Annotated in this window: 38 protein-coding genes (1 of these 38 running past the window's edge); 12 read left to right on the top strand and 26 right to left on the bottom strand. The window is 56.8% G+C overall.

The window, feature by feature from the left end:
- Positions 1-298: 298 nt before the first annotated feature.
- From HW556_RS05325 to HW556_RS05310, 4 genes are read left to right on the top strand one after another with little or no spacing between them, the layout of a single operon-like run.
- On the top strand, positions 299-799 hold the full coding sequence (locus tag HW556_RS05325) for a M15 family metallopeptidase (protein WP_176898671.1): 501 nt from the start codon (positions 299-301) through the stop codon (positions 797-799).
- Entirely contained in the window at positions 786-1238 is a 453-nt protein-coding gene (locus HW556_RS05320) for a hypothetical protein (protein ID WP_246289529.1), read from the top strand. The genes HW556_RS05325 and HW556_RS05320 overlap by 14 nt, the downstream gene beginning before the upstream one ends.
- Positions 1239-1270: 32 nt before the next feature.
- The gene (locus HW556_RS05315) at positions 1271-1555 is read left to right on the top strand and encodes a hypothetical protein (RefSeq protein ID WP_176898669.1); all 285 of its coding nucleotides are present in this window, start codon (positions 1271-1273) and stop codon (positions 1553-1555) included.
- Positions 1556-1607: 52 nt separating this feature from the next.
- The gene (locus HW556_RS05310; RefSeq protein ID WP_176898667.1) at positions 1608-1808 is read left to right on the top strand and encodes a hypothetical protein; all 201 of its coding nucleotides are present in this window, start codon (positions 1608-1610) and stop codon (positions 1806-1808) included.
- Positions 1809-1891: 83 nt separating this feature from the next.
- Here HW556_RS05310 and HW556_RS05305 read toward each other — a convergent pair whose 3' ends face one another.
- From HW556_RS05305 to HW556_RS05280, 6 genes are all read right to left on the bottom strand, one after another.
- Entirely contained in the window at positions 1892-2980 is a 1089-nt protein-coding gene (locus tag HW556_RS05305) for a 5-methylcytosine restriction system specificity protein McrC (protein WP_176898665.1), read from the bottom strand.
- Entirely contained in the window at positions 2977-5283 is a 2307-nt protein-coding gene (locus HW556_RS05300) for an AAA family ATPase (RefSeq protein ID WP_176898663.1), read from the bottom strand. The genes HW556_RS05305 and HW556_RS05300 overlap by 4 nt, the downstream gene beginning before the upstream one ends.
- A 366-nt stretch (positions 5284-5649) precedes the next feature.
- On the bottom strand, positions 5650-6816 hold the full coding sequence (locus HW556_RS05295; RefSeq protein ID WP_176898660.1) for an HNH endonuclease domain-containing protein: 1167 nt from the start codon (positions 6814-6816) through the stop codon (positions 5650-5652).
- Complete coding sequence (locus tag HW556_RS05290; protein WP_176898658.1) at positions 6816-7733, bottom strand: phospholipase D-like domain-containing protein; 918 nt, start codon at positions 7731-7733, stop codon at positions 6816-6818. The genes HW556_RS05295 and HW556_RS05290 overlap by 1 nt, the downstream gene beginning before the upstream one ends.
- 18 nt (positions 7734-7751) lie before the next feature.
- Complete coding sequence (locus tag HW556_RS05285; protein ID WP_176898656.1) at positions 7752-8603, bottom strand: DNA/RNA non-specific endonuclease; 852 nt, start codon at positions 8601-8603, stop codon at positions 7752-7754.
- 183 nt (positions 8604-8786) lie between these two features.
- Positions 8787-9122, bottom strand: coding sequence for a hypothetical protein (locus HW556_RS05280; protein WP_176898654.1), 336 nt, complete (start codon positions 9120-9122; stop codon positions 8787-8789).
- A 498-nt stretch (positions 9123-9620) separates the two neighbouring features.
- Between HW556_RS05280 and HW556_RS05275 the strand changes: the two genes are divergently transcribed.
- Positions 9621-12242: a UvrD-helicase domain-containing protein gene (locus HW556_RS05275; RefSeq protein WP_176898652.1), complete on the top strand. Its 2622-nt coding sequence runs from the start codon at positions 9621-9623 to the stop codon at positions 12240-12242.
- 216 nt (positions 12243-12458) lie between these two features.
- Here the strand turns inward: HW556_RS05275 and HW556_RS05270 are convergent, their stop codons facing one another.
- On the bottom strand, positions 12459-13808 hold the full coding sequence (locus HW556_RS05270) for a Y-family DNA polymerase (RefSeq protein WP_176898650.1): 1350 nt from the start codon (positions 13806-13808) through the stop codon (positions 12459-12461).
- Between the two features lie 96 nt (positions 13809-13904).
- A complete protein-coding gene (locus HW556_RS05265; RefSeq protein ID WP_176898649.1) occupies positions 13905-14372 on the bottom strand; it encodes a LexA family protein in 468 nt (155 codons plus the stop codon).
- Between the two features lie 190 nt (positions 14373-14562).
- On the opposite strand from HW556_RS05265, the gene HW556_RS05260 reads away from it, so the two are divergent.
- Positions 14563-14817 carry a hypothetical protein gene (locus HW556_RS05260; RefSeq protein ID WP_246289528.1) on the top strand — a complete coding sequence of 85 codons (255 nt, stop codon included), beginning with the start codon at positions 14563-14565 and terminating at the stop codon, positions 14815-14817.
- A gap of 94 nt (positions 14818-14911) precedes the next feature.
- Entirely contained in the window at positions 14912-18097 is a 3186-nt protein-coding gene (locus HW556_RS05255) for a sacsin N-terminal ATP-binding-like domain-containing protein (RefSeq protein ID WP_176898647.1), read from the top strand.
- A gap of 37 nt (positions 18098-18134) precedes the next feature.
- Here HW556_RS05255 and HW556_RS05250 read toward each other — a convergent pair whose 3' ends face one another.
- The 12 genes from HW556_RS05250 to HW556_RS05195 all read right to left on the bottom strand — a co-directional run bounded on the left by HW556_RS05250 (position 18135) and on the right by HW556_RS05195 (position 34829).
- Positions 18135-19169, bottom strand: a complete 1035-nt coding sequence (locus HW556_RS05250) for a hypothetical protein (RefSeq protein ID WP_176898646.1) — start codon at positions 19167-19169, stop codon at positions 18135-18137.
- 38 nt (positions 19170-19207) lie between these two features.
- The gene (locus tag HW556_RS05245) at positions 19208-19969 is read right to left on the bottom strand and encodes an HNH endonuclease (RefSeq protein WP_218136866.1); all 762 of its coding nucleotides are present in this window, start codon (positions 19967-19969) and stop codon (positions 19208-19210) included.
- Positions 19970-19993: 24 nt separating this feature from the next.
- Positions 19994-24859: a DEAD/DEAH box helicase gene (locus tag HW556_RS05240; RefSeq protein WP_176898645.1), complete on the bottom strand. Its 4866-nt coding sequence runs from the start codon at positions 24857-24859 to the stop codon at positions 19994-19996.
- A 104-nt stretch (positions 24860-24963) separates the two neighbouring features.
- Positions 24964-25749: a hypothetical protein gene (locus tag HW556_RS05235; protein ID WP_176898643.1), complete on the bottom strand. Its 786-nt coding sequence runs from the start codon at positions 25747-25749 to the stop codon at positions 24964-24966.
- A 58-nt stretch (positions 25750-25807) separates the two neighbouring features.
- Positions 25808-30259: a DEAD/DEAH box helicase gene (locus HW556_RS05230; protein ID WP_176898641.1), complete on the bottom strand. Its 4452-nt coding sequence runs from the start codon at positions 30257-30259 to the stop codon at positions 25808-25810.
- 28 nt (positions 30260-30287) lie between these two features.
- Positions 30288-31343, bottom strand: a complete 1056-nt coding sequence (locus HW556_RS05225; protein ID WP_176898639.1) for a DNA-methyltransferase — start codon at positions 31341-31343, stop codon at positions 30288-30290.
- Positions 31344-31514: 171 nt separating this feature from the next.
- The gene (locus tag HW556_RS05220) at positions 31515-32288 is read right to left on the bottom strand and encodes a hypothetical protein (protein WP_246289527.1); all 774 of its coding nucleotides are present in this window, start codon (positions 32286-32288) and stop codon (positions 31515-31517) included.
- A complete protein-coding gene (locus HW556_RS05215) occupies positions 32251-33282 on the bottom strand; it encodes a hypothetical protein (protein ID WP_176898637.1) in 1032 nt (343 codons plus the stop codon). Before HW556_RS05215 ends, HW556_RS05220 begins: the two co-directional genes overlap by 38 nt.
- Positions 33279-33893, bottom strand: coding sequence for a hypothetical protein (locus tag HW556_RS05210; RefSeq protein WP_246289526.1), 615 nt, complete (start codon positions 33891-33893; stop codon positions 33279-33281). Before HW556_RS05210 ends, HW556_RS05215 begins: the two co-directional genes overlap by 4 nt.
- Positions 33890-34219 carry a DNA-binding protein gene (locus HW556_RS05205; RefSeq protein ID WP_176898635.1) on the bottom strand — a complete coding sequence of 110 codons (330 nt, stop codon included), beginning with the start codon at positions 34217-34219 and terminating at the stop codon, positions 33890-33892. Before HW556_RS05205 ends, HW556_RS05210 begins: the two co-directional genes overlap by 4 nt.
- Positions 34220-34275: 56 nt before the next feature.
- Entirely contained in the window at positions 34276-34569 is a 294-nt protein-coding gene (locus HW556_RS05200; RefSeq protein WP_176898633.1) for a DNA-binding protein, read from the bottom strand.
- Positions 34569-34829 (bottom strand): hypothetical protein, encoded by a 261-nt coding sequence (locus HW556_RS05195; RefSeq protein ID WP_176898631.1) that lies wholly within the window; start codon positions 34827-34829, stop codon positions 34569-34571. Before HW556_RS05195 ends, HW556_RS05200 begins: the two co-directional genes overlap by 1 nt.
- Before the next feature lie 104 nt (positions 34830-34933).
- Between HW556_RS05195 and HW556_RS05190 the strand changes: the two genes are divergently transcribed.
- Positions 34934-35824, top strand: coding sequence for a S24 family peptidase (locus HW556_RS05190; RefSeq protein ID WP_218136865.1), 891 nt, complete (start codon positions 34934-34936; stop codon positions 35822-35824).
- Positions 35825-36078: 254 nt separating this feature from the next.
- Positions 36079-36516, top strand: a complete 438-nt coding sequence (locus tag HW556_RS05185; RefSeq protein WP_176898629.1) for a hypothetical protein — start codon at positions 36079-36081, stop codon at positions 36514-36516.
- A 117-nt stretch (positions 36517-36633) separates the two neighbouring features.
- On the opposite strand, the gene HW556_RS18995 is transcribed toward HW556_RS05185, so the two are convergent.
- Positions 36634-36969 (bottom strand): transposase, encoded by a 336-nt coding sequence (locus HW556_RS18995; RefSeq protein WP_394354129.1) that lies wholly within the window; start codon positions 36967-36969, stop codon positions 36634-36636.
- On the bottom strand, positions 36858-37376 hold the full coding sequence (locus HW556_RS18990; RefSeq protein ID WP_394354130.1) for an IS5 family transposase: 519 nt from the start codon (positions 37374-37376) through the stop codon (positions 36858-36860). The genes HW556_RS18995 and HW556_RS18990 overlap by 112 nt, the downstream gene beginning before the upstream one ends.
- 201 nt (positions 37377-37577) lie before the next feature.
- Between HW556_RS18990 and HW556_RS05170 the strand changes: the two genes are divergently transcribed.
- Positions 37578-40340: a CHAT domain-containing tetratricopeptide repeat protein gene (locus HW556_RS05170; RefSeq protein ID WP_176898617.1), complete on the top strand. Its 2763-nt coding sequence runs from the start codon at positions 37578-37580 to the stop codon at positions 40338-40340.
- 620 nt (positions 40341-40960) lie between these two features.
- Here HW556_RS05170 and HW556_RS05165 read toward each other — a convergent pair.
- Positions 40961-41431, bottom strand: a complete 471-nt coding sequence (locus HW556_RS05165) for a YybH family protein (protein WP_176898615.1) — start codon at positions 41429-41431, stop codon at positions 40961-40963.
- 89 nt (positions 41432-41520) lie between these two features.
- Positions 41521-42264, bottom strand: coding sequence for a monofunctional biosynthetic peptidoglycan transglycosylase (mtgA, locus tag HW556_RS05160; protein WP_176898613.1), 744 nt, complete (start codon positions 42262-42264; stop codon positions 41521-41523).
- A gap of 207 nt (positions 42265-42471) precedes the next feature.
- On the opposite strand from mtgA, the gene HW556_RS05155 reads away from it, so the two are divergent.
- A complete protein-coding gene (locus HW556_RS05155) occupies positions 42472-43104 on the top strand; it encodes an LON peptidase substrate-binding domain-containing protein (RefSeq protein WP_176898611.1) in 633 nt (210 codons plus the stop codon).
- Between the two features lie 81 nt (positions 43105-43185).
- Entirely contained in the window at positions 43186-44409 is a 1224-nt protein-coding gene (locus tag HW556_RS05150) for a metallophosphoesterase (protein ID WP_176898609.1), read from the top strand.
- Here HW556_RS05150 and HW556_RS05145 read toward each other — a convergent pair.
- Together HW556_RS05145 and HW556_RS05140 are read right to left on the bottom strand one after the other, a co-directional pair.
- Complete coding sequence (locus HW556_RS05145) at positions 44378-45316, bottom strand: diacylglycerol/lipid kinase family protein (RefSeq protein WP_246289525.1); 939 nt, start codon at positions 45314-45316, stop codon at positions 44378-44380. The genes HW556_RS05150 and HW556_RS05145 overlap by 32 nt on opposite strands.
- A 122-nt stretch (positions 45317-45438) precedes the next feature.
- Positions 45439-45706: the end of a M48 family metallopeptidase gene (locus HW556_RS05140; RefSeq protein ID WP_176898606.1), read on the bottom strand. It continues 542 nt past the right edge of the window; 268 of the gene's 810 nt are visible here — the last part of the coding sequence; its start codon lies beyond the right edge, outside the window; it ends in the stop codon at positions 45439-45441.

Raw genomic sequence — 45706 nt, 5'->3', positions numbered from 1 at the left:
CACCCGGCGCAGGGATGGTAGCCGACTGCCGGGGGCCGTCTTTCAGGGCCTGGGCAGGCGGCGGGGGTGGTTAGCAGCGGGAGAATCGATGTCGCGGGAGGATGCGCAAGGGATAGGAAGGATGGCGACGGAGGAGCCAGTGCGGAGCACCGAAGCGGAGCGGAGCCCTGGATAGCCCGACCCGAAGGGATGCGCCCAAATAATACAATTAAACGGAAACCCTCTCGGATATATCTGTTCTATCGAAACATACATTATATTGTATAAATTTGCCTTATCACTATTGAATTCTATTCCGATGCTAAGTCTTGTTAAAACTGGGCAACGCGGCCAGATGGTTGTCCTGACGCCGGTACAGAAACAGCGGCAGGCAAAGCGGTTAGCGGAGGCGGTGCCTACGTTAGCGGCGGCTTATAGTCAGGCGCTGGGACGGTGGGTTGGTGACCCGGTGCTGCGGCTGGTGGGGGTGCCGTTCATTACCGAGTGCTACCGGAGCCCGGAGCGGCAAAATGAACTGTACGCCCAGGGGCGCACCAAGGCGGGGCTGGTGGTAACCTACAAGCGTGGGGGGCAGTCGAAGCACAACCAGGGCCCTCCTACTCCGGCTATGGACGTGGCGTTTTTGCTGGCGGATGGGTCGGTGTCGTGGTCGGGGCTATTGCTGAGCAAGTTTGCCCGGTTGATGAAGTACGCCGATGCCCGGGTGGTGTGGGGCGGCGACTGGCCCTCGTTTAAGGACCGGCCACACTTCGAGGTGCTGACTGATAGCAGCGGGAAAGGAGGTGATGGACATGGATAGCGTGTTCGAGCACTGGGGCGTGGTGACCTCCGCCGTGGCCGGGGCAGTGGCGGTGCTGCTGTATTTCGTGAAGAACTGGCGGGCGGTGGAGGAGCTGAAAGCTACCTGCGTGGCCAACCAGCAGAAGGCCGAGGCGCTGGCTTTGCGGGTGGACGACTACCACGTGTCGGCGGTGGCCCGGGAGGAAAAGTTGCGGCTGGAGATGGGCAAGCAGGCGGAGTCTATCCGCACGGAGGCCCTGCAGCAGCGCACCGAACTGCGCAAGGAGATGGTGGAGCTGGTGATGAAGCTGGGCGAGAAGCTGGCCCACATTGACAAGACCATGGCCTTGGTGGATGAGCGGACGAAAGTGCTGACCGACTTCACCAAGGACCAGCAGAAGCGCAATGAATGGGCGGACCGGATTCTGGCCCGCCTCGACACTCATGGGCCGGCGTAGGCCCTATTTTTCACCCTTCCTTCCCTTATGTCATGCAAGACAGTAAACTGAACATCCTAGACCGGCTCACGTTGCCCACGCCCCGGTTCTTTCGCAAGGTGCGGTCTATCTCGGTGGCTGTGGGGGCAGTGGGGGCTATTCTGGTGGCTGCCCCTGCCCTGCTGCCGGCGGCACTAGTGTCGTTGGGTGGCTACCTGGTGCTGGCTGGCAGCATCGGGGCGGCCGTGTCGTCGGCAGCGGTGAAGCCGGGGGAGCAGGCGGCCGAGGCCCAGGAGCGAAAGGAGTTAATGGGCGGGTCGTCGGCCGAGTCGTTGTAGGGCGCGGGGACGCGGCTTCACTTTGATGTTTTACTCTTTCAACATCCTCCAGATGGCAACCAAGCCTCCTACCGGCGACAACGCCCGCAAAGGGGCCGTGCGCAAACGGTCGCAAACGTTCAACTCGGTAACCAAGCAGTACGTGAAGCGTGATGCCGAGACGGGGCGCTTTATGGATGTAAAAGAAGACGACAAGCCCTTTAAGGCGGTGCGGCGCGAGCGGAAGCGCAAGCCGCCTTTATCAGAATCATAAATGACTACGGCCACCTAAAAGGTGGCCGTAGTCATTTATGGGCAATGGATATGTCAACAAATGGCCTTAAAGAAGCTTCCGCCTTACTTCGCTACACTCATGCCCAAACTAATTGTATCGGGTAATTTATGAGTTGGAGCCAGAAGGCCCAGCAAGTTGCGTTCAACGTCCTGCCAGGGCTGGTCGAGGTTGATAGTGGCTACTCGAAGGTGATGTGAGGTGCCTTTTAGTGCGTAGGAATGTTGAAAGGCTACGGTGACTACCGGGTATAACAGCAAGCCCTCGATGGGGCGGGCGTCGTTCGGCAAGCGCGCGTGCTGCACATAGGCATATAGTTGATATAGATGACTAGAAATCAGCTTTTCTTTGTCGTAGTGCTTCTTTAGGGCTTCTTTATAGTACTTGCAATCGATAATCAGCTTGCGGTCGTTGGCTGTCAGCGACACGTCGGTTTTCATGCCGGGTAGCAGGTCTTGGGCTGCTGGAGTATCGGGAGTTAGGTGCCAGGTGAATTGTTCGGCACTGACCTTGAAATGGCTTTGGCGGCGATGGTAGAAGTTACGGACGAACCGCTCAAACAGCGCCGCCATACGCTTTTCGTTCCCCGTGAAATGATTGAACAGGTGCTGGCCGCTGGATTGATTGAGCAGTATCTCCTCATGAATCAGGCGGCAGATACTCAATAGCAGGCGGTAGTGCGCCGTGTGGCGATGCAGCACTACTTGGTCGAACACGCGAATATCGAGCACGGGTACCAGCGCTACATCAGGCAGGCGTACGTATAGGCTGCGCACTTCCTGACGAAGCGAACTGGCCAGCTGCGACGTGGTAAGCAAATAATGCAGTGTGGCTTTGAGCAGCCGATTGATAGGTATGTCGTGACTGAGCTCGTCGAAGGTGCACCAGGCGCGGGCGGTAGGCAGGGTTTGCTGGCGAATGGAGTCGGTAAGCAGCAGCTTACCTCGCAAGCGACTGGTGAGCTCAGTTTCGGGGACGTAGTCGCGAGCCAGACCACGCTTTAGCACGTGGGTAGTGCCGTGTATCAATACCCGGGCAAGCAGGTCGAGCAGGGAGTCGGCGGGCTCGGCGCTTACGGCCACGGCCTCAGCTTCTTCCAGCTGGTCCCAAGCGTAGGTGAGCAGATGGTAAAGGCTCTGAACCGGGATGCTCATTCGCCAGGCACGTCCACTTGGAGGGCCGCAATAGCTTTGGTTGCCCGTTCCTTATCGTCAAACCAATATTCCCGGAGTAGCGGGGCGATGTCGTGCTGGATGATAGCGTCCCACCAGCCGGCGGGGCCTTCGCCATTGGGGGGCGTGCAGAAATAGCTGTGTCCGATGAGAAAACCATCGCCCAAGTTTTTGTCCTTGCGGATAGTCTCATTCAGCGCCTCAACGCGCTGGATTGCTTCCGTTGCTAGGTGGGCGGGTATGTGTTGGCTTACGAGATGCTGCACCAGCTTAGTGCCCAGCAGCGGCACCAGGTCGACGAAGGTAAAGCGGCGGCGCAGGGCATAATCTACTAAGGCTAGGCTACGGTCGGCGGTGTTCATGGTGCCGATGACGTAGAGATTGGGCGGTAAGTAGAAGGCCGACTCGCCTTCTTTGCGGTAAGTGAGTGGTAGCGCGTATTGTTCACTGCGCTTATCAGCTTCGAGGAGCATGAGCAGCTCGCCAAAAATCTTGCTTAGGTTGCCGCGGTTGATTTCGTCGATGATGAAGAAGTAGTCATGGGCTTGGTCGTGCTGCGCTTTGCGCACAAAGTCGACAAACACCCCGTTGGCCAATTCGAAACCGCCCGTGGCCGTGGGGCGCCAGCCTCGGATAAAGTCTTCGTAGCTGTAGCTCTGATGAAACTGCACCAGCTGCACGCGGCGGTTGTCCTGCTCCTTCATCTGAAGCCAAGCTAGGCGGCGGGCCACGTACGTTTTCCCCACGCCGGGCGGGCCCTGCACAATCAGGTTCTTTTTGCGCTTGAGGGCCACCTGCAAATGTTTGATGGCATCGGTGGTCAGAAAGAGGTCCTGCTCTGCCTCAGCCAGCGTGTAAGCGGGCAACGTTGGGGCTGTTATGCGCTGGGCACGGGTGAAAATAGCAGTGAATTCGGCGGGTGTAAGCTGATAGAGGCTACCCATTTTGGCGGCTAACGGCTCGCACTGCGCCAGTTCGGTCATCTGCTGCAGCTGTTGCAGCGTCAGTTCTTCGCGCACAAACTCTTTGACGCGTAGGGTGATGATTTCGCTTTTGGGGTCAGCACTATTTGTTCCAAGTCCATCCTCTACCTCTACCTCCTCGGATGCGTGGGCAGCCTCGGTAATTTCCAGAATGGCTTTGACGCGCTTGGTAGGTGTTGTTTCGTAGCCGATAACCAGGTCGCCAGGGCGCACCTGCTGAAAATACGCATAGACGTTGCGTTTATTTCCCTTCTCATTGTGGGTGGTCCAGGTCTGCTCCTGGCCAACTTCAAAGTCGTCGACCTTCCAGAATTTCGGGTTGATATTGAGCCACCAATAAGCCGGCGTCACAGACGCATCTTCGTCGTACGCTACAACGGAGTCCTCTATCATCCCAGTTTCATCATCATCATCGGCGGTACCGCCCACTTCGTTATCCGCCAGCCGGGCCAGGGCTGCCCTTTGCGACGTCAGACGGGCGTAGGCGGCCCGAACTTCCAGCCATTTAGTTGTGCGAGACCAAGGGCTTCGGACCAGAAACGGGTTGCCTTTCAACTCTACCGGCTGCGTGAGCACCCACTCGACTGAGCAGTAAAAAGGCAGATTATCCTGCGCGTCGTAGTCGAAGCGGCCTGTTAGGATACCTACACCCAGCACCTGACGCGTCCCACTAATCACCACGACAACGTCATCAGGCCGGGCGTCCTCCAGTTGTCGGCGTACAAATTCGGAAGGGTTGGCCAACTGTCCGAATAAGGGGCGGATGACGCTCTGGTCCCGGTAGCGGTTCCAAATGCCTGTCGCCCCCGACTGCAGCTCGACTTGCGCGCTCCAGTAGACTCGGGGACGGGGAGCAGGGTCGGGGAATTTACCGGCCAGCATATCAGCACAGCGAAGCTCGGCCCGTTGCCGCATGTTGTCGAACTGCTCTTGGGTGAACCGGTGCCCCCCCTCCCAGTGGGGCGTGCGGGCGGCGTGGGCCGCAACCGCCTCGTCGATGCCGGGTACGGTCGCTGCCAGTGTGGCATCAATGGTTGAAAGCAGGGCGTCCAGCGTCGGGATGTCGCGGGATACGGTGTAAGTGAGCTGCAACATGCGGTTGGTAGCGGGGGCCTCAACCCAACTCACCTCCTGGGGCCACTCAACGGCCTTTAGCGCAGCATACAGCCCCAGGGAAGGCAACGTATTCTTATGGAACTGGGCTTTAGGGTCGGCGGGGCGCTCTTTTGCCACAAATAGCTCTACCCGGAGGCCAAAAGTGCCATCAGGGTTCACCCGCACAATGTAGTCGAGCAGGTCCATAGCGGAACCTGGAAATCCGATAGGAATATACCATAGCGTGAACGCGAAGTACTGATTGTTGGGCAACCTATTGGTACCTATAAATAGGCCTTTCCACGCAACAGGGGCGACACTAAACTTTTGGCGAAGTGAAAACCGGAAGCCAGAATCGGCAGCATGGTGGGTGAGCAGGTGACGGTACACCGCTACTTGGGTAGCCAGATAAGAACTCATAAACAGCGAATAGTACCCGGCGGGAAGTGCTTGGGCAGCATGAAAGTCGGAAACCAACGGGCAACGGCCAAACTTTCAGCTTTAATGGTGTCCTATTTGCGCGCCATGGTGTCTTTTTTGAAACTTACCCTATAGTTGGCTGTGAAGTATTGGCTAGAAGCGCGGGATATAGCGGGCTTCGGCCACGTCGTGGATGAAGCGGGTGGCGTGGTGGGCGAGGTCGGCGGCGAAGGCCGGGCCGGGCAGTAGGCCGTGGAAGCGTAGGGCGGCATCCTGGTGGATGGCGGTGCCAAGGCCGGCCGACTGTTGATAGGCGGTGTAGGCCAGCGCCAGCAGAGGCTCGGCCGCCAGTAGGCGGGCGTGGTCGGGCACCCGGTCGCGCTTGATGCGCTGGTTGAACTGGCGGTCGACGGGCAGCAGGTTCCAGAGCTCGTTGACGGGGTATAGGGAAAGGGGCAGCAGGTGGTCGAGGTCGTAGTGCTCGGGCCTGGAGAGGGTGTTTTGCGTCCAGGGGCAGGTAAAAGGTCCTTTTTCGTGGAGCAGGATATTGACCTGGTTGCGCTCCCACTTTAGGGGGAGGCGGTTGTCGGGGCGGGTGGTGAGCAGGGTGTAGACGTGGCCGCGGGTGACGAGCTGGCCAGTGGCCTGAGTGACGGTTTCGGTGAACAGACTCCACTCGTGCAGGCAGAGGGCTTCGACGTAGAGCGAGAGGCGGTGGAAGGCTTCCCACAACGTAGCGGGCACAACCAAGCAGGCATCCTGAGGGTTGGTGCCGGGCAGGGCCTGCACCTGGGCCGGGAGCTGGCGGAGGCGGGCGGGCTTATCGAAGACCGACCAGTGGCCTGGGCCGGCATGCTTAATGGGCTTTTGAATGGCTGTAGCAGCGGCAGCCACTGCCCGGGCGTAGGCCTGCTGCAGTTCGGGCACGTAGGTGGCCCGGCGGCGCGGGGTGCGCATCTCGGTGAGCAGGAAGAAGCCGTCGGCGGGTTGGGCGGGCAGTTGCACGCGGGCCTGCCACTGCCGCCGTAGCTCGGTCAGGGCCGGGCGGAAGGACATATCGTTGCGGATCTGACCACGCACGATGTTACGGGCGCCCTGGTAGATGGGCTGGTGCTCGTCGGCGAATGGCCAGTAGTAAGCCGTCCAGAGCTCGGCCAGGCGCGTGAGGGGCACCGCGACGGGCTGTCCGGCTTGTGCTAGGCCGGGATAGAGCAGGGCCAGATCGTTGAGGGCCCGTAGCAGGGCTATCTTGTAGCTGGTTTTCTTGTCGTCGTGCTTGAGAATGGTGGCAATGACCTGGTCGCCGGATAGTGGGAGCATTAGTTGCGGTAGTCAGCTTTGAATGCCTGAGTAGCAAGAAGGAAATCTGATATTTCAGTTAGCATCTGCTTCTTCTCATCAAATGTGAGCTTGTCGAATGATTTGGCGGATAGGTTGACTTTACGGACGGCCCGCACCTGATCATACACTCCTCTGCCGCCACGTTGAATCAAATAACTGTAATCTTTCAATTTGTAATACTTAGAAGAACTAGCGGCAAATCGATCAGCTTCTTTACTTGAGACGATACCTTGTATAGCTAATTGAATAGAAGTAAATAGGCTGCTTTCTATTTTAACTGAGAATGTGTTTCCTACGGCTCGAATAGTCACTCCTACTTGGTTCCCCTCGACATAGCTATTTTGGTCAACGTTTGCACTTAAATAATCAGCGAGGATGGCCCCAAACTCCCTTTCCTGAAATTTCCTCTCTTCCCAACTTAGCGCTGAGGGTGCAGCTGGTGGTTCAGTTGATTTAGCCTTTTCTTGGGGTGTAGATATACCCACTTCATGCGGCGTGATGAATTGCGCAACAAACTGGCGCAACTGGGCAAGTTCTTCAGGGGTTTCCAACTGCCCTCCGATTTCGATGGAGTTGCCAATTGAACTGCTCAGCAAGTTTAAAGAAGCAATAATACCAGTCGTCTCATTGAAGTATAGCTTGGCATGCAGGTTAGGAACCAGCCGGGGTATGATGCCAATGTTCTCAACTTGCTCTTTGCTTTTCAGGTTCGAGGACTCATGCCGGATGTAGAATGCAATACTAACGCCCCGATTGCGCGCTGCTATTAAGGCACTGGAAACCTGCTTGGAGTAGGAAAGATCAACGTATGGAGAAACAAGCACTAGCTCTTTTTGAGCTTCTAAAATAACGTCTAATAGTTGGCCACTGATCTTGTGAGAAGGAAGGATTTTCATTTTTTAAACTTAGGAAAACTAGTTGGCAGGGCCCTTGTCCACGCTGGCTTCCACGACCTGCTGCACGGCCACGGGAACGGCCGAGAGCAGGTCGAGGCCAGTGGCGGCTTCAATGGCGTCGACGCTGACGCGGTACTGGCTCCAATCGGTGCTGATGGAATTGTCGTTGGGCGTGTCGATGGCGATGACGCGGGTGCTGGAGCTGACGCGGGTGGCGTCGTTGTCGCCGGTGGGCAGGACGACCACCACTTTCCAGAGACGGGCGGGCACGGTGACGCGGCCCTGGTCGAGGGTGGTTTGGAAGCCATTGGAGCCGGTGCCGCCCTTGCCGTAGGCGCCGCAAATGATATATACCTCGTTGCCGGTGCTGAGGAAGGTGCGGGTGTAGTTTTCGAGGTTAGCCCACGTCTGCTGGTTGTTGCGCGGAGCCTGGGGGACCATGTTGGTCATCAGGAATGTGGTCGAGTTGTCGGGCACGGTGTTGGTGCGGTCGGCGGAGGGGCACTGATGGCCGCGGTCGAAGCCGGAGCCCGTGTAGCTGGCGGACTGCACTTGGTACCAGCCGGCGGGCAGGGTATTATCGGCGCGGAAGTCGTCCTGGCGGGCAGCAGAGCCGCGCCAGGTGGCGTCGAGGTGCCAGCTGACCCAGGTGGAGATGCCCCGGTCGCGGTGGTAGGACAGCGCGTACTGGGATTTGCTGAGCAGGTAGTTGGTGGGCTGATTGACGTCGGGGATGGCGCCGCTGGGGTTGCCGAGGATAAGGTGCTCGGATAGCTGCTGGGTAGGCGTTACTGGGGCGGGGTCTTTAGTGGAGCAGGCGGTGGCCAGTAGCAGTAGGGCTAGCGTAGCCGGCAGTTGTAGTTTGTGCATTTCTGAAAAGTAGACCAGGAAGCGCGGGAAAAGCAAGTCCAGGGCGCGGCTATTTAAGCGCAAAGAAACGCCACTTATGCGTATAAGTGGCGTTTCTTTGGTCTGCAGGATGGAGTTGGTGCGGGGCCAGTCAGTGAAGCTTTTCAGAAAGTAGCCAGCCAAGCGCATTCGTTATCAGAAATTTTAATATTCGTAACTCCAGCAGTTATTGTTTCTATCTAGGTCTGGACAACTGCCTTGATGGTTAGCTGCCGTCGCTTCGGCAACCCATATAGTGCCTTCCTTACGGCGAGGATAAAGTCGCGAAGGATGGAAACACGTGACGTTGCTCTTAGCATGGGCACAGGCTCTTTTATCAGCCTCATTCATAGCGTCAAATTCAGTTTCTCCAGTCCCAATGAATCTTGTACCCAGGATTTCTTCTGGGATTTCCGCAGGAACTATACTGCCACTAGGATTTTTAGGCAGGTTTGCGAATAGAGGGTTAGTTTTCCCAAATTGTTTTTTGTCTTCGTTCATGATTTTTTTGATTTAGGCTGAAGATTTGCAATAATAATACTGAAAAAATTACATAAAATCCGTTTTTTAGATACTGAAGTTGTTTAGAAAGTAGAAGTTGGGGCGATTTTGTGCAGCATTAGTACGGTAAAGACCAACCAGTGCAGACCCAGCCAGTTTTGCAAGCCAGTGGGTCGCACCTCAAATCCCCCGCTTTTGTGGAAGTCTTTTCTGTTTTGCGCTTGGCTGGCTGCTTCCTAAAAAACTTCAGTATGTTTTTAAGAAGGGTGGCGTAGGCTAAGATACTTGCGGGCCAAGTATCAGGCTTTTTAGCCAACTGGCTAGCCTGTTGCTCAGGAGTTGAAGAGGGTTGTGATGGGTGGTCGAGGGATAGAGGGCAGGAAGGAAGCGGCAGATATGCGGTGGCACTCTTTAGCTTTGTCTGGTTTTTGCCTGACTAGCAGAACTTACTCGATGTTGAACCCGTGTTGGTGAGCTCAGGGAAAACTATCTAAGCGTATGCTATACTACCTGATACTCGGCGCTCTGCTTGTATTATTGCTTGTCTTTTTCCAGCAGGCCAAACAGGCTAAGCGGCAAAGGAATACCACGCACCTGCGCCTCTTGTTGGTTGAAATCGAGCAGGCAGAAAGAGCCTTTAGCGGCTACATCTCGCCCGAGGCCGGCTACTTCGCCAACCATACCCGCCAGGTGTGGCAGACACAATATGAGGCGCTGGGCCGGAGCGTGGCGGCTTATCAGTACCAGAATAGTGAGTTGTCGGGACTGGAGAAAAGCAGGGTCGGGAGCTTTCTGGATTACCACCAGCGGGGGGAAGCTATCCGGGCGGAATTCAACCAGGCTTTCATCCCGCAAGAGTTGGCGCGCTATGACGCCCTGTTTAGCCAGGTGGAAGGGCGGAGCCTGGACGTGCAGCAGCGGACGGCTATCGTCAGTGATGAGGACAACAACCTGGTCGTGGCCGGGGCGGGTTCGGGGAAGACGACGACCATCGTGGGGAAGGTGCAGTACGTGCTGGATCGGTACCGAATTGCGCCCGACAGGATTTTGCTTATTTCGTTTACCAACCAGTCGGCGACGACGCTGGCTGAGCGCATTGGCATTGCGGGCATTCAACCCCGCACCTTCCACAAGTTTGGGAAGGACATTATCGGAACGGTGGAACGGCAGCAGCCGTCGCTCTATGATGAAAGCCAGCTCGACGGGTTTCTGACGGGGGCCCTGCAGGAACTGATGCAGCAGCCGGCCTATACCGAGCTGCTGGTTGATTTCTTCCTGTATGAGCTAAAGCCCCGCAAGCCCAACGAGGAATTCCGTAGCCAGGGGGAGTACATCCAACACCTGCAGGACTTCAACTTCCGGTCGTACAAAACGGTGGGCCGGGAGAGCAACGGCAAAACCACCTATAAGCGGGAGACGGTGAAGAGTGTGGAGGAGTGCCGCATTGCCAATTTCCTGCTTTTACATAACGTCGAGTATCAGTACGAGGCACCTTATGAGCACCGCACGGCGACGGCTCAGCACGCGCAATGGAAGCCAGATTTCACCATTATGCAGGATGGGCAGCGTATCTACCTGGAGCATTTTGGAGTAGACCGGGCGGGGAATGTGCCGGCCTTTTTTGCCAAGGAAGGCCAGAGCGTGGCGGATGCGCGCGCCCGCTATCAGGAGAAGATGGAATGGGCCCGGCAAACCAGTCGAGCCTACGGAACGCTACTGCTGGAGACCTACAGTTATCAAGCGTCTGAAGATCGACTGCTCGGATTTCTGTACGACCTGCTTGTACAACACGGCATTCGGCTGCAGCCCAAAACCGCGGCCGAAACCTGGGCTATCATTTCGGCGGCGGCGGCGGACGAGGTCAGCGGCTTTCAGACCCTGCTGCGCACGTTTATTGGTCACCTGAAATCGAATAATTACACGGTTGACCAAGTGCGGCAACGCAATGAACGAGGCACCGATATCGTCCAGATGAAGCGCAACCGGCAGTTTTTGCAGGTGGTGGAGCCGCTGTTTGAACATTATGCCGGGGAGCTGGCGCGCCGGCAGGAAATAGACTTCAACGACCTTATCAACCGGGCCGCGGGCTACGTGCGAAGCGGGGAATACGACCAGCGGTTCGACTATATTATCATCGACGAGTTTCAGGACATTTCTCAGGGGCGCTACCAGCTTATCCGGGCGCTGACCGAGCGGCACCCGGCCACCAAGCTGTTCTGCGTGGGGGATGACTGGCAATCGATTTACCGTTTTGCGGGCAGTGACCTGTCGCTTTTCAAGAACTTCTCTGAGAAGTTCGGCTATAGCTTGCTGTCGAAGATTGAAACGACATACCGCTTCCACGAACCCCTAATAAGCGACTCTAGCACCTTTATCACCCAAAACCCAAACCAGACGCCCAAACAGCTGCAGAGTGGTAGCCCGGGTAAGAAAACAACGCATCGGGTGGTGTACACGGCGGCTCAGCAGGATGACACGACAGTGCTACGCGACCTGCTGGACGAGCTGATTGCTACAGTTCCGGACTTGCACCAAAAGGAGTTCCTGTTGTTGGGGCGGTACTCGTTCGACTTGAATCGGCTGAAGAACACGACGCGCTCCTTTACCATTGATGCCAGCCGCCGCACCGTGCGGTATGCCTATTTGGATGGTGCTGGCAACCCCCAAACGTTGCATTTGCCCTTTCTGACGGTGCATAGATCGAAGGGTCTGGAGGCCGATATTGTTATCGTACTGAACTGCAATTCCGGCCGGTTGGGCTTTCCGTCGGAAATGGCGGACGATCCGGCGCTGGGCCTGGTGCTGAGTGCTGCCGACCAGTTTGCGAATGGGGAAGAACGGCGGTTGTTCTATGTAGCGCTGACGCGGGCAAAAGAGCAAGTGTTTCTGGTGACGGACCCGGCGTTTAAGTCGAAGTTCGTCAGGGAGCTGGAGGCACAAAATGGCGGGGCGCCGGGGCAGCAACTGGGGCGGCAATGCCCGGAATGCCGGACAGCAGAGTTGGTAAAACGGACCGGAATAAGCACTAAGGGCGTTCCATGGGCGTTTTATGGTTGTCCAAATTTTGCTTACGGGTGCGATTATAAGGAGTGGGTGAAGGCATCCGCGGTGAGTGCGTAATCGGTGTAGGTAGGGAACACACTTCGAGCACCAGGTGTGCGGAGAGTGATAACTGACGCGTCGGTAAACGCTCAGTCACTCTTCCTTATGTCGCAACTATATACCCCCTACTCCGACACCCTTTACGACTCGCAAGTAATTACAGATAAATCATTTACAAGCCTTGATTCTCTTCTTCCCCGACAGCAATTCCGAGGAAGTGGGCAGCAGCGGTGCTCAGCTGACCACCAATAGGTCTTCGAGGCGGGTAGTGTAGGCGGGGCTGCGGTGCTCGGCGCGGCCGAGCCAGGGGGCGGCGGGCTGGCCAGCGGCGGCCGGTGGGGCTATGCTGGCGGCGGGGCACACAGTGCCGCGGCCGAACTGACGGTTAAGCGCATCGAGGCTGCGCATGAGCTGCCGGGCGCGGGCGTCGGACTCGGGCGTGGCGGCGGGCCGGCCGGTGGCGGAATCAGCGGCGGGGGCAAACAGGCTGAGCTGCTGGCCCTGGCCGGGTGGTTCGAGGCCGTCGAGCACGACGCCGGCTTTGACGTAGCGGCGGCCGGGCTCGTAGAGCTTTTCCAGCAGGCGGCGGGCGTAGGCCAGCAGGCAGAGCGTGTCGGCGGTGGGGCCAGCGGGCGGCGTGAGCGTGGCCGAGCGGGTGTAGGGCGGTGGCACGCGGGTATCGTAGCGGTCCTGGCTGAGGAAGACGGTGAGGATGTGGGCCTGGTCGCGCTGGGCGCGGAGCTTCTCGGCGGCCCGGCTCAGGTAGGTGCTTACGGCGCCCCACACGTCGTCGAAGGCCGTCAGGCGCTGGCCGAAGGAGCGGGAGCAGCTGATGCTTTGGCGGGCCAGCGTGCCGTCTTCGGACGGGTGCAGGCCCTGGCAGGGCTGGCCGCGCAGCTCCTGGATGAGCCGCCAGCCCACGACACCCCCGAGGTGCTGGCGGGCCCACCCCTCTCCTACCTGGCTGAGCTGCCACGCCGTGCTGATGCCGTGGGCCTGGAGCTTGGCGGCGTACTGGCGGCCCACGCCCCACACGTCGGTGGCGGGCAGGGCCCGGAGCGCCCGCTCGCGACGGGCTTCGGTGTCGAGGCGCAGGATGCCCTGGAGCTCGGGGAATTTCTTGGCCAGGCGGTTGGCGACCTTGGCCAGCGTTTTGGTGGGGGCCAGCCCCACGCAGGTGGGGATGCCAGTGCAGTCGAGCACGTCGCGGCGGATGGCGCGGGCGCGGGCGTCGAGCGGGCCGCACCAGGTGGTGAGGCCGTCGAGGTCGAGGAAGGCCTCGTCGATGCTGTAGACTTCGACGGCGGGTGCGTGCTCGGCCAGGCGGGCCATCACCCGGCGCGACATGTCGCCATAGAGCGGGTAGTTGGAGCTCAGGGCCTGGCCCTGGTGGCGGGCCAGCAGCTCGCGCACCTGGAAGAAGGGCGCCCCCATGACGATGCCGATTTGCTTGGCTTCGGGCGAGCGACTGACCACGTTGCCGTCGTTGTTGCTGAGCACGACCACGGGCCGCCCGTCGAGGCGGGGCTGGAAGACCCGCTCGCAGGAGACGTAGAAGTTGTTGCCGTCGACCAGACCAAACATGTTTTGAGCTTTTAGCTGACAGCTGTTAGCTATTAGCTTTCGTTCTGGGGTAGCTGACTGAACTTGAGCTAATAGCTATCAGCTAACAGCTTAGATTCAATCGCGGCTGCGGATTAGGGCGGTGAGGCGGCCGGGGATGAGTTCGTGGACGACGTGGGTGACGACGCCCCAGATGCGCAGGTTGTCGGGTTCGGTGATGGGGTAGTCGGGGTAGTCGGGGTTTTCGGCCTGGAGCCACCAGCTGGTGCCGCGGCGCACGAGGCGCTTGACGGTGCACTCGCCCTCGATGACGGCGACGACGATGTGGTTGTGGTCGGCTTCGAGGTGCTTGTCGACGGCCAGCAGGTCGCCGGAGTGGATTTCGGCTCCCTGCATGCTCTCGCCCGACACGCGCACCAGGTAGGTGGCTTCGGGGTGGCGGAAAAGCAGGCGGTTAAGGTCGAAGAGCTCTTCGAGTTCGTCGGTGGCCGGCGAGGGGAAGCCGCAGGGAATCAGCGAGGCGTAGAGCGGCAGCCACAGGGTAGTGGTGGGCGTGCCCACGTCGATAAGTTCAACAGTTGTCATGGCAGGGAACCGGCTAAGCCAGCTTTGCAATACTACTAAATAAATTAGTATAATTGAACGTTCTTAACGCCCTGACCCTGGGCATGCTTAAGGTATTCGCCTCTGCAAGGTAGTGAACGGGCATTTTACGAAGGGTACCTCCCCTACCCTGCCGGGTGAAAGGCAGGCTAAAAAAAATAGCAAAAACACTATGCCTTACTATCTACCGGACGCGGAATCGTTGGAGGAAATCTTTGGGGAGTATATGAACCGGGGGCTGCGGTTTGACCTGACTCCGGTGAAGCCATTTGGCTGCTACGGGCTGCGGGTGCATTTGGGCGTGCTAAGCGATGTAGCCCCGTTGTTTGGGTTGTGGCCGGATAAAATGGAAACGCCAGAGCAGGCGCAGCAGTGGCTGGAAGAGGTGCGCGATACGCAGCTACCGGAGTTTTATCAGCTGCGGTGATAATGTAATAGCAAAAGAATAAAATGGCTCTTGGATTGGGGTTGAAGCGACTCCTATATTAGCTGCTCACTCCAACCCTATTTGCTGTTTTAGTATGAGTAATGTTTTAATACAAGTTGATGAGAGAATAGCTCTAGAAGAAGAAGCCAAGCGGCAATCGGGGCGTAAGGACATGAAGCAGCACGCTGATAAGCTGATTAAAGGTTTTAAAGAATTAGATAAAACAGCGGCGCAACGGGGGGTATGGGAGTTGACACAGAATGCGTGTGACCTGACGGAAAGTGGTCGTATAACAGTAGATTTCCAGGAGGGAAAATTCTCGTTTAGCCATAATGGGGACGCTTTCACGGTTGATACATTGCTTTCTCTAATTAAGCAGGTTAGTTCCAAGGATTCGACAGGAGAAGAATCGGGTGAAGAAAAGCGGAAGAAAATCGGGCGGTTTGGAACAGGGTTTATCACCACCCATTCCTACGGGCGCACATTGCTCGTTAGTGGCTCATTGAAGCTGGCACCGAGCAACTATGTGGCATTAGATGAATTCTGCATCGACCGGACGGATGGCCGTTCTGAAGACCTGCTGCTGAAAATTGAGCATCAACAAAATGAGGTGTATTCCAAGGTGCGAGAGTCGGTAGGTGTTACAACACCCAGGGAATTGACGACGCTAGCGTACGTACCGGCATCAGATACAGAGAGAAATAATATAAGCCAGGCATTAGCCAGTGTGAAGCTGAGCATGCCGTACGTAATGGCATTGAATGGGGGGCTTAAGGAAGCTACCGTGATTGATGAGCAAGGCAACTCTACTCACTACCGCAAGGGAGAAGCACACGAATGGCAGGGCTTGTGGAGGTTACCTATTGAGTTTAATGACACTACGCAACTACTGCATTGCCTTTGCCCACCAGATAGCGAATTACAGATTGTGCTGCCCTTAAGTGAGCATTTGGATGCCCATGAATGGCCGAAGGACTTGGCACGCTTATTCTTGTACTTCCCGTTGATTGGGTCGGATAAGTGGGGGTGCAATTTTCTGGTTCACTCCTCAGCCTTCGCACCAACCAACGAGCGGGACGGTCTGCACCTGACGTTGGAAAATGACCAGGCTCGGGATGAGGCGTTACTTAATCGGAAAGAGCTAACGCGAGCTTCGGAGTTGATTTTTGATTTCCTAGAGCGCATGGCCGAGCAAGTGAAGCAGCCATTAAGGTTAGCGCGAGTGCGGTTTGATGCAGTGGAGAGTCTGGAAGATGACGACTTTAGGAAAGACCTGCAGAAGCAGTGGGTAGATAAGTTTCGGGAGCTGCCACTGGTCGAGACTTCAGTTGGACGACGGAAACCGATGGAGTGCTTTTTCCTGAAGCAGGACCTGTTGCTCGACGAGGAAGTGATACCTGCTATACAGACAGTAGCGGAAAAGTTGTGGGGTGGGCTGCTGCCGTTGGCCAACTTGGCTGATGAGTGGGATGCCGTGTTGATGGAATGGCATGACATCACCATTCAGCGGATAGGCTCGAAAGAATTGGCGGAGGCTATTGCTAAGTCGGGAGAACTGCAGCGGTTTGAGCCAGATGTTCTGCGACAGGTGTATGTGTATTGGTTGAAACGAGGGCAGCAGCAGCTATTTGATGCTCATACTTTACTTCCGGACCGGCTGCTTCACTTCAAGAGCAGAGCGGACCTTCAGCGAGGACTGAATTTGGATTCAGCGTTTATTGAGGTGCTGGAGTTAGTGCTGCCGGCTAAGATGGGGGGTTTAGTAGAGGACGATTTTGAGTTGGGGCTAGGGCTTACGCCTTACAATAGGCATGAACTGGCGGCGAACGTAACGGAGCAAGGGCGGCTCTTGATTGACCAAGGAGTGAGCAAGGTACCGGATGACGTGAGGAAAGGTTTGTTACGGTTATGCAGCATTTTCCCAAATGAAACGGCTACTGTTACCAATAGCCTACGGTGGCGGCTGATGCCGGAATTAAATGCCTTTTATGGAGAAATTTACCAACCGCATATTATTGCCAATGTGGCGGATGATGAGGTTCGGTATGAGGAGACACCGTTGCGGCTTCTGGTGAAACTGGTATTGCTGGATTTCAAGGCTAACTATGAGTCGGATGCAGCGTGGAAGGTGACGGCTTTACCCCAATTGCTGACGCTGCTGGATTTGGTATCGAGTTCGGCGGATTTGCGGAGTGAGGTACTGATGACGGCCGCAGTTTTTCCGAATCAATTGGGAGAATTGTGCTTGAGTAGTGGATTGAGCCGGGAACAAGGGTTTTCCCCCTCCGCTGCCAACGAGGAGATAAATGCGGAACAACTAAAGGATTGGTACCGCGAAGGGATGGGGACGGATTGCCGGAAAGGCCTACTGGACCAGCGCTTTGACTTGGTTGGAGCGCGGATGGGCCTGGCTGTAGAAGATGGCGCGGGGGTGGCTGGGCGTTTGGAAACGAAGCTAGCCGAACAGCTAATAGAGAAGATTGAGAGCCATCCGAAGCAGCGCCTAATTGTTGAGATTATCAATAAAATGACAGCTGAGAAAGGATGGGAAGACTATTTCTCGCGTATTAACGCGAAGAAAGCGGATGTGATGCTGGCTAAGATTTCAGACCCTACGGTGAAGGATAATCTTTTTGGCATTATCAGTTTAAAGAAGGACCAGATAGCCTTGTTAGGCCAACTAGCACAGTCGGATAACTTGGGGGACCTTTTGGACCAAGCTGAAAAGCTGCTGCAGAAAGAGAAGGACCAGGCCTTTAGTTTTGCCTTCAAGAAGTTGATAGGAGTAGGTATCGAGAACCTGATTCGTAAGAACTTGAAGGACCAGGTGCAGGGGCTGGAGGTGCTCATAGAAGAGCAGCAGAATGGGCAGGATATTGTGTTGCGGCTGAATGGGGAGGTGATTTACCAGATAGAAGTGAAGTCGCGGTGGGACAGCAAATACTCGGTAACCATGAGTTATCGGCAGTTGAGTGAGGCTATTCAGCATCCGGATAGGTATGCGCTATGTAGTGTTGATTTGGTGGATTACAAGCTGGATGAGCCCGCGAAGCGACATCAGGTAGAGGATATTGCTCAGATACAGGACCGGATTCGTTTCGTGACGAGTATTGGGCACCAGATACATCCGCTGGTGGAAGGGCTGAAAGCGGTGGAAGCAGATGAGAATGCGGTGCGGTTAGCGGACGAGTACCGGGTAATTATTCCTCAGCGCGCTATTGCTAAAGGAAGAGAGCTGAAAGAATTCATTGCTTATATGATGGAATTAATCAATCAATAGAAAATAAAAAAAGGCCGACTAACTAGTCGGCCTTTTTTTATTCAACCTGTTTATATTCTATTAGGAGAAACTGGCTAATTTTATATTCATTGTAAAGCTTTTCTCCGAAGTCAGCCCAAGTATCTAATAAGTTTTGACTTTCGGTACGGTTGGATGGTAACTCATCAGCCAAATTTGCTGGTACCACTGAAAGTGGGGCATTTTGAGGAAAGGCTAACTGTTCGAGCTTTTCGACTAAAAGAGCAGCACCTTGTTTATCCAGACCACCAGCACTACGCAATCCATCTTGGGCACGGGTAAACACATCTAAGAATTGGCCAAGATTGTACGCCTCCTCTACTACGCTAGGAGAATGGAAGCAAACTTCTGTTCCCGTCTGCAGGAAACTGTATTTATGTTTGTGGTGCTCTACTCTATTGTGAGGGGGAATACAAATATGACCTTTAAATACAGAAAGGGAGGAGAACCCGACACTTGTATCTTTAATATGCCCCTTATCATTCTCTCTTATTTTAAGTGATTCGTAGTCATATTCAAGAGGAAAGTGGTTTCTTGAATTAAGAAATATACCAAGCCTATGTAAACGCGCTGGCCAATAGTATAGGTTATGAATATAACGACTATATGCTGTTTTTCTCCAGAAAAGCGGAGCAACATACATGGCATCACCAGATGAATTTAGCTTTAGTTCATTTCGGATTTTTAATAGAATATTATGCTGCAAATCATTTTGCTTTTCTCCTTGTTTCCGCAATCCAAAAAAAAGAATACGAGGACTATTACTCTTATGCAAAGCTGTTCTTGCCTTCAGTATCCCACTACTACTAGTCTCTGGATATCCTTCTACTCTTTTGAATTGCAGGTATAAAGGCTTTATAGATTCGATTACTACGTCTGCGCCAAGCTCATTCTCCTCTTTTACAGAAAGAGGTAGTATGAATAGTGGTTTACCTGGGAATGAAGCTAGGGTTAGAAGATGTTGAATCATGTAACCAGCTAATTCTTCGGTGAAATCAGGGACAAGTTTGTTGCCAGTACTTGACTTTCGCTTTTTTACTGTAGGATTAATCATTTAAAAGAAAGCTAAGTGAAACATAATTAAAAGTATTGCTAATTATCTAAGCAGGTTTTAAGCAACATGGCTCCTATTTCTTTTGGTAGATAGGGTGGATTCTTGCGGTGAAGCATTGCGTGGCAATTGGGGCATACTGGAATCAAATCCTCTGTTGGATTTACCTGGTATGTTTCTCCGATAGATGCCAAGGGCTTAAGATGGTGGACATGGATGAGTCCTTCACCTTCTGAACCGTATTTATCGAAAAAATTGAAGTCGCATATTTGGCATGTTGGTCCACCGTAATGAGCAATGCAGGCTTTGCGGGCCTCGGTGTTGCGCTCATACTTGTTTACCAGCACTTGTGTAGTGGCACCTTCAAAGAAGGTCTGCCCTGCATCTGACTGAACTTCATCGGGGTAGTCATATACTTGGGTGTTGACTACATTCCAGAGTACTCGTATTGGACCTTCGGATTCTGGTAGCTGTGCTTGCACCTGGCCAACGTACTCGAAGATGCTGCTGTCGCCCACTTTTGTGAAGAGGTGGTTTACTGCGTTGAGCTGAAACAGTCGGTTTACTCCTAGATGTTTGTGCAAACTGCCTGCTTTGCCAAACCACTCGAACTGGTTGGCAAGCCACCGATTCTGGTAGTTGTGGCCGGTGGTGGTTGAAGTTTGCATGCTAGCGAAGATGAAGTTTTCGCCATTGTAGTAATGCAGCCCGCTTTCCCAGTGGCCCCGGCGTTTTTCTTCGGGGACGTCTAGAGTTCGATAGATATCGTTGCGCGTGTACTGTTGACCTGGAACAAGTAGCATTTTACTGGCGGTTTTGATGGGATACTATTCGAACTTTACCTCGGGGAGGGCGGCTACTATTTCGACGGTTTGGATGCTGAGGGCGATGACGCTTAAGAGCAGGTCGAGAATGTAGCGGGGCTGGTTATGCTCGGTGGCCCAGTCGTTGGGGTTGTTGGTGATGCCGCTGTCTTTGTGGGTGGTGACTTGGTAGCGTTCCATAATCCACTCGATGGCGGATTTGCCGTTGACGGTGTAGTCGTAGGCGGCGGCGGGGATGTTGCTGACGGTGATGTAGGAATTGTAGAGGATGGTGTCGCGCTGGCCTTTCTTGGGGAAGCGCATTTTGTCGACGGTGTAGTGGTCGGGCTTGGTGATGGCAACCTGGACTTCGGAGAGCGGGGCTACTTGCTCGTAATCGAGGTGGAGGGCCGCGAGCTGGCGGCCAGCTTTACTGAAGGCCCAGAACTGGCGCACGTCGTCGAGCAGCGGCAGGCGGGGCAACATCTTCTTGAGGTCGTCGGCAAAGGTTTCACGGTAGGTGGGACTGTGGAACAGGCCGTAAACGTAATAGAAGATGTCTTCCTTGATGACGTTCTTACCATACTGCTGCTTAGCACGGGTTAGGATAAAGTCGCTGATGCCGTCGCGGCGGATAAATTCACTATCACCTCCCTCATCAAATAGGCTGCGCGTTTGCTTCGGGCGCTCTTCGAAGTAGTAAAGTGGGAATGTTTGCGTACCACCATAAGTGTCGTAGTCCCTAATAGTGTCAGTAACTAATGTATAGAAGTCCTTGACTCCTGCGTTAGGTACATTTATTATGATGTTTTTCGCCTCACTATTTGGGAAAAGCATAGAACTAATTCCTCTTCTTTCTATAAAGGGCTTGTCATAGTATAAATTCTGTTTGGAAAATGGTCGATAACTCGCTATACGAAACTCGGTATTCTTAAATTTGTGATAAACCCCTTTTTCCACATCTTTCTTTAAGTTAACTGACCAGCTGATTTTAGTTGGTGTCATATTGAGGAACTTATCGACCGAGGTAATTTGCCCAGCTTTTTTTTCCTCACTAAAAGCCTTTTGCTGCTCATTATAGAAGTCAATCATTCGACGCATATTGCACTCAAGCTCTTTTATCGACGAATTGTAAGTCCACGCATCACGAGCGGTTGCAACACCGACAGCATAAGTTGTGAAAATCGATTGAGACTTGAGGTCGAATTTCTTTTCTGGAGCTAAAGGGATGAACGTATCAAAAACCTCTGTGCGCTGAGCCAACCAATCACCGTGTTCATTGGTAAGGAGTATTTGCCAAGGTATTTTAGTATTCCCAATGCTGCGAAAAGACTTGACAATGTCAAGCTTGGTTTCTCGGGTTAGGTAGTCGCCAATGTCGTGGTAATGCACCGTGCCGGAGCCAGATACTGCCTGAGGGTTTTTGACCAGCAGCGTAACGGTGATGGGCGTACGGGAGCCGGAGCCGAAAATCTTACCTCCCTCCTTTCGGGACAATTCACCGCTGGTGCGCTGATTGCCGCGCAGGTTGAAAACGTAGATGGTAGAAAACTCACGCTGGAGTGATTTGCGGAATCCATCAGTGCTGTTGCCGTCAAGCCAAGCGCCGTTTGAAACGAAACAAATAATGCCACCTGTCTCGTCAAGTTGGTCGGTGCTCCAGCGGAAGGCTTTGATGTACGCGTCGTAAAGGGACTTGCTGAGACCAGCAGAGGAGTTCTGAGCGTATGTACTGGCAATACGAGCATCAAGGGCTGGATAGGCTTGATTTTGAGCGTTATCGTTGGCGCTTTTCTGACCGATTGAATAGGGCGGGTTACCAATGATGACTCGCAACGGCGCCTTACGCTGTCGGCTGACACGCTCAGTATTCTGAGGAAATACCTCTTTGAACAACTCACTTCTACCATCAGGCTCGGCAAGCTGAAATGTATCGGTGAGACAAATGCCTTCGAACGAATCGTAGGTAGTGGTCTGGGCAGCGTCGTGAAAGGCGTTTTCAATATTGACGGCCGCGATGTAGTAGGCCAGCAGGACTATTTCGTTGGCGTGTAGCTCGTGCTGGTATTTGCGGGCGAGGTCCTGGGGCTTGATGAGGCCACTTTGCAGCAGGCGGGTGATAAAGGTGCCGGTACCGGTGAAGGGGTCGAGGATGTGGACGTTCTCGTCGGTGAGGCGGCGGCCGAATTCCTGGTGTAGGACGTCGTCGACGGAATGGAGAATGAAGTCCACTACTTCGACGGGGGTGTAGACGATGCCCAGCTGTTCCACCATTTTGGGGAAGGCCGTTTTGAAGAACTTGTCGTACAGCTCGATAATGATGCGCTGCTTGCCTTCGGCGTTGTCGATGCCGCTGGCGCGGACCTTGACGGATTCGTAGAACTTCTGGAGCAGAGCGGTTTCTTCCGCGACGTTGGTTTCGTTCAGCAGGTCGAGCATCTGCTGCATGCTGACCGAAATAGGGTTGTTCTGCACGAAAGAATAGCCCTCGAACAACGCTTCGAAAACAGGCTTAGTAATGATATGCTGCGAGAGCATTTCGATGGCCTGCTGCTGGGTGATGCCCGGGTTGATGTTGTGGCGGAGGCCACCGAGGAAATTATCGAAAGCTTTTTGCAGATTGGGTTGGCTGTTCAACAGTTCGGTGATGCGGGTGACCTGGCGCTCGGCGATGCCGGCGATGCTCTTGGCCCACTGTTCCCAATAGGTGCGGTCGCCGACTTTGTTGACCATGCGGGCAAAGACAACGCTTTGCAGCTGCTCGAACTGGATGGCCAGCTGTTCGTTGATGGCGTTGGCGGCCTGGGTAGCGGATTCGCTGGAGCCGGTGGATGTGGCTTCGCCGTTGGGGAAGCTGGTATCGGGGCGGCCGATAAGGATTTGGGCGGGTCGCTTTTTGTTCAGCTCGATTTTGTTGACGGTGGCATTAAAGCGGTCGTCGTGGGCGCGGAGGGCGTTAAGGACGGTCCAGACGACGCGGTAACGGTCGTTGTCGTCGAGGGCCTGGGCGGCGTCGATGGTGGACGGGACGACGACGGGGATGATGATGTAGCCGTATTTTTTGCCGGGGGCGCGGCGCATGACGCGGCCGACGGACTGCACTACATCTACCTGCGAATTGCGGGCGGAGAGGAACAGAACAGCATCAAGGGAGGGCACATCGACGCCTTCGGAGAGGCAACGCACGTTGGTAAGAACGCGGCACTCGCGCTCGGACGTTTCGGCTTTGAGCCACCCGAGCAATTCGTCGCGGCGGGGCGCGTTCATGGTCCCGTCGATGTGCTGGGACTGAACGGGTATCATCTGGTTCCGCTTGTCCTCGGGCAGGGCGTCGATGTAGGTGTCGGTGGCGGAGTTGAAGGTGCTGGTGATTTTGCGGGAAGCCGCGATGTTGGAGCAGAAGGCCACGGCCCGGCGCATGGGCTCGGGGTCGGTTTCGCGAATGATGCCTTCGTCGCCGAGGATTTGCTTGGATAGGGCGTTAACGCAACCGATAAGGCGGGAAGCATCGTCGGCGTCGATTTCGTTGTCTTCGCCGGCAATCATCTTCTGGATGGCGGGCGGCACGTCCTGCTCACTTAGGGTCAGGATGAGGACCTTGTAGTCGGTAAGGAGGCCTTTTTCGACGGCTTCGCCGAAGCCGATGCGGTACATCTCAGGACCGTAGAGCGACTCGTCGTCCATGGAGCAAAGCAGGGCATCGTTCTGTGCGGCTTTGCTTTTGGTTTCATCGTTGTACAGGCGCGGAGTGGCCGTCATGTACAGGCGTTTTTTGGCGCGGATGAAGTCGTTGTTGTGAACTTTGGTAAAGTTGGATTCGTCGGCACCAGCAATGGAGACACCGGTGGTGCGGTGGGCTTCGTCGCAGATAATGAGGTCGAACCCGCCGAACTGTGGTAACGACTTTTGCAGCGCCTGTTGGGCTTCGGCAATGACGTTGATGGATTGGTAGGTGGAGAAGACCACCGTCATGCCTTTGCTGGGGGCCGCGGCCAGCGCCTGGAACTGTTTAACGATGCTGGCGACGTTGGTAGAGGCCGGCACGGCCAGGTCGACGGTGCTGAAGCTGTCGGTGTCGGCTAGCTTCTTGCGCTGGCGGGTGACTTCGGCATCGGAACAGATGCAGATGGCCGAAATAGGCTGCTGGGCATTATTGTACCATTCGCGGAGCGTTTGGCCGAGCAGGGCAATGGAGGGCACCATGAACAATACCAGGCCTTTGCCCTGGGTTTCGTTCTCGGCGATGCGGAGGGCGGTGAAGGTTTTGCCGGTGCCACAGGCCATGATGAGCTTGCCCCGGTTTTCGGTTTTGAAGGCCTCGTGGGTTTTGCTGAGGGCGTCCTGCTGGTGGGGGCGCAGTTCGAACGGGGCATTGGAGCGGGCCTGTTCGCCACTGAGGCCGGCTTCGAGCTTTTCCCAATCGACGGCAGCTTCTTTAAGCCAATTGAGGTCGAGGCGAGCAAAGGGCGGGCTTTGGTTTTTGATGGCCTCTTCGGCGTTGGGCCCCCACTTGTTGGTGGTGGAAATCCAGAGGCGTTGGGCGAAATGGACGGACTTCATGTCGCCGATGCTGTTGAAGCTACGGCCAGAGGTAGACAGGAAAGAGTCTAGTGCGGGTTTGTCGACGATAGTACCGTCCTGGACGCATTTGCATTGAATAGCCCAGTATTCGCCGGTGTGGGTGCGGGCTACCAGGTCGATACCGGTGTCGTTGCCGCCGAAGTCTTTGCGGGCGGGGAAATCATTCCAGAGCCATACGTCACTGAAGCGGTCAGCGTAAAGCGGGTCGGTTTGGAGGTAGGCCTGCATGAGACGCTCGAAGCGAAGGCCTTTGTCTTTTTCCGAGAAGGATATTTTGCGGTATTTGTCGAGTATCTGTTGGAAGGTCATGGGAGGGCAATGTGTAAATAGCAATCCTGCTTTTGTTAGAAGCTGGGCAGAATGGAACCAGAAGCCCGGCATCTTGCCAGGCTTCTGAATAGGATGAGTAAAGGCTACGGGTTGGGCTTTGGTGGCAACGGTATAACTATCTGGGGCAAATTGAATTGGTCCGCCGTGAGGTTGTACTGTTCGGCGGCCCAGCGATACTTTTCGAATACACCTGGATTTTGATTTGCTACACCTTGCTCAAGAATTTTCCTCAGGTTCTCATAATGTATTGAGGCCCCACCTTCACCTGGGCCATAGCGGGAGTCATAGTCTGTAAAGTAGTTCAGGTAATATGAGCCATCTGCCATCTGTTTACAGTGTTCTTTAATAAAATCCTCTTCCCAGTCCCCGCTATTTGCTGGGCCAGGATGTTGGTTAGCCAATTTGAAAAGGTTTTCACTGAATTTAATAATTGGGTAGTTAGCCGTTTTTTCACTTTCAACTGCTTGCAAGTACGCTGGCCCAAATATTAGATTTTCTTTATGAAATAAATCGCCCAATACAACAGCTCCACGGCACAGAAAGCCGTGTCTAATAAGCGTGTGTATTGCGTCAGCACAAGCTGAGAGCATGTAATATATTCCTCCCTTCTCGTCGGCCCGTCGAGACAAAATAATGCTATCGGAAGCGGTAATTGATTGCGGGTCGACGCTCAGGTAATTTTTAGCTTCCTCACTGTATTCGTCATCCAGATTATTGAACTCATCTTGAATTTCCTTCAAGGCAGTGTAAATAGTCTGAAATCCTTCAGTTGACGCTTTATTCGTTCTAACGAAGTCCGAAAAGCCTAATATGTCAATAAAGGCAACTACTCTATTTTCGTATGATGTTGGTTTATTAAGCTCGGTCATCGTGTAAACTGTGTTGGGGGTTCAGAATATAGTTTTGCGCTTGGGATAATTGGAGGTGTTAGCGTTGCCGGAGGTAGCCATGGGGAATTGGTGGATCACCGAGTCCGGCGGGCAAATCGAGGGGAGTGACGTGATGACAATATGATTCGACATACCCTTTTAGGAGGTGCGATTCGAACAGGACTTTGGCATCGTTGGAGAGGTGGTCGATAAGGGACTGGGGGGCCAAGACGATGAGCTTGGCCCGAGCACGGGAAGCCAACACATTGAAGCGACGGAGGCTGAAAAGGAACTCGTCTTCGGATTGGATAAGGTCGGGGTCACCGATGCCAAAGGAGGCAATGATTACGTCGCGCTGCTGGCCCTGGAAGCGTTCGACGGTATCGACAGCGCTGCGGATTTTCTCGGGCATACTATCGTCGCTGAAGACATCCTGCAGACGCTCGACAATTTTGCTCATCTGCGCCTTGTGTGGGGTTACAACCCCTATAGCCCGCCCCCAGAAGGTTTCGGCCGAATGAAGCTCCGTAGAAGCATCCTTGATGGAGCCGTCGAGCTGGCGCTCGTTGAGCAGTTGACGGCGGAGACTGTTACGCAACAGCAATGCTACGGCCGCAACGGTATCAACCTCGAAGCTATTTGCTTGGCCGGAAACTTCATCGGAGTACGTGAAGGCGGTGGCGGGATGGGCAGGATTGAGTAGCTGACCCCAGTTTTCTGACCAATCTAGGTCAAACGGCCAATAAGGTGGCCAGCCGGTTGGAAAAGGAGCTAAATCCAGGGCTAGGTCTTCGCTATAGGATTTGAGGTTGTCGCTGTAGTTGGCCCGACGGGTGAATTCAACGAGGGTTTTGTTGGAGCGGTAATTTATATCGAGGGAATTAGGCTCGACTTCCTGTACGTGGCGGGTGTACTCGAATATGGAACCTAAGAAGTGCTCCAATCCTTGGGGAGATTCGGCGGCCTGGATGGGTGGGAGCTGTAGGTCGTCGCCGGCTAGTACATAGGCTCCATCCTCGGCTGCTTTAGACACGACGAGGGTAGCGGAGGCTACATCCATCTGTGAGGCCTCGTCGATGATGATGAGGTCGAACCAGCGGCGTTGGGTGGCTTGGTTGCGACGTTCACCAGTTAAGCCGCTAGCAGTGTGATAAGCAATTGCGAGGTTGTGAATCTGATGGGGAGTTGAGCCAACGACTATCAACCCTTGGGGCACATCTAACCGGCGCTGTATGGCCTGGACTTCGCGGCTGCTATTGCACTTTTGTACTTTGAGAGAAACAATACTCTCGTCTAAGTTGCTGGGGCGGTCTTTGCTGTCACTTTCCAGGCGGAAAATATCAACCGGGACGGCGGGCAAAACGTGGGTTAACAGCTCAGGCAAGCCTTCAAGCACGTTGTCGGTGGCGGCGTAGGTATTTGAAGACACCAGAATCCGCAGGGTGATGCCCCGTTTGTTAGCATCGAGCAAGGCGCCGACAAGTAGGGCTCTCAAGGTCTGACTTTTGCCCGTTCCGGGAGGGCCCCAAATTAAGCTCAGACGGTGCGTAAGGCCCCATTCCCAAGCGGACCACTGGGAAGAATTTAGCGGCCGTTTGAGGTCTTGTAATATGGGCTCCAAGTCGGTGCGAACAGCAACCAGCTGGCGGGGAACGGTTTCGATTTTCAAGGCAGGGCCATCCCAGAGGAACCGAGCCGCGGGGGCTGGGTCTGGAGGATTGGTGGGCTGGGTTTCGGGAATGCCTAAGGCCCGGCGCATGGCGGGGTTATGGTAGGCAATGGCAGGATATCCTATACCCTGTAGCGTGCACTTTACTTTGCTGGTTATACCATCGAACTCGAACTTATCCAGGATGACGTTGACAGATAAGTCGAGCAGGCGGGCATCTTCCAGGTTTAGCTCGGTAGCGTGAGGGTCAGCTGAAGCGACGATATAGGATGTAGTGTCAGGCTTCAGGGCAATGGTGCCGTTTACCCGATCAATGGCTTCGATGGAAACCGCAGTAAGACCAGCGCCAGCAATGGTTTGAACAGCCTCACGGGCACCAGGGCCAACGATTTTGAAATGGGGGTTTAGAACGGAGTAAGGGTGCTTAAGAACGAAATGAGGTTGGTCGAGGGGAGACAGGGCATAGCCAATATCACCGGCGCGCGCGTTTAGCTCACGAGATAATTGGTTGAGTTCATAGATCATGAGACCGGGCATGGTGCCCAGTTCACGCGGTGTGAAATCCTGCAGGCGTTGCAAGGCGTTATCGTGCTCCTGCCCTACCAATCGGCGGGTTAGGATGGCAGAACGAAAACGGGCTTCACGCTCGTGAGGTGGCATGGCGCGCACCGTGTAGCCGTCGAGGTCATTGATGGCCACGTTGAGACGAGCATGTTCAAATAGTAGCTGGCTGAAGGGCGGTTCGTCTCTCAGTACCCGCGTAGGAAGGGTGCCGAGGATTGGAGCAGCCAGTCGCGTTGGCAGTAGTTCTTTGCTTAGGTCGCGGGCTAGCTGCTCTGCAATTATCTGCATAGCAGCTAATTTGAACCGGGTGGTGCGTAGAATAATCCCCTGTTTCTCAGTTAGTTGGCTCGCCTTTTTGCCCCACAGCTCGTGAATACGCTCACCAGGTATCAGGTCGCTGAGCGGGTCATGGTAGAGTGGATGAATAACGGGTGGTGTATAGTCGGGACCATGATAGTGCTGCGCAACACCGAAGAGCGTGTAATGATGGGGCAAGGGAACGGCAACAGTGTTCTGCACCACTCTGGATAGGAGCGTGAAAGGACTTTTGCTCGTAGCCTGGTCCGCTTGCGGTAGTAATTCGGCAGAAGGGAAAAGCCAAGCCATGTCCCGGATAGAGGGGTCACGAATAATGGCGTTCAGGTGCCGGCCAACTAGACGCTGGAGGTGGCGGCGTTGGGCTTCATCCCACAGATAGATTTGATAGGTTGAACGCTTCTGCTTGGTACCTTCCGTGCGGCGACCTTCATCGATAGCGGTTTTGTCTAGGGAAATTACCCTGTTGAGAATTTTGCGGAGGGCTCTCAGGAACTTGAGAAATTCTTGCTCCTCCCGTTCTAAATCACGGGATTCAACAACGTAAACCTCATCTTGACCGGAAAACGTGTCCCATGACTCGCTTCTTCTATCTGCGGCCGGAATGGTTGAATCGAATGGTAAAGGCTCCAGCCAATATGCCCGGATACCAAACGTGATGGTAACGGCGCTGGCAATGTCGTAATCGAGAAATAGGTACACCTTCAGATCGGGCCACTGCGGCATGAGCGAGTCGGAGCCGGCGTCGGCGAGGCTGGCCGTGAGGTTGCCGAGCAGAGCCTTTGCGCGACCGGGAAAGCGGGTGCTCTGGGTGCGGAGAGTGGCGTTGTCGCGGAATACTGGCGCATCAGGGGGCAGGGCAGCCAGCTCGGAAAGGGTTTTTACATTGAGCTGAAGAGCATTACCACGGCTAAGACCGAACACCATTGACAGGTGCTCGGTTTGCTTTGAGATGGGCCAGCACCACAGGTCATTGTGCGACTTAATCCCGTCCTTTTCCCAAGGGTAGCCCATGAATTCGCAACCCTGACAGGAATAGTTGACAAAGGGCACTAGGTCGGCCAAAGGGGTTTTTAAGACAGTCGGCAGGGTGTCGTTGAAGAAGCGGCGGATTTTTGAAACGAAGGTTTCAAAATGCGCTATTTCTAAATCACTCTCCAGAGCCGTAGCTAGGATTTCGAGGGTTGGGGTCTCGCCAGCGGCAAGGATTTCCTTGCGGACCTTCGTAAGGTTGGAGTCTACATAACTGCCTGGCCAAACGGCTGATGCAGCTACTACAGCAAATTTTTTGTCGTGGCCACCCTCGTACAGCCAGGCCGCCAGAGTTAATCCATAGTAAACTACTTCGGCGAAGTAGTTAGCACCTGGCTCGGAGGCCATCTTGATATCGATTACCCGTAACCGGAGCCGAGAGTCATCTGCTGTTATTGGGATCAACTCGCCGGATGGATGGACTTCCGTGCAAAATGCCTGTGGTTCTTCTGCGGGAGAATTGCAGCGAGCAGGAAATACCTGGATTAAGTCGGCTTGATTTACTCCCAAGCCTAGCTTCCTGCCATATTCGTCAGCCAGTTCGGTTAGATTCATACCACGCCGAAAGGCCGGGGTGTTGGAGTCATACTCGGCCTCGACTACGAATTGGTATGGCCGCAACTCACTTAGCCTATCCTCTAAGCTGTGAGCAACTGCACGCGACTCGGGCCAGCTGGGGCTGGCTACGATGTTTTCCTGGTTGAAAATCAGGCCGAGCTCCTCTATTTTTTCGTCCTGCCATTCTTTGCCCATTTCACCAATCTGGCCCATGACAGAACGGGCCTCCTGGTCGGGGGCCATGCCTAGTTCGATACGCGCGTCGTGGGAATAGAGGCTTAAGCGGAGGCGGCGTTTGCAGCCGTTGCGGATAAAGGAGGATAGAACTTTTTTTTTGAACTGAGGATTGAGATTTAAGGGCTTCGTAGGCATAAAGTGGATAAAGAGAACGAGAAGACAACTACAATTTGTGCGGTTTTAAATCTACACCAATTGCGTTGAATCCTAGCTCTTGTGCTGCTAATAATGTGGTATTAGAGCCTGCGAAGGGGTCGAGCGCCCAACCGGCGCGGGTGGGGGCCTCACAGGCGCACGCCTGCCAGCCGACGTGCTCTTTAGGGGCGAAAGTGAATTCGCGGAAGTAGCCACCCAAGGCCTCTTTTGCCTCATCGGCAAGTGCTTGCACCCTAGCTGAGTTACGGCCGGCTCCTTTCTGCAGCTTTTTGCCCATGCCCGCATCGGATATACCAACGGCACGAATAGCAGCTAGATGGTCTTCCGTCAGATTATGTTCTTCGAAAAGCTCCATTGCCCGGACGGCCTGCTTCCGGTTAGAGTCAAGGGTTGCGGAGGGGCCGACGATGCGTAGGTGCGCTTGGCCGCACTTGGTACAGACCCGCTCCGGGCAGGCTAAGAGAAGGATGCGTTGGGCTAATTCGGCGGGGAATGGGGCAATGTGGCCGGTTGTTCCGCTGCTGGGGGAAACATGCCAGACGTCTCCTATTTCGGCCAACGGCTTCTTTTCTTGAAGAGCGAAGCGGTCGAAATAGTAATCAGGGTTGCCCTTCTTTTTCGGGGGCACCAATTGTAGGACTGTTTCGTGACGGCTTGCTAAGCGGCGTGGGGATGGAGTGGGTACGCTGCTCGGTTTGCTCCAAACCAAACGATGCGCAACTTGCCAACCCCGTTGGCGCATTGCGAGCTCAAAAAGGATGGGGGTGCCGACTAGAACACCATCGTTGTGGGTATCAGCGAGGTTGATGAACACAGAGCCGTGGGGGGCTAAAAATTCGCTCCAGCTATCTACCGTGTTGGCCAGAACTTCCACAAAATCGGCTGGTGTTTTCTCCTGGCCCAATTGGTCGGCATGCTTATAGTCGCGACGCTGCCAATACGGTGGGGACGTTACGATTACGTCGAATGTTTTGACTGGGAATGTCCGCTTTAAGGCAGCTAATTTGCATGCGTTGCCAGATACTGCTTTGATTTTAGGAGTTGCTTCTGGGGCGTTGGGCATAACTAGATTTGTACTCGCAAGTTAACGTAAATGCCATTTGCAGGACAAGAAAAGCATTAAGGTAGCGCCTGATTGTAGAGACTAGCCTCAAAGGAACTATGTCTAACTCATGATGAATGATGCTGGCTAAACGAATCTTTTCGTGGGCGATGAGGGGTGCGGGCTTGATAGTTAAGCGGCGGGATTGGGGCGGTAGAGTTGGGCTAGAAGGTGGTCTTCGGCGCGGTGGCGGGCGTCGATGAGCTTTGGGGCTGCGGGGTTGGGCTGCCAGTCGGGGCGGGACTTGCGGGGGGTGGCCAGCTGCAGCTGCTGGAACTGCTGGGCGGACTGCTCGGGGGGCAGCAGGCCGCGCTTTTCTTTCTGGGTGAGGATGGTGAGGCGCTGACGCAGATGTTTGGCATTGGGATGATCGAGGGGGATGCGGCGGGCTATGCCGGCAACGAGCTGGGGAGCGGCTTGCTGGAGTTGGGTGAGCGTGGCGGTGGCCTCGCCGGCGGCGCGGGCTTTGCGGTCGAGGTGCTGGGTTTCGAGGTAGCGGGTTTTGCGCTCGAAATACTCGGCGAGTAGCGCGTAGAGGCGGGCTGGGTCGAGGGACTGGTAGAACTTGCTGCCGCGGGTGCGGGCTTCCTTGAGGGCCAAGATGATGTCTTTGACGCTCTCGTGGGTGTAGGTGTGGGCCAGCGTGTCGGCCAGCTCCAGAATATCGGCCGCGTCGGGCTTGTCGGGGACGCGGAGCGAGTCGAGGAAGGCGCGTAGGATGACGACCAGCAGCTTGATGAGCACGGTTTCGCCGAGCTGGCGGCGGAGCTGGAAGAGCTTGGGGGCGGCGGCGGCCTGCTCCAGGGTGAGGCCGATGGACAGCTCGGCGAGCAGGGCGCGGGCTTCGGGGTTGGGGGTGGCGGCCAGCTCACGTATCGTACTTGGAGCGGAAACCAGTGCGAGCAAAGAGCGTTCCGGGGCCACTGCCGTCGTTGGGGAACTGTGCAGGTGGGGCGAGCTTGAGGCGGTTATCGTGCGCATCGTTGAGGAAGAATTGCGTGGCGGTGGCTTTCCAGTCGCGGCGGCGGGGTGGCTCGCCGTTCTTGCGCCAGTTGAGGATTTGGGCGTGGTAGAAGCGTAGGTCGGCCAGCGCGTAGTCGGTGCCGGCGAAGGCGGCGGCGAAGTCCTCGTAGCGGGCGAGGTAGGATTCGGCGAACGGGACTTCGGGCCGGCGGCCCGGGCGGCCGCGGTGGCGGGGCTCGTGGGGCGGGATGGCCGGGGGCCGGCCGGCCTTCTTCTTTCGGGCAGCGCTGCTCGGTGGGACCGGCCCGGCGCCGTGGGGCGGGACCGGCTCGTCGACCAATTCCGCGCTTGAAAGCCCCTCCCCTTCCAGCACTTCTATTTTTTTTTTACGGTGGCCACCAGTGCCGTTTTCTACTACACTGTTTAAACCTCTAGTTTTACCATATAAGGTGTCTTCGGGCACTTCTGCCCCCGATGCGGGCTTCATGGGGGGCACTTGTGCCCGAAGTGCTGGGGGCAGTTCTGCCCCCGATGCGGCGTTTTCATGTCGGGCACTTATGCCCCCGGTGGGCGGGTGCATGGGGGGCAGTTCTGCCTCCGGTGCCGGGCTTTCATCGGGGGCAGAACTGCCCGTAATGGTGAGGGGCTGGGAGAAGTCGGTGAGGTGGCAGCGGCTGCGCTCGTAGCGCGACTGGCTGGGCTGGTAGGTGAGCAGCTGCCAGGTGTCGAGGTCGTAGAGGGCGGCGCGGTAGGTGCGCTCGTTGCCGATGCGGGCGGCGCGCATGGTGGCGGCGTGGTCGAGGTCGAGCGCCAAGGGGAAGCGGGCGGCGTTCCACTCGAAGAAAAGGGCCCAATACAGGCTGACATGGTGAGGCCGGGCCTGGGCCTGGCGGCTCAGGTGCTCGTGGGCGGCGCGGGTGTGGGCCACGTAATTCATGCATGCGCCGGCATAGGAATCAGGGGAACGAAGGGCTCGTCGGGGGCGGTGAAGGGCGCGGGTGGCTCGAACAGGCCGAGCTGGCGGCACTCGGTACACTTACCGCGCAGGGCGGCTTCGATTTCGAGCAGGGTGGTCTGGACGGTGGCATCGAGCAGGCCGGCGTAGGCGTAGGGCTCCAGCTCTTCACGGTCGAAGGCCACGTAGGGGCTGGTCAGGTTGAGTAGCTTGCCGGCGGCGAGCTGGCGCTGGCCGGTGAGCGTTACCCCGCTCCCACCGTGGCCAAAGCTGAGGCCGGTGACGGTGAAGGCCGCGAAGTGCTCGGGCAGGATGCCGGTTTCATCGTCGGGCCAATAGGTGGGCGTTTCGGGCAGCTGCTCGCACAGCAGGCAGAGGTGCGGGACGAGCTGGGCAAACCAGTGGAGCAGGTCGGGGTGGGCGGTTTCCTGGCAGGTAAGGGCGAAGGTGCGGGCGGGCACGTCGTCGGTGCGTTGCTCGGTGAATTCGCACTGGAGCTGCTGGTTTTTAAGGCGGGCTTTCTGCACCCGAATCAGGGAGTGGCCGGCCGGGGCCGCGGGGCCGACGATGGCGTGAAGCGGGGTAATCATCATGGCGTAGTGGGATGGGGTTCGGAAGGGATAAGGCGGAAAGCGGTGGGGCGGAAATAGCGCAGTGGGTAGGCGTCGAGCACGGAGCGGCGGTAGCCCCAATCCTTTTCGTTGAGGCGTACCCCCTGAATGCGGCCCACTCGCCGGGCCCGCCGCAATGACTCGGCGCACAACCCGATGTAGGCCGCCGCCTGTTCGGTGGGCAGGATATCGTCGGGCACGACGGGAACGGTGGGCTGCTGGAGCTGGTGGACTTGCTCGGTGAGGTGGGTGACTTCGGCGCGGAGCGCCAGCCACTCGGCTTCGGAAATGAGGATGACCGTTTGCATGGAAATGGGTTTGAGGGTTGAACCATAACCACTTAACGGACGGGGGCGGGCCAGGGCTAGTCGGGGGCCGGGGGGCGGTTGTAGCGGTGCTGGTAGCGTTTGAGCTCGGAGCGGTAGAAGCCCCACTCCTTCTCGTTGATACGCACGCCCCGGATACGGCTGGCCCGGCGGGCCTTGCGCAGGCCGTCGGGTTTCATGCCGAGGTAGGCGGCCGCCTGGCGCATGGGCAGCACCTCGTCGGGTTCGGTGGCGGACGCAGCAGGGCGGAGCTGGTCGGCGCTTTCGAGCTTTTCCAGCCGGCCGAGAATCTGACGCCACTCGGGTTCGGGGATGAGGACGACGGTCTGCATCAGTCCTTGTCGATTAGCTGGCGGGCGCGCTCTTCGACCTGGCGGCGGCGCTCAAATTCTTCCTCGGCCAGCTCCAGGAACACCTCGACCAGCTCCTGGCGGTGGGTGCGGCCGGCAATGGCCTGGTAGAGGGTGGACTTACTGCTTTTGATGCCCCGCTCCTGCAACCGGTCGAGGGTGTCGCGCATAATGGAGCTCTTGCCACCCAATTTTTGCAGCACGAGTTGCAACGAAGTGGGGGTTTTCCCGTTATTTTCCATGATATTTCCTGTTTAGTGTGTATATTGCCGCCGAAATGTAATTGCTTTTTGTCGTAACTCTAAGGCTAGACAGAAACAAATGTTGCAACAAAACAGGAAACAGCATGAAAGTCGCTGATACACAGACGAAAAAGATGCCGCCGGTGGTGCAACGCGTGCAGCAGCTGTTTGAGCATTACGGCCTGAACGCCAGTAGTGCTACGAAGGCGCTGGGGTATAGCACGACCAGCAAGTTGTACAGCATCCTGGGCGGGGCCGAGCCTAGCTACCCTACTCTGGTAGACTTTCTGACCCAATGGCCGAACACGTCGGCGGACTGGTTGATGCTGGGAATGGGCCCGATGCTGCGTTCGGCTACCGAGGATGGCGCTGCGGCCCCCATACCGCCGATGACGCTGACCAAGACGGCGAGCAGTAAGGCGAGCAACAAGGGCGTGTCGGGGTTCGACCGGATTCTGACGATAACAGTGGACGACGAAGGCGAGGAGAATATCCCCTTCGTGCCGGTGCTGGCGCAGGCCGGCTATGCCCGGCAGTTCAACGAGCCCGTGTTCAAAAAGCAGCTCCGCTATTACCGACTGCCGGGCTTTGAGTTCGGCACGTTCTGCGCCTTTGAGGTCTTCGGCGACAGCATGGAGCCGACTATCAATCACCGCGACATCGTGATTGTGTCGCCGGTGGAGCGCCTGGATTTGCTCACGCCGGGCGACATCTACGTGGTTGTAACTGAGGAGAGCGTAATGCTTAAGCGTATCCGCAAACCGATAAACGACCGGAGCGAGCTGGTGCGACTGTACTCGGATAATCCGGCGGTGCAGTCCTACGAGCTGCCGGCGGCCGAGATTGGGCAGCTCTGGCGGGTGCGGGGCTATTTGTCGAGCCTGATACCGAGTCAGCCGGAAATCACCCTGGAGCGCGTGTTCCAGGCAATCGAGACGCTGGGCTTCGACCGGGCCGAGGTGCGACGCCATTTAGAGGAACAGGTCCCAGAATAAGCCACAGTAGCCGGCAGCCTAATTTGGCGGCCGGTATAATAAATTGATTTATTGCGACTTACGAGCGCACTGGATTAAAGTAATGAGCCCCGACAGGAGGCTCACGTATTTAATCCCGGAACGCCCGGAAACTTGCTTCTCGCACCGCGAAGGCACGTTTCCGGGTTTTTTGCGTTCGGGGGAAATGGCACTCCTGGGCGCGAAACTTTCACTTAACGGCGGAAGCGACGCTACCCTACACGCTACCCTTTATGGTGACTCAGTTTGTCCTTCGCACCGACAAGAAAAACAAGGCTGGCCTCTGTCCGGTGCATTTAGTGGTGTATTTCGATAGTGTCCGGCTCAAGTGCGGAACCGGGGAAATGTGCCGGCCAGTCGACTGGAATATCGACAAGCAAAAGTTTCGCGAGGAAATGAAGCGGCAATCGGAACAGATGCGGATGGAGGCCCTGCAGCAGCGGGCCGAGCTGCGCAAGGAGATGACCGACCTGATGCTGAAGCTGACCGAGCGGCTGGCCCACATCGACAAGACTATGGCTTTGGTGGAGGAGCGCGCTGGCGGCCATTGGGGGCGTCATTGCCACGGCGCCGGTTACCTTGCCGGCGGCGTTGGTGACGCTAGGCGGCTACCTGGTGCTGGCCGGCAGCGTGGCGGCGGCCGTGTCGTCGGTGGCGGTGGAACTGGAGGGTGACCTGCGGCCTATGCCGGCGGAAGAGCGCGGGGACGCGGCGTCACGTTGATGGTTCACTTGCACGTACAGGCAGCGGGCAAGAAACCTATTCTATGGGCGACTAGGTTGTACGGACAATTATTGGAGCCATATGAGGGCGGAAACGAAGTGTATCATTGCCAGGAAACTGCTGGCTGTTTTATTATAGCACGTGGCTAAGCGGCGAAATTGCTTGAGGCGGCTGAAAAAGCGTTCTACATTGTTGCGGTCGCGGTACAAGTTGCGGTCAATCACGCGTTGCACGAGGCGATTCTTTTTGCTGGGGATGACGACTTGTGCGCCCAAGGCTTCAACGGCCGCTACTACCGCGTCTGTATCGTAGGCTTTATCCGCCAACCCGTTGCCCGCCCCCTCGGCGCCCGCCAGTAAGTCAGCAGCCCGTCGGCTTGATGGCCGGGCCCGAGCACTACGCACAACGGGTTGGCCAGCGCGTCGACCACGACATCTATTTTTGTCGTCAGTCCTCGCGGCTGCGGCCGAGGGCTTCGTTGCCAACACGACTTTTTTCGGCTCCCAGCCGCCTGCGCGTGGGCCCGCACGACGGTCGGGTCGAGCATAACCCAGTCTAAGTCGGGTTCCTGCACCGCTTCGAATAAGGGTTGCCAAATGCCTTTTTGGGCCCACCGTCGGCTGCGCTTGCGCAGCGTGTCGTATTTGCCAAAGCGCTCGGGCAGCGTGCGCCAAGCGCAGCCGTGGCGGGCGAGCCAGAACACGGCGTTGATAAACAGCCAGTTATCAGCACCTGTCCGCCCAACGTCGCCCGCTTTGCCCGATAGATGCGGCGCCAAAGCGGCCCAGGCCCGGTCACTACTCTCATCAATACTGCTCTCGAACGCAAAGGCAATTACCCGTATAACCTAGTGCCGCATAGGGGACCGTGGGAAAGTATCAAGCCTTTTTACCCACGTTACCTGGCAATGCGTTACAACCCTTTACTGCTTTCTTAATTGATATTATTCATTCATTTTATTTGATTATATTGCTATATATTATCAAGCCACCTGCTTATAAATCCGCTGGCCATGTCCTGTTTCCCAGGGAATGCGTTGAATTGCCTGCCTGTACTGCGCAGGCATCTGCTGGCACTAGCGGTTGTGCTCGCACTGCTTGGTGGTCGGCAAGCCTGGGGCCAAGCGAACAGCGCCTCGCGGATCAATTCTTTAAACCGGCAAGTTCACCGCTACATCTATTACAATGCCGCCCGGTATGAGCAGGGGGTTCGCCTGGCCGAACAGACCGTGGAAGCAGCCCGGCAAGCCCTGGGGGAGCACCATCGCTCTTACGTCACTTCCTTAAACAACCTGGCGGTGCTTTATACCTTGGTGGGGCGCTACGCCGAGGCAGAGCCCCTTCTCAAAGTTGGCCTGGGGGTTCGCAAGCAAGCCTTTGAGCAGCATTCCGGCGTGATGGGGTTTGATTACGATGCCGTGCTGTACGCCGTCACCCTCGATAACCTGGCCGACCACTACCGCATCATGGGCCGCCTGGAAGAGGCCGAACGAATTGGCAAAGAATTAATCGCCGTCAGCCGGCGAACCTTCAATCGGTATCCGCTGATGGTCGTCATCAACCATATTTCCCACCTGGAGAGTTTCGCGCATATTTACCTAGAACAGGGACGCAATGCGGAGGCCGCCGTAATCTGCGAAGAGATAATGGCGGTAGAAAAGCGCTATGGCTTTCGGCTGCTCTTTCCGGCCAGGCACCGAAGTTCTCTCAGCAACCTAGCGGTGGTTTATGAACACCTGGGCCGGCTTCAGGAGGCCACTGCGCTACATATGCGAGCGGTGGCCATTGCCCGGAAAAACCGGCGCAAGCACCCGGACAAGTATGCTAATTCGCTTCGGGTGCTGGCTACTAATTATGAACTGACCAGGCGCTACGCCGGGGCAGAGCCGTTGATCAAGGAAGTGCTGGCCATATACGAACAAACATTTGGCCCTCACCATCCTTACTATGCCGCCGTACTGAACGACTTATCATCGATTTACGCGTTAACGGGCCGTTACGCGGCGGCCGAAGCCGCAAGTGCCCAGGGCAATGCCATCTGGCTAAACCTGCTGCGCCGGACGTTGCCCGGCCTGAGCGAACGGGAAAAGCAGCAATTCTTAGCCACCATTTCCAGGGATACCGAGCGCTACCACAGTCTGCTGGCCCAACAGGTGGCGCCGGCTTCCGAGGGCACTGCCCGGGCCTATGATCAGGTCCTGTTCACGAAAGGACTGCTGCTGGCTACCACTGCCGGCCTGGAACGCCGGCTACGGGCCAGCGAAGACACCACCGTTATCCGCTCTTTCAAGCACTGGCAGACGCTAAAGCGCCAGTTGGCTACCGCCTACTCACTGCCGCTCGCCCAGCAGCAGAAACGGGGACTTGACCCCGTCCGCCTCGATTCGCTGGCTAACGAGCTGGAACGAAGTTTAACGGTCGGATCAGCCGCTTTTCGCCGCGAGGCGGGCATGCCGACGACCACTCAACAGCAGGTTCAGCAGGCCTTAAAATCCGGCGAAGTAGCCGTGGAACTGGTGCGCTACCGCTGGTTTCGCCGCTCATTTACCGATACCATTTACTATTCCGCTTACATCACGACGCCGACCAGCGCGGCCCCCCAACTGGTGGTGTTGAAGAACGGCAATGAGTTGGAGCAGCGGGCGATGCAGGCTTATCGACGGCTCCATCATACGCCGGTTCGCACCTGGGGGTCACTTAGCGTCAGCAGCACGCGCGGCCCGGCGGATGCCAAATCCTTATATGAAACCTACTGGGGGCCTATTGCCCGCGCTATTCCTCCGGGAACGTCGACCGTATACCTTTCCGCCGACGGAGTTTATCTGCAGCTCAACCTGGCGACCCTGCAGAATCCGGCCACGGGCCGCTACCTGCTCGACGAGCTTGACCTTCGCCTGGTGGGCAGCACCCGGGACTTGTTGCGAAGCCCGCAGCCGGATACGTCCCCCTCCTCCCGCCCGGCCCATGCGGTGCTGGTCGGTGACCCTGCATTCCGCATCAAGAACTTGCCGGCAAACCCGCCAGAGCCTGCTCCCGGTGCGCTACCCCCGGCTACCTTCACCGCCGCGCTGCCCGTGGCCAGCGCGACGCCACGCAGTACCTACTCCCGCTCTGATTACTGGTTGGCGGCGGGGGAAGTTTCGCCCCTGCCCGGCACGGCCCGGGAGCTGGCCGCGCTCGACTCGCTGTTGCGCGCCGCCAACTGGCCCAACCAGCAGTTGGTGGGCGCGGCGGCAACGGAGGAAAATGTGCGGCAGGTGCGCCGCCCCCGCGTACTGCATCTGGCAACCCACGGCTTCTTTCTAGCGGCGGCCCCGGTCGGTAAAGGGCCACCGGATGCTGTGAAGGGGGAGCTAGCCAATGACGCCATGCTACGCGCCGGCCTGCTGCTGGCCGGGGTGAGCAACTTTCGGGATGCCCCCAGCAAGCCGGACACCGAAGACGGCATCCTGACTGCCTACGAGGCCTCGCTGCTGGACTTGCAGGGAACGGAACTCGTCGTTCTTTCGGCCTGCGAGACGGGCCTGGGGCAGGTGCAGGCCGGAGAGGGCGTGTACGGGCTGCAACGCGGCTTCACTGTCGCCGGAGCCCGCACCCTTATGATGAGTTTGTGGAAAGTGGATGACGCCGTCACCCAAGAGCTGATGACCACCTTTTACCGGTTTTGGCTGGCCGGGTCCAGCAAGCGGGCAGCCCTGTTGGCGGCCCAACAACAGGTCAGGAAGCAGCATCCCGAGCCCTATTACTGGGGCGCTTTTGTATTGGTTGGAGAATGAACAACAAGCAGACAGCCTCGATGAGGCCTTGGTACCTTGTGACACCTCCAAAGAATCCCCCTGGTAAGTACAAGGGGCGAAATCATTTGCACGACGACTAACTGGGTGCCCTGCTCGGCGACATCCAGATGCGGGCCGGGACCGAGAGCGAGGTGCTGGCCATCCTCGACGCCTGAAACTCCGGAACCGGCGTCCTAGCTTGGCCCGCGCCCACAGCACCCGCGACCGGCCTTTTCAAGACGTGAATGGAACCGAATACAGCCACTAGATTGCGAGTGTGGTGCAGCTGGCCAACTTGCGTACGCTGCCCTGCGCGCCCGCCACAGGCAGAGCGAAATAATTCACTATTGGGCATAGTTAGCGGCATAACCCAGTAGGCCAGACGAAACAGGCCGAATTTACAGTTAGTTTTTCAGGCTATACGGCCCCAAATTATACCTGCTTCTAGGTATTGTAAAGCGCCACTACCGCGTGGTTTATTCGAAATACTAAATAGCACTTTTCAATTTACTTGGACCATCCGGTTTCCTATTCAAATGGGCTATTAATCGTTGCTTCGGGCCGGGCTGGGTTTACCACGCCAAAGCAATTGGGATATTGTACATCACTTGAAATCCGCTCTAGCTCGAATGGTCGGCCACTACCACCCACTTACCGGCTATGCGGCGCATCACCAGCAGAAAATGCCCCTGCAAGTCGCCGGCGGCAGGGCGGGCCAGGTGCCAGCGGCCGATAACCTGGGCTACATCGGGGCTGAGAAGCCGGATTTGCAGGCGACTGAAATCGAGCTGGCCCATGGCAGCCGGGTTGGGGTAGCTGCGGCGGTAGTTGTCGAGGGTGGGCTGCCAGCCGTAGGTGAGGCCGCTTTTGCCGATAAACACCAGCGAATCGTTCTGCCAGTAGCCCTCCATGAAGCCGGCCACGTCGCCGCGGTTCCAGGCAGCCGTTTGGGTGCTTAGCACCGCCAGCATATCGTGGCGGGCAGCGGCCTCGGTATCTGGTGTAAGCGTTGCAGACAGGCGCGGTGAGCAGGCGGGCAGCCATGTGGCCACCGAAGCCAGCAATAGCAGTGGTAATAGCAAGCGTTTCATGGCGAACGGGACTTAACTGGACTGGAATAATTAATTAACGAACCGGATGCTTCGGCTCCGCTCAGCATCCGGTTCGTTAATTGACTAGCTTACTTTCCCATTAGCTCCCGCACGTATTCGGTGCCGCGTAGGGCGCGCATTCGGCGCAGTACCCGGCGCTGCTTGGAGCGGGCGACGGGCCCCGGGTTGCTGGCCCGGAAACGGAGCGGGTTGGGCAGTACACCGGCCAAAAGGGCGGCCTCGGCGGCACTTAGCCTAGCAGCCGGCTTGCCAAAATAGGCCTGCGAGGCGGCTTCAGCCCCGAAAATACAGTCGCCCATTTCGGCCACGTTCAGGTACATTTCCATAATGCGGCGCTTGTCCCATAGCAGCTCGATGAGCAAGGTAAAGTAGGCCTCGGCGGCCTTGCGCACATAGCTGCGGCCCTGCCATAGAAACACATTTTTGGCCACCTGCTGCGTAATAGTGCTGCCGCCGCGCAGCTGCTTGCTGCCGCTCAGGTTCGATTTGGCCGCCTTTAGCAGTGCGTCGCCATCGAAGCCGTGGTGCAGCAGAAACCGCTGGTCTTCGGCCGCCACCAGAGCCAGCGGCAGCTCGGACGATACGTCGGCCAGACTTTTGAAGTCGTACTGAATGCGGCGGTTGGCTTCGCGGATGCCGTGGTAGCCTAGGCCAACCGGGGCGTGGGCCCGGCGGTCGAGCATCAGCCAGGTGGCGGGCGGGCTCACCCAACGGTACAGCAGCACCCAGGCCACCGAGGTCAGAAAGGCCACGGCCAGCACCTGCAGGGCTATCCGGCCCGTCCGGCGGGCAATCTGTTTAAAATCTCTCACGCGCTCAACAGCTTGGAAAAGGCTTTCACCCGACTTTGAAGTTGGGGCAAAAATAGTGGCTCTTTGCGCTAACCCTGTACCCCAACCGCTGCAACCTACCAAATAAAGCGCCGGCCGGGCCGGGAATATTTGGGTACTGGCATTGTTATTACGCTACTGGGCCCGTAGCTTCCTGCTCCAGCATCTCCTATTCTCCCCGCTTGCTTTATGCGTCAACTCGCTCTGTTTCCGCTTAATCTGGTCGTATTTCCCGGCGAAAAGCTCAATCTGCACATCTTCGAGCCCCGTTACCGGCAGTTGGTGCGCGACTGCCTGATGGAGGGCATTACCTTCGGTATTACGCCCTATCTGAACGGGGGCGTAAGCCGCCGCGGTACTGAGGTGCGCCTTTTAGATGTGGAAAAGAACTATCCTTCGGGCGAGCTCGACATCCGGACCAAAGCTATTGGGGTGTTTGAAATGGACGATTTTCAGCGCGAGCTGCCCGGTAAGCTCTATGCCGGAGCTACCGTGCGCGACCTGACCGATGACCGGGACGCCGACCCGGCCCTGCACGCCCGCACCCGTGTGCTGATTGAGCAACTCTATGGCATTCTGGGCCTGCGCCGCTTGTTTCTCGACTTGCCCGACGGCTTCCGCATTTACGATGTAGCCCACCAGTTGGGCATGAGTACCGAGCAGGAATACGAGCTACTGGAGGCTGATACTGAAGCCGAGCGGCAGATAATGGCGCTTCGCCACCTCGAGCACATTCTGCCCGTACTGCAGGAAACTGAGCGCCTTAAGGAGCGCGTGCGCCTCAACGGCCACTTCAAAAATCTTACGCCACCTACTTTTTAGGGTTCGATACGTAGTTGATAATAGCAGCCACTGAAAGAGGCCCAGCTCCCGTATGCGGCTCCGTCTTTCAGGCATAAACTGATGACTATCGACTACTTCTTTTACGCCTTACTTGCATTGGCCGGGCTGCTAACCCTGTGGCTGGCCCGGCGCTACATGCAGGAGCGAAATTACCGCCGCCGTCCCTACGTGGCCCCCAGCGCCCATAACTGGGCGAGTCGGTCCCAGCCCAGCCGCGAGCCTTACCACCGGGTGGCCCTGCTCGGCGACGTTGGCGCCTTGGCCACCGATGGCTCCGACCCCGTGCTGCAGCTGCTCGAACAATGGCAGCGGGATGCCGGCCCGGCCGGTACGGTAGTGCTGCTCGGCGACAATATTTATCCGGTGGGACTGCCGGCCCCCTACGCCTCCGGTCGGGCTGCTGCCGAGGCCCGTTTTAACGCTCTGTTGGCGGCATTGGGCCGGTTCGATGGTCGGGTGGTACTGCTCAGCGGAAACCACGACTGGAACAAGGGCCGCTCCGATGGCTGGGAGTACCTGCGCCGCCAGGAGGCCTATGTGCGCGAGCATCTGCCCACAGCTCACTTTCTGCCTGTTGATGGTGCCCCTGGCCCGGTGAGCCTGCAGCTTGCCGAGGGCCTGCTCCTGATTGTGCTTAATACCCAGTGGTGGGTGCAGAATGGCCCCCGGCCGGCGGCCGATGCGTGGCGACCCTTCCGCCAGCTGCGGGCGCTGCTGCAAGCTAACCGTCATCAGCAGGTGCTGGTGGCCGGACACCATCCGCTGTACTCCAATGCCCTGCATGGGGGCAAGTTTACCGCCAAGCAGCACGTGTTTCCGCTCACTACGGTCAATAAGCGGGCGTATGTTCCGCTACCGTTCATTGGCTCGCTGCTGCCGTTGTACCGCAAAACGGTGGGCGCGGCCGAAGACATGGCCCACCCCCGCTACCGCCGAATGCGCCGCCGGCTGCTGCGGGTACTCCACGAATTCCCCGGCGTTATTTACGCCGCCGGCCACGACCATAACCTGCAGTATTTTGAGCGTAGCGGAGGCCACTACCTGGTGAGCGGGGCCGGTAGTAAAACGGCCTTCGTACAGGCCGGGGGGCAGGCCACCTTTGTGCACGAGCACCAAGGCTTTTTTGGGCTGGACTTCTATGGCCCCCACGAAACCTGGCTTCGCACCTACGAAACCCCCACGGGCACGCCCGAGGTATTCCGGCTGCAGCTCAGCCCTGGTCCGAGCGCGGCCCCCGAACCAGCGGCTGGTGCTACAGACGCGGCTGAGGTGCCACGGCCATAACGGGCGGCACCAGCACCCGCAGGCTGCGCGGCTGCAGGCTGATTTCGACCGGACAGGAGAGCATATACGGCTCGCCATCCAGCTGTACCAGCACTTCGCTGGCACCGGGCACCGTAATGCGGGCGCGGTGGCAGCTCAGGCGGTGGGTGTAGTCCGAACTATCAAAATCACTGGTGTACAGGCGATAGAGCAGGCCGGGGGCCGCCCTCCCTGGGAAGGGCGCAATCAGGCATATTTCAAATTGCCCGTCGTCCAGTTCCCGGTCGGGGTTGATAACCACGTTGCTGCCAAAGGTATTGGCGTTGGCAATGGTGAGCATAAAGGCATCCCCCTGCCAGTTTTCGTGCTCGGTTTCGATGTGGTAGGTACCGGGCTCGTAGCTACCATACTCCTGGGTAGCAATGCGTACGTAAGCGCCGGGGCCACGCACGTCGCCTTCGGCAAAGCGCTTTACCACGCAGGCATTGAAGCCCATATCGGCTAAGTGCACCGTGAACCGACCGCCCACCCGCAACGTGTCCAACTGCCGGATGTCGTGCTGCCAGGTAAGGGCCAGCGCGTCGGTCAGGGCGAGCGGAATGCCCAAGTCTTTAGCCATGCCGTTGCCCGAGCCCAGGGGCAGAATGCCCAGCGGCACCACACTGCCCGCCAGCGCCTCGGCTACCATACTCACCGTGCCGTCGCCACCGGCGGCAAACACGGCATCGGGCGGCTGGGCGGCAGTCAGCAGGTGGCGCAGGCGGTCCAGGTCCTGCTCGCCGGCCGTGTCAAAAAACTCGGCCTGGCGGCCCCGTTCGGCGCAGTACGCGGCAATGGTGTCGCGAAGCTGGCTTTTATTGATGTCGCCCGATATGGGGTTGAGCACGAACAGCAACCGCTGCAACGGACCCGAAGATGCGGTTTTCATAGCGTATCGGTAGCAGAGGCCTATGGCGAAGTCCAGATGGCTGTTGGCTCTACACGAATATAGCCGGCTAGGCTGCCGGCTATATTCGTGTAAGCGAAAAAAGAGCGGAACGCGCGCCGTAATTACGGCTTGAGGCCGGCCGGCAGCCCCTGCGGAAAATCGGACTGAATATCGCGCTGAATTTCCTGGATTCGGTTACCGGGGTTGGGGTGGGTGCTCAGGAATTCGGGCGGGTTGCCGCTGCCGTTGCCGCGGTCCAGCACTTCCATTACCTGCAGCATGGCACGCGGATCGTAGCCGGCAGGGGGCGTGAAGTCCACGGCCAGCCGGTCGGCTTCCAGCTCATCTTCACGGCCGTAGCGCATCGTCAGCAGCTTACCTACCATGGCG

Source organism: Hymenobacter terrestris, assembly GCF_013377905.1.
Classification (GTDB): domain Bacteria; phylum Bacteroidota; class Bacteroidia; order Cytophagales; family Hymenobacteraceae; genus Hymenobacter; species Hymenobacter terrestris.
This window is presented reverse-complemented; position numbering and strand designations above follow the sequence as displayed.

Coding starts and splice junctions, on each gene's coding strand:
- HW556_RS05295 (WP_176898660.1), bottom strand. CDS start 6,816: ATGCTCCCACTATCCGGCGACCAGGTCATTGCCACCATTCTCAAGCAC.
- HW556_RS05325 (WP_176898671.1), top strand. CDS start 299: ATGCTAAGTCTTGTTAAAACTGGGCAACGCGGCCAGATGGTTGTCCTG.
- HW556_RS05290 (WP_176898658.1), bottom strand. CDS start 7,733: ATGAAAATCCTTCCTTCTCACAAGATCAGTGGCCAACTATTAGACGTT.
- HW556_RS05155 (WP_176898611.1), top strand. CDS start 42,472: ATGCGTCAACTCGCTCTGTTTCCGCTTAATCTGGTCGTATTTCCCGGC.
- HW556_RS05245 (WP_218136866.1), bottom strand. CDS start 19,969: ATGCTACTTGTTCCAGGTCAACAGTACACGCGCAACGATATCTATCGA.
- HW556_RS05240 (WP_176898645.1), bottom strand. CDS start 24,859: ATGACCTTCCAACAGATACTCGACAAATACCGCAAAATATCCTTCTCG.
- HW556_RS05165 (WP_176898615.1), bottom strand. CDS start 41,431: ATGAAACGCTTGCTATTACCACTGCTATTGCTGGCTTCGGTGGCCACA.
- HW556_RS05200 (WP_176898633.1), bottom strand. CDS start 34,569: ATGCAGACCGTCGTCCTCATCCCCGAACCCGAGTGGCGTCAGATTCTC.
- HW556_RS05300 (WP_176898663.1), bottom strand. CDS start 5,283: ATGGACCTGCTCGACTACATTGTGCGGGTGAACCCTGATGGCACTTTT.
- HW556_RS05305 (WP_176898665.1), bottom strand. CDS start 2,980: ATGAGCATCCCGGTTCAGAGCCTTTACCATCTGCTCACCTACGCTTGG.
- HW556_RS05260 (WP_246289528.1), top strand. CDS start 14,563: ATGCCTTACTATCTACCGGACGCGGAATCGTTGGAGGAAATCTTTGGG.
- HW556_RS05250 (WP_176898646.1), bottom strand. CDS start 19,169: ATGATTAATCCTACAGTAAAAAAGCGAAAGTCAAGTACTGGCAACAAA.
- HW556_RS05230 (WP_176898641.1), bottom strand. CDS start 30,259: ATGCCTACGAAGCCCTTAAATCTCAATCCTCAGTTCAAAAAAAAAGTT.
- HW556_RS05225 (WP_176898639.1), bottom strand. CDS start 31,343: ATGCCCAACGCCCCAGAAGCAACTCCTAAAATCAAAGCAGTATCTGGC.
- HW556_RS05315 (WP_176898669.1), top strand. CDS start 1,271: ATGCAAGACAGTAAACTGAACATCCTAGACCGGCTCACGTTGCCCACG.
- HW556_RS05235 (WP_176898643.1), bottom strand. CDS start 25,749: ATGACCGAGCTTAATAAACCAACATCATACGAAAATAGAGTAGTTGCC.
- HW556_RS05170 (WP_176898617.1), top strand. CDS start 37,578: ATGTCCTGTTTCCCAGGGAATGCGTTGAATTGCCTGCCTGTACTGCGC.
- HW556_RS05190 (WP_218136865.1), top strand. CDS start 34,934: ATGAAAGTCGCTGATACACAGACGAAAAAGATGCCGCCGGTGGTGCAA.
- HW556_RS05255 (WP_176898647.1), top strand. CDS start 14,912: ATGAGTAATGTTTTAATACAAGTTGATGAGAGAATAGCTCTAGAAGAA.
- HW556_RS05320 (WP_246289529.1), top strand. CDS start 786: ATGGACATGGATAGCGTGTTCGAGCACTGGGGCGTGGTGACCTCCGCC.
- HW556_RS05195 (WP_176898631.1), bottom strand. CDS start 34,829: ATGGAAAATAACGGGAAAACCCCCACTTCGTTGCAACTCGTGCTGCAA.
- HW556_RS05150 (WP_176898609.1), top strand. CDS start 43,186: ATGACTATCGACTACTTCTTTTACGCCTTACTTGCATTGGCCGGGCTG.
- HW556_RS05265 (WP_176898649.1), bottom strand. CDS start 14,372: ATGACAACTGTTGAACTTATCGACGTGGGCACGCCCACCACTACCCTG.
- HW556_RS05280 (WP_176898654.1), bottom strand. CDS start 9,122: ATGAACGAAGACAAAAAACAATTTGGGAAAACTAACCCTCTATTCGCA.
- HW556_RS05275 (WP_176898652.1), top strand. CDS start 9,621: ATGCTATACTACCTGATACTCGGCGCTCTGCTTGTATTATTGCTTGTC.
- HW556_RS05310 (WP_176898667.1), top strand. CDS start 1,608: ATGGCAACCAAGCCTCCTACCGGCGACAACGCCCGCAAAGGGGCCGTG.
- HW556_RS05145 (WP_246289525.1), bottom strand. CDS start 45,316: ATGAAAACCGCATCTTCGGGTCCGTTGCAGCGGTTGCTGTTCGTGCTC.
- HW556_RS05215 (WP_176898637.1), bottom strand. CDS start 33,282: ATGAATTACGTGGCCCACACCCGCGCCGCCCACGAGCACCTGAGCCGC.
- HW556_RS05270 (WP_176898650.1), bottom strand. CDS start 13,808: ATGTTTGGTCTGGTCGACGGCAACAACTTCTACGTCTCCTGCGAGCGG.
- HW556_RS05210 (WP_246289526.1), bottom strand. CDS start 33,893: ATGATGATTACCCCGCTTCACGCCATCGTCGGCCCCGCGGCCCCGGCC.
- HW556_RS05285 (WP_176898656.1), bottom strand. CDS start 8,603: ATGCACAAACTACAACTGCCGGCTACGCTAGCCCTACTGCTACTGGCC.
- HW556_RS05205 (WP_176898635.1), bottom strand. CDS start 34,219: ATGCAAACGGTCATCCTCATTTCCGAAGCCGAGTGGCTGGCGCTCCGC.